Source organism: Mesorhizobium newzealandense, assembly GCF_042682145.1.
Lineage (GTDB): Bacteria > Pseudomonadota > Alphaproteobacteria > Rhizobiales > Rhizobiaceae > Mesorhizobium > Mesorhizobium newzealandense.
In genome coordinates, this window is the sequence record NZ_JBHUGZ010000012.1 from 575,391 (window position 1) to 633,061 (window position 57,671).

Below are 57,671 nucleotides of genomic sequence, written 5' to 3' on the forward strand. Positions count from 1 at the left end.
GAACCTCATGCGATCGCTGAGCTTGTATGGCGCCGCAGAATCTACGGCACGCATCCTTATTCGAGGCCGAGTAAGGGCACCAAGGAAAGCCTCGCCGGTATAACGCCGGCGGATCTAAGCGCCTTCCACACGGCCATGTTCGCCCGTGACGGGCTACACGTTGCGGTCGTCGGCGACATTGATGCCAAGGCCCTGAGTGAAAAGCTCGACCAATTGTTCGCCAATTTGCCTCAGAAGCAGGCGCTCGCCCCGGTCCCCGACATCGCCCCGAAGCTCGGCCAGTGGACGTTGGTCGCATACGACCTGCCGCAGACTTCGCTTCAGCTGGCTTTTCCCGGCATCGGACCCAACGACCCGGAATTCTATGCTGCGCAGCTGATAAACGATATACTCGGAGGCTTGCCATTTACCTCACGTCTGTTCCAGGAGGTGCGCGAAAAGCGCGGCCTTGCCTACGATATCGGGTCCAACCTGGAAGGCTACCAGCATTCCGACGCGCTTGTCGTGACCACGTCGACGCGCGCCGACAGGGCCGCCGAGACGCTAGGCGCAATACGTCAAGTTATCAAGGAGTTGGCGGAAACAGGGCCGACAGAGACCGAGCTCGAGGCGAGCAAGAAATATTCCATCGGCGCCTATGCTATCAATAATCTGGATTCCTCCAGCTCGATTGCAGCCACGCTCATCGGTTTGCAGCTCGACAAGCACGGCATCGACTACATCCAGCGCCGTCCCGCGCTCATCGAGCAAGTGAATCTCGACCAGGTCAAGGCGACGGCGAAGAAGCTGCTTTCGGCCGAGCCCGCCATCATGGGCGTTGGCCCGCGGCTGGACATCAAAGGATAAAGCCTGGATTCCAATTTCGCCGTCCTTCTCCCGCTGAGAGGCTTTCGGCAGAAGCGCAGTCCGGCCCCGTGGCTAATGGGATCTCATAAGATCGGCGAAAGGCAATTTCGCGGACCAAATGAGCCCTTACCAGCCAAGTCGCCAGATTGCGGCAAGCTCCTGCCCATACGAGCCTCTCTTCGCGCGGACTGGCCAATGAAAGTCGGCGCGGGGTCGCCAGCATCCACCGTCTGCCGCTGGCGAAAACATGTCGCATTGCTCAATTTTTTCAGCGACGAAACCCGAGCCGTCGACTAGTACCTCTGCACAGAGGTTATGACGGGTTGAACCGGCTGAAGTTTGGGTAGGATGTCGTGGTCGACGAGCAGTTGGATGCTGCGCGCGACACCTGGTTGCCTGCGGATGAGGCCGGAGCGTTCGAGGGTTAGCACCATCTGGTGGACGGACGGCGGGGTGACGCCGAAATAGCGTTGCATGTCGCGTTCGGCCGGCGGCTGGCGGTTGATCTGCATATAAGCCCAGATGAAGGCGAGGTACTGGCCCTGTTTTTCGGTGAAGCTGGGACCCGCAGGCGTTTGCCCGTCAAGTAATTGATTCAATTTTCGATTCATCCGGAACCCTTGGCAACCGAGGAGGCTTTCTGGATGAATCTACGCTATCGTGTCGATCTCGACCAACCCGAACGCGATGAACTCACAGCGATGCTGGCAGGCGGCAAGCAGCCGGCTCGCAAGCTCAAGCGGGCGCAGATCCTGCTCGCCGTCGACGCGGGCTTGGGTGACGAGGCCATTGCCGCGACGGTGGTGGTCGGCGGCTCCACTGTCTATCGCACCAAGCGCCGCTTCGTGGAGATGGGTCTGGAGGCGGCGCTCAGCGAAGAGCCACGCGCAGGCGCGCAACGCAAGCTGACGGGCAAGGAAGAAGCCCTGCTGGTGGCCACCGCCTGTTCCAGTCCGCCGCCGGGCCGCGCCCGCTGGACCCTGGAACTGCTGGCCGGTGAGTTCGTCAAGCTGACCGATCACCAGGAACTGTCGCGCGAGACGGTGCGCCGACGCTTGGCAGACAACGATCTCAAGCCCTGGCGCAAGGACATGTGGTGCATCCCCAAGGTCGACGCCGAGTATGTCGCGCGCATGGAGGACGTGCTCGACCTCTATGCCGAGGCACCGGACCCGAAGCGACCGGTGGTGTGCTTCGACGAAAGCCCGACCCAACTCATCGGCGAGGTGCGACAGCCGATCCCGGCCGAACCGGGCCGGCTTGAGCGGTATGACTGCGAGTACAAGCGCAACGGCACCGCCAACCTGTTCGTCTTCCTCGACGCACACCGCTCCTGGCGCAAAGTCAAGGTCACCGAGCGGCGCGCCGCGGAAGACTTTGCCCATTGCATGCGCGACCTCGTCGATATCCATTACCCGCAGGCCGAACGCGTCAGGGTGGTGCTCGACAATCTGTCAACCCACTCGGCCGCCGCGCTCTACCAGGCTCTGCCTGCTTCAGAGGCGCGACGCGTCCTTCGACGGCTGGAATTCCACTACACGCCCAAACACGCCAGCTGGCTCAACATGGTCGAGATCGAAATCGGCGTCCTGCGCGGCCAGTGCCTCGATCGTCGCATCAATAGCTATGATCGCCTCGTCGCGGAGACCGCTGCCTGGGAGCACCTGCGAAACACCAGTGGCGCTCGCATCAACTGGATGTTCTCTACCGAAAACGCACGCCTTAAGATGGCCAAAGCCTATCCCAAGCCGACTTCCAAAGAGTCATAACCTCTGTGCAGAGGTACTAGCGACTTCAAACGTACTTCCTTCCCACTCGGGGACGGTAGTCTACCCGCTGTTTCGTCAAGGCCCTATTCGGACCTGGAAGTCGCGGAATACACACTGCCCATAATCGCTGCGTTAGGAAGGTGACCGGTATTGCCCCTGTGCCTGCCATGATCCGCCACCTGAAATCGCCCGACCTGTTTGGCGCGATCGACCGTGTGCCTGCGCTTGGTATCCTCTTCCGACCAACGCTCATGTCGTCTGAGCAGAGCGCTGGGGTGCCCCCTGCGACCCGCCCTTTGGACGAGCAAAGGGACGCAAGATCGCACCCGAGCACGCGAGTAAAAGAAGCGCCCAAGGACCTCTTGGCCGCGGATCTTAATAATGTCGTGGTTCGTGTCTTAGCGGAAACGGCGGATCGCGATCGCAGGAATTGGAGCATGATGCCGCGACGTTCGACAGCGCGAACACATTTGTATCGGCGTAGCAGGCTTCGGCAGTGGTATGCCGACGGGCAATCCTGTGGCTTTCGTGATGGCGTCTTCGCTGGCATTCAAGATCAGCAGCGACGCAAATGTCCTATATTGCGTCTCGGTTCGAATCGCTATGTCCGATTCTCCGGGCTGCCGGGCACACGAACTGCGCCGCTAGCAATCATCGCATCGATGCGGTCTTGATTGATCCCCGTCTCGCGCAGAACCTCCACTGAATGCTCGCCGAGATCGGGGGCAGGACGATTGAAAACGAGTGCAGAGCCTGAAAGCTTCAGCGGCTCCAGCGCGACGCGATAGCGGCCGCCGTAGCTGTGTTCGACGTCGCGGACCAGTTCGCTGGCCACATCAGGATCGGCCAGCGCCTGATCGATACTGCGTACAGGGGCCAGCAGGATACCCGTGGGTGCAAGGCGCGTAAGCGCATCATCGCTGGTCAGCTGACGCAGACGACCTGACAGGATACCGGCGATCTGGTCCCGGTTTGTCCAAGGGCCCTTCCCCGCCAGCAGCGGTATGATCTGCTTGCTGAGGCCCAACGCGGCGGCAAGATCGGGGAGGGATGCGGAGTAAGCCACCAGAGCAATCGCCCCGTCCAAGGTGGAATAGATGCCGTAAGGCGCTGGCTGGTGACTGTGGCTAATGCCATTTCGCCCTCGACTTGCCGGCTCCTGTGCGTTCAGCGCATAGCAAGACTCCGACGCCAGCAAGTGAAGCGCGCACGACATCATATCCACACGCACCCACTGACCAAGCCCTGTCTGATCGCGCTGGCGCAATGCCGCCTGAACGCCGATGACTGCTTGTGATGCTGTGTAGGTATCAACAACGTAGGCACCGGCAGGAACGGGCGGACCATCGGCTGCCCCACCCAGGCTGGCGATGCCCGACAGGGCTTGGATAATCAGATCCAGCGCCGGCTTGTTTCGGCTTGGGCCTGCAGGACCATAAGCAGCTATCGAGCAATAGATTATTCCAGGGTGCTCCGCGAGAACGGCGGAACTGCCTATACCCATCCGCTCCAAGACTCCGGGTCGGAAATTTTCCAGAATGACATCCGCCTGGGAGATCATCTCGCGAATGACCGCTTGTGCCTCAGGCGTTTTCAGATCAATGGACAGTGAACGCTGGTTGCGATTCATGCCCAAGAAATAGGGGCTGGGTGCGTCTGGGTCCGCCGTCGGCTCCTTGATCCATTTACGCTGATAATCGCCGGCCGGCGCCTCGATCTTGACGACTTCCGCCCCAAGCGAACCAAGATACTGCGCTGCGATTGGTCCTGCCGCGTAGTGCGTGAATGCCAAGACGCGAATACCCTTCAGTGGGGGCACGTGATCCTCCTCCTGCGGGCGGGCTTTCGTTCCTATAGAAGTATTTTGCATTTGAGTGCCTCCATTGGTCCCGGTTTCTTTGCCGATTCATAGCTGCGGTTGTTCGTCGAGATGTGCTCCCAGAACCCACCCACTCGCGCTCGTCCCCTGCTCACACGGCAAACGCGGCGCACGCGTCAAGCGCCGGCGCGGCGCCCCCATGATCGCCGCGATATGGACGACCGTGAATCAAATGCCTGTGGCCGAACTATCAGGAATTGCTCAAGTTGCGGGCACTCCCAGGGATAGTGAGAGAAGTGTCCCGCGACTGATCAATTCGGGTGGTCGCGTCCGGTCCTGCTGGATTCGCAGCGGGACAAAATTTCCTGAGTGTGCTCGCCGAGCTTTGGCGCGGGAAGCCGAATTCCGGTTTTGTAGCAGTCGAATTGTAGCGGTTGGTTCAGGTGCCATTCGTCGCCGTCCTCCGAGCTAAGCCGGACAAATAGGTCTCGTGTGCACAATTGCGGATCTCTCGCGACTTCATTCAGGTGAAGCACATCCCCCCAAGGAATCTCGATCGTATTAAAAATATCTGCCCACGCCTTTCGCGTTTCCTTGGCGATCGCGGTAGCAAGTTGAGCGCGATAGTCAGAAGCGTATTGTAGGCGGTCCTGACGGCTTGCCGAGGCCAGTTGCGCCAGACCAGTCGCCCGGCACAAAGCCTGCCAGTAGTGATCTTCATGCACGATGCTGAGCGTAATGAGCTTGTTATCTGCGCAAGCGAACGTCCCATTGGCGGGTTCGTCCGTGTACACCTCTGCCATTGGTCTTCCGTTTAGGCTCGCGTAGAGATACGGCGTCATCCATGACACCAGACTATCGGTCATAGCCAGATCGATGTAGCAGCCGAGTCCGGTTCGCTCCCGCGCCAGTAGAGCCGAAACCACACCCAGTGCTGCCAGGGTGCCCGAGGCGAGATCGGCAAGGGGCAATTGAAACTGTGCTTGCGGGTGACCGGTTCGACCCTGCTGAATTAGAACCCCGGCCAACCCTTGGCAGGTGAGGTCGTGGGCTGGGCGCCTGCGGTAAGGGCCATTCTGACCGAAGCCAGTCAATGAGAGATATATCAAACGGCGATTTACAGAACTGAGTTCCTCGTAACTCAATCCGAGTTTTTTCATTACGTCCGGCCTATAGCCTTCGATAATAACGTCTGCAGTTTTACTCAACTCGAGTAAGGATTCCTGACCGGCTGCTGACTTAAGATCAAGGACGACACTTCGCTTGTTGCGGCTCAACGAGGAAAAAAGGCTTTTGTGCTTTCGGGCCGGATCACCTCCGTCGGGCCTTTCGATCAGAATGACATCTGCGCCTAGATCTGCAAGCAGCAAGGTAGCATACGGACCAGGATACTGTTCCGCCAGGCTGAGTATTTTCACTCCTTCGAGTGGTGATTCGGTCACGAGAACCTCCACACAATCTTTTCCAAGTGTTGAGCGCGGCGCTTGTGGCGCCCCGTAAATTATGATGAGGGGAGCTTACCCAATTCAATGTTGCAACAGTGATAAGAGTTCGCGAAACATCGTAACTCACGGCCATTCCCGTATCGACGGTTGATGGGGCTTAATCGACCGCGGCCGCCGCGTTGGACGAAAAGCCGGCCGCTTCTTGCTCTTGGGATCGGCATGGATCGATCTCCTGAAGCAGTCGGGCGAAAGCCTCGCCGGCCGCATCGCCTATCTCGAGATGCGCCCGATCGACGGTCTGGAAGTCGGCGCCGCCGCTCTTGGGCCGCTATGGGTGCGCGGCGGCTTTCCAGACAGCTTTCTGGCCACTAACGACCGCACCAGTCAACGATGGCGGCAGGATTTCCTCCGCACCTATCTGGAGCGCGACATCCCCCTCCTCGGTCCGCGCATTCCGGCCGAGACGCTGCGCGGCTTCTGGACAATGCTGGCCACCACCAGGCCGGCCTACTCCACGCAGCCGAGTTCGCCCGCGCGCTCGGCGTCGACGGTAAGACCGTCGCGTCCTATCTTGATCTGCTCGTCGATCTCCTGCTGGTGCGCCGGTTGGAGCCGTGGCACGCCAATGTCGGCAAGCGTCTGGTCAAATCCCCCCGCGTTTATGTCCGCGACAGCGGCATCACCCATACGCTGCTCGGTCTCGCAACTCAGGAAGACGTGCGCGGACATCCAGTGGCCGGCGCCTCCTGGGAAGAGTTTGTAATCGAAGGCCTCACTGCCGCCGGCACCCTAAGCAACTTCTACCGAACAGTTGCGGGTGCGGAGATTGACTTGCTACTAACGCCGCCGGTCCAGCGCCTCTGGGGCATCGAAATCAAGGCGCAGCCTGACGCCAAGGGTGGAAAAAGGGCCTGCGAGGACCTTATTCCGGAGTAGCGCTTCGTTGTCTTTCCGGGATCGGAGCATTTTCCGCTCCAGCATGGCGTCGAAGCAGTGCCCTTGCAGGATCTGGGCCGGGCCGTACTTGACTAAGCATGATGCAGAAAAGTTCTGGCATTTCGGTCAGGGCGAAGCTCAAGCTCCCTCCACCCCACGATTGCGGCGGCTAGCCTTATTTGTGATCGGCCTCATCGGCCTTACGTTCGGCTTCACCAGCCTAATGGGGGATCCTCGCCTCAAGGCGGTCCATCGATGACACGAAAGAGAGGTGGATCGCACTTAATAACGTTTGAGGAGAGTGATTTCCAAAGCACGGTCCCAGGCCTTCGGGAATAATCAAACTTTTTTGTGGGGACGGGCGTATGCTTTCGATCGGTATAATATTTCTTTGGGCAGTTTTGAGTGTCTGTCACTTAGTGATTTACATTATTTCGGAATTAGGTAGCAAGTGCCACCAACCATCACCTCAACATTACTGGGTTCGTCTTCCAATCCGTGATGCTCAGGACGGGATCAACATGGCTTACAAGCCGCGTTGATGAATGCATGAGGCTGCGTCAGAATCTTTTCACATTCGTGGAGGTAGGTAGCCAACCCTTGAATTCGGCTTTGAAAAGAACATATATGTTCTTATACGACGGAGTATGAGGAACCTTACGTTTATGTCAAAGAGCTCCACATCGCTTGAAATCCTCACCGATGCAACGGTGGTTGCGCTGGAAACACTTGGCTCTCATCTGCGCATCGCCCGCGAGCGTAGAGGAGACAGCCTGAAGACCATGGCCGCGAGGATGGGGACTTCGATCCCTACGCTGCGCAGGATGGAGGCGGGCGATGCAAAGGTGTCGATAGGTGTTTATGCCGCGGCGCTTTGGATTTTTGGGAAGTCCGAAAAGCTTGCTGAGGTTCTCAAGCCCAGCGAGGACGAGTACGCTACGATGCTCGATGTGAACCGGGCGAGCCGAAAGAGAGTATAGTATGAACGACTTCCGGGAAAACTTTCTTGCGGTCTGGTATCTCGAAAATCCGATCGGGCCGCGCCTCGTCGGCCGGGTGAAGCTCGAGGCGGGCAATCGGAGATGCCTTCTTGAACTGGATGAGGAGTGGAGGCGTTCGGGATTCCCTCTCTCTCCGGATCTCACCCATGACAAGAAGGTGCATGCTCCCTTGAGGGACATGGTGACTCCTGGCGCAATCGAAGACGCTATGCCGGATCGCTGGGGGGAGCGTATGATCAGGGTCGTCTCTCGCCCCTCGCGCATGAGCCCACTCGACAAGCTCTGGTATGCGGGCGACCGCCGTTTCGGTGCGCTTGGGATGTCTTCCAGCTTCGATGAATATCGTCCCGTCGACGAACAGCCGCTCATGAGTGTGGATTCCCTTCAGGAAGCGGAGGCGCTGATTGCACGCGTCCTCGAGCGTGAACCTCTCAGCGAGCGAGAAAGACAGCTCATCGCCAGCGCCGGCAGCATGGGCGGCGCCCACCCCAAGATGCTGATCGAAGCTGATGGAGAAGAGTGGATCGCCAAGTTTCCTCGCGGCAGCAACGTGGATCAACTCCTTGTCGAGCATGCCTGCATGGAACTGGCGCGCAGAGCCGGATTACACGTCGCATCGTCACAGGTCATCCCCGGCGGTATCGATCATATTCTGACGGTCCGTCGTTTTGACCGTGTTGGAGGTCTGCGCGTCCACGCTGTTTCAGCACGCACGATGCTGGCCTCGGAGGCCGACGACAGCTATGCCACCATCGCGGCGATCATCCGGCGCCATGGAGTCGCCGACTGCATCCAATCGATGCAACGAGAACTATTCCGCAGAATGGCGTTCAACATCATGATAGACAACACTGACGATCACACGAAGAACCACGCCTTTCTCCATACCGAGGACGGATGGCTGCTGTCGCCGGCTTTCGACATTCCGACGCAAATGAACGGTCTCGGACAACAGGCGATCCAGATCTCTCCGAACCCCAGGTTTCTGAACGACTTCAGTATCACACACGCCATGGCGGCGGCGCCTCACTTCGGCATGTCAAAAGAGGATGCTCAGCACGAATGGAACCAAGTGGCCGGATGGATCGGAAGATGGCAGGACATTTTTTCAGAATTCGGCGTCGCCGGGGTCGACATCGACTACCTTGGAGACATCTTGGATTCGCCAGCGATGCTCGAGCATCGTCGAGAGGCCATAGAACCGTCTAATATCGGTTCACCTGATACGCCGAACGACAGATGTCGCCCCTAGACTGGCACGTTTCGTGGGGGCTGAACTTGGTGGCAGTTGCTACCTAATTCTGCATTATTTCGTAATAATTTCTGGTATTATCCAGATTGTGTTTCTGACCAGATCACGTTTTTCATCAAAACCAGAAGAGTAGGCGCTCCCAAAATGGCGGCGTGACCCTCGCCTGGGTCTCTTCTTGATAAGGAATGAGCCGCTGATAGGCGCGCAAGGCCTTGCTCTTCCACTCCGCCGTCTTGTCCTCGCCGGCATCGAGGTCACCCGCGGGACGTGATCTCGGTGGTGCGTGGTCTCCTTTCCGGCGCTCTAACGCCGGATGATCCAGGTTTGACATCCCCGGAGACTACGCCGACTCCCAATTCCAACCACTTCCCAGACAGCACCATCGGATGCCCGGCAGGAGACTGAGCTCACTGCCGGGCCGGGTACGCCTTGGGAGGTGGCGTAAGTCAGCGGTTTTCGTGGCCGTGGGACGACTTCCTCAGCCCGAACGCGGTTTGCCTGTAGCCTTGCATGTACTGTGCCAAAGCAAAAAGGCGTTCAAATACATCCGATAGATCAGAGTCTGCTGCGTTGCGTATCCGACATTGTCAGGTATCGGACGACACTGAACGGGTCTGAACGTTTGAATGGCGGATGAACCAGCTTCTCCGGGGAAATCTGTGTCCATAATTCCGGAGACGGCGCTGAGCAAGCGGTACCTGCTGCAGGCCCGGCACGCCATTATCGATCGATTGCGACGGCTCTCTCCTGCCCATTGACCCACAGGAAGGCGGCCATCCGCCGCGATCGCGGCCACGACCACCGATGGCTTCCTGCCTGCCGGCGGTGTTGAGGCGATGATTGCGACCGCAGAGCTCCTAGAGCACGTCCTGTTTAATCTTGGTCATATCCGGCGGCCTGGAAGTAGTTGGCGTGAACTGATCAAGGAGCGAGCCGACCGCGTCCCACAGAGCCGTGATGGTTCTCTCGGCCTTGGCGCGCAGGAGTGCCTTGAGTTTTGAGAAGGCCATCTCGATCGTGTTGTCATGATGACTCTCCAGTCCGGATTCCTGTTGAGGCGTGAGACAGGCTGACGAGCCAGATACGTTGTGTCCCCACTTTGGCGATACGCCCCTTGAGCTTTCCGCGCCGGAGCCAGCCGTAGGCGGTCTGGCGATGGACGCCGAGCTGTTCGGAGAGTTCCTGCAGGGTCACCTCGTCGGCATTGCGACGGGGAACATTGCCGGACCAGATGGGTCGCTTCTTTCCAAGTCCCTTTCGTACCAGAAGCTTCTGGACGATCAACGCGTCGAACGTTGGCTTCTTCGCAGGCGTCCAGCCTTTCGCATTGAGATCGTCGGCGATCTGTCGAGCGGTCGCCCCCTCGGCACGCAACGCCGCGATCCGATCCAGTATTTCGTCGTGATGCTCCAGTTGTTCAAAGCGTCTTACGGTTCGGACAATCGGATGCGTCGTCACGATCTCTCCGGCCCAGTGGCATTTTACCTCGGCACGCTCGGTTTCTCCAAACACCCGGATGACGACGCGATCGAGCATCATACGGGCGATGGTTTGCCGGTCGCGTGATGTAGTGGACTGCGCCCTCCACAGGGCAGGCACATCTTCTGCCAGCCGGCGGACCGTGTCCTTTTCCTCCGCCGTTAGCCGCTCAGGTTGGCGCGCAAGGGCCCGCTGGTGATCATCCGCGAGCGCCTGTTTCGTCGCCATTGCTGCTTCCCAATCCCGTTCAAGCGTCCGCGCGACCAGACGGTTGTCAGGATCGACAGCTTCGTAGCGCCGACGTGCGAGTGATGTTTCATAATCTGCGCGTTCCAGTCGCTGCTTCCAGCCGTCATGGAGCTGCTGTCGTTCGAGTTCGATATCCTCGGCAACTTGAAGGCTGACGTCGATTGCTGCCGGCGAAAGGGCTTCAAGAATCAACGCGGCCAGACATGTGTCCACCGGACGGGCGCTGATCGACTGGCACCGTGGACCGCCATAGGTGGTGGCCTCATAGCTGCAGCTATAGCGCGCTTCCCGTCCGTCATCATTGTAGCCGGTCACCATTTTGCGGCCACACACGCCGCAGATCATCAAGCCGCCAAGCAGTGCTGCGCCACCACGCGGGACGCCGGTATATCGAGAACGGTTTGCCGCCATCAGTTCCTGATTCCGCTCATAGGATTGCCAGTCAATGTACGCTGGATGTGCGTTTTGGTGCAGCACCATCCATTTTTGTGGATCGCGAACGAAGCGTCGGCCGCTATGCGGCTTTCCGGGAAGCCGGAGGCGTCCGTCATGGTGACGGCGCCCGAAGACATAGGCACCGGCATAACCAGGATGACGAAGCATGTCGCTGAGAGTGGCCGTATTAGGTCGGTTCCAGCACACGTCGCCCTTTTCAGGGCCGCTCCGTATACGATCGGGAAGTGCGATGTCATGGTCCACGAGGTATCGCAGGACGCCACTGATCGAGCGACACCTTTCAAACAAAGCGAAGACCAGGCGTATGACCCTTTGAACCTCCTCGTCCGGGTCCAGTGCCACTTCGCCTGAGGGCTTCAGCACATAACCGCGCGGCAGACCAAGGATGAGTTCGCCACGACACGCCTTGGCCTTGCGCCCTTCGTACATCCGAGCTTTCAGAATATGGAGCTCAGCTTCACTCATCGTGCCCTTCAGGCCGAGCAACAGCCGGTCATTGTAGGTGCTCGGATCGTAGATGCCGTCGGCATCGCCAATCAGCGTATCAAACAACGCGCACATTTCCAGAAGTTGATGCCAGTCACGGCATGATCGTGCGAGGCGGGAGACTTCGATGCCAATGACCATTCCGACATGACCGAGCCCAACCTCCGCGACGAGACGCTGGAAGCCGGGCCGATCAAGCGCCGACGCGCCCGAGCGGCCCAGATCGTCATCGATCACCGTTATCTGGTCACGACGCCACCCCAGCCGGAATGCCCGGTCCGCCAAGGCGTATTGAAGCCGCGTTGACTCGCGGTTGTGTTCGACCTGTCGAACCGTCGACTGCCGAACGTACACGATGGCCTGGCGATCATTGTGACGGCTGTGGATCTTTTCCGGCAACGTGAAGGTGAGCAGGCTCGGTTCTGCATTCATGACCGATCTCCCGATCCGTCGACACATTCCGTTGTATCAGGCTGCTGATCAGCGCTACGAGGCGACGACGGCGATCTGCCGGCAAATCCGTCCAGCGGATGTATATTCGCTTCTGGCTCATCACGATTCGCCATCCATTGGGTCAACAGAATCAGCGCTTTGTGGCCAATGCGTGGTATCAGCGGAACCTCACCTCCAGAGGTTTCCTTACTATGCGCTTTCGACGGGATTGAAGTCGGGGCTGTAGGGCGGCAGGAACATGAGCCTTGCGCCGGCGGTCTCGATCGCGTCCCGACCGCCGGCCGCCTTGAGGGCCGGCAGGTTGTCCATCACGACGATGTCGCCCTCCGACAGGTCGGGACCAGCACCTGCTCGATATAGGCCAGGAATACGTTGCCGTTCATGGCGACGTCATAGACGAACGGGGCAGTCATGCCCGTCAGCCGCAGCGCTCCGGTGAAGGTCGTGGTCTTCCAGTGGCCAGCCCCAGCCGCGTCCAAGGGTTCTGTAAACAGGGCCGGATCAATCGCCTTATCTGGTCCGGAAGCGACACTCATCGCCAAAGGGCGGTACCATCCTTTGATGTCCGACCCAGCTTGGCCGCCAACGCCACTGTGATCTTTCGAGTGTGGAGCGATGCGACAGAATTCCGCTTCGGCAAGGAGCCTACCGCATTGGCGGCGTAAATCGCGACGAATAACGAAGGAGCAAGAAACCAAGCTTTCGTCCGAAAGGACGTGATCCGGATCGTTCCCGTGGGGACGACGGGCAAGGCGATCTCGTTAGCAGGCACGATCCTGGGCGAACTCTCCCAAGGTCGTTCAACAGATTGAGACGCCTCGCTCTACTGACCCCATCATGCGGCGGCCTTACGTCGACCGCGAAGAGAAGCGAGTGACCCGCGGGGCGACACGATCAAAAAAAGACGCAGGAGCAACTTGACCTCAACGACCCCAATCAGAGAAGCCTGCTAGTCCTGTTTGCTCGTCGTGTATCTGACACGAAAGACTCAAATTCAACGGCCCAGCTCCGACCCCAATGCAAGAGAGCTCCACTTGCCTTGCTCCTACAGGTGTTTCCCGGCCAGGCGGCATGTTCGCGGCAAATATCGGCTTGCGCCCCTCGCGGGCGTTATCGAGCTCCGGTCCTGACCGGATTTGCGACAATTGTCCTGCGCGTTCGGGCTATCGAACATAGACGCCGAGCATTCCAACCGGTGGCAATCGACGGGTCATGGTGGCGACATGGGTTGGGGGGCTCAACGCATGTCCTTTCCGCCGGCCTCCACGACCACGTCGCCATCACTCGACACGGTTGCCAGGCCCATCACGTATTTGAAGCCGGCGCATGATGCGCCGGCCTTTCGGCGGCTTGGTGGCAGGCAAGGGCGCGGTTTTCACCGCGGCGTCGGGCATTTTCGGTGCGCATGAAATCATGGACGACGTTTCTCGCTGATACGTTCGCAGAATCCCGCGCATAGGCCGTGCCAAAGAAGGAAATCAGATCAAAGCAATTGGTTGGCGGATTTTCAAACCTGTCGGAAATCCGACATTGAGGGGTGCGCCTCACGGCGGCGCCCGATTCGCACGTCGATGTCGCCCTTTTTCGAAGAGCCAATCCGTCACCTTTTGAACCAGAAGATTCGGAACAAGGACGGTGTCTTTATCATCGGACGGTGCAGGCCCTTGTATCTCCAGCTGGACAGACCGCGACATGCCTTGTCATCAAAGTCGGCAGTCGCAAGAGCAGCCAGATTCTTCACCAATCATGCCGTTGCACTGGGTCGATCACGACATCCTCGAAGGCAGCGATGATGGCGGGTGACGCCATCTCATTCCCGCCGCGAGGCCTCTCTCATGGGAAAGCAATTCGCTCGGACGATGCTCTTGATCAGATGGTTGCGGATGGGCGCATGCCCAGACCTAAGCGCATCAACTATCGCACTAGCTGGGAACCTCACCAACTGCATTGTCGACCGTATAGAGATAGCCGGAAGAGCTTTGCGCTATAATCACATTGCCAACCACGCATCCAAGAGAACAAGCGCCATTTGGTCCCTGCGACCCAATCTAGGCGCGGAGGGATGAGGCCGCCAAGCAACCTTTTGCGCGCCCACAGGTAGGCCAGGATCACGGGCGCCGCGATGCGCTCGGCATTATCGAAGTGAATTGCGTTCTCCGTCGCCGCGAAATGAGAAAATTGCAGCAATGCCCTTGATGTCGCCGCGAACGATCCGGTGCCCTCAAATCCGACAACGCTGCTCGCCAAGAGCTCCATGTTGCCACGGTCGGCGCCATCAATGCGAAAACACCCCTGAAAAAGCTCGACCTACGGTTTGGCGATCTGCCTCAGAAGCAACCGATTGCCCCGTGGCCGAAGTCGATCCGAAGCTCGGTCAGTTCGCGTAGAGCTTCACTGCTCGAGTTTTCCGCGGTGCCCACGGAACCCGCACAGGAGACCGATCATGCGTCTACGGCTGCACGCGTTGTCGGGTCTTCGACAAAGTCGGACATGAGACACAGCGCCATCAGAGCCATCTCATTGTTGTGAAACGATTTTCTCATTTGGCACGACACGTGCTGCACTATCCACATACGCACTTCGGCGCGGATAGAGGAGAAATCATTCCATGATCACGCTGGCCGAACATGTGGTCGCCCCCGCGAAAGCCGAGCTTTCCCGAGCCGACGGAGAATCTTGCGCTTGTTTTCCAGTCCACATCATTCTTCAGGTTATCCGGACATGACGGCATTCGATTTGCGCCCAACGCTGAATGCTCCCGACGATGATCCCTATCTTTGGCTTGAAGATGTAGAAGGCGAACGGGCACTTGACTGGGCGGCCAGCCAGTCGGCCAGGACCTTGGAGCACTTCGATGGAACACAGTTCGAGCGCGATCACGATGCCCTGACAGCGATTTTCGACCGTCTCGACAACATTCCCCTTATCACTCGCCGCGGACAGCACCTCTACAATCTCTGGCGAGATGCCCGAAACCCGCGCGGACTGTGGCGGCGAACCACCCTTGCCGCCTATATGACGGCCGATCCCCAGTGGGAGCCCCTGCTCGATCTCGACGCGCTCGCCGCCCGCGACAGCGAGGACTGGATCTGGGGCGGCGCGTCGGTCGAGCCTGACAAACGGGAACGAGCCGTTCTGCGCCTGTCGCGTGGCGGCAGCGCCGCGGTCGCGCATCGCGAATTCGATCTGGGCACTCTGAGCTTAGTCGCCGACGGTTTCAATCTCCCGGAGGCGAAGGGCGGCATCAATTGGCTCGACCCCGACACGCTTCTGCTGTCCAGTGCCTTTGGTGATGGCATGGCCACCCGCTGCGGCTACGCGCGCACCGTGCGGCTGTGGAAGCGTGGCGCGGATCCGCTCACCGCGCCGGTAATCTTCGAAACCGGTTCCGAATCCCTCGGCGTGTCTGGCCATCTGGATCGCACCGCCGAGAGCGAGCGCCTTTGGTTCATCGAGAGGCCGGCCTTCTTCGAGAAGATAATCCGAATCGGCGACAGAAGCGGGCCGAAGATGCAGATCGACCTTCCTCGGGACGCCTGGTGGAATGGCTTCGGCGACTGGCTGGCGGTAAAGCCGCGCAAGCCCTGGACCGTGGGAGGGACGACCCATGCCGCCGACACGCTGATAGGCATCTCGCTCTCTTCCTTCATCGCCGGAAAGCGTGATTTTAGCACCCTCTTTGAACCAGGCGACAGGCGCTCCCTGCAGTCCTTCTTCTGGAATGACTGCAAGCTCATCATCTCCTATCTCGTCAATCTCGTTCCGCGTTTCGAGATGTTCACCCCCGGCCGTCAGGAATGGACACGCCTAGCGCTGGAGACAGTGCCTACCGAAGGAACTGTTTCTCTCTGGCCGCTCGATGCGGAACGGCACGTTTCCAATGGAGAAGTCCTCGTTTCGGCTCAGGACCCGATCACGCCGCCGCAGCTTTTCCTCTTCGACCTCAATGCCACGCCTCTCGGCGCTCCAGTGATCCTGAAGCGCCACCCGGAGAATTTCGACGCATCCGGTCTAGTGGTCACGCGACACGAGGCAGTCGCGACCGATGGTGAAATGATCCCCTATACGCAGGTCGGCCCGGCGTACAGCGACGGGGATGCTCCGCTTCACCTCACCGCCTATGGCGGGTTCGGCATATCGTGCCTACCCTCCTACAACTCCCCGCTCGGCAAGCTATGGCTCGAACGCGGCGGCACTTGTGTGGTGGCGAATATCCGAGGGGGCGGCGAGTTCGGCACCCGTTGGCACGAGGCGGGTCGTAGGGAGGGCAAGCGTCTTGCGCATGACGATTTCGCCGCCGTTGCCACCGATCTCGTGCGAAGGGGCATCACGCGGTCGAGGCGGATTGCCGCCGAGGGCTGCTCAAATGGCGGTCTGCTGATTGCCAATATGCTGACCCGCTATCCCGAGCTTTTCGGTGCGCTGTTCTGCGCAGTTCCGCTTATCGACATGCGCCGCTACACCAAGCTTTTTGGCGCAGGCGGGATTGGCGAATATGGCGATCCCGACAAGCCGGAGGATTGGACTTTCCTCCGGGAAATCTCCGCCTATCACGCCGCAACGCCGGGACAGCCCTATCCGCCGATCCTGCTTGCCACCACGAAGCGGGACGACCGCGTCCACCCGGGCCACGCGCGCAAGACGGCCGCAAAGTTGCAGGCTCTTGGCTATCCGGCTTACTTCTACGAGGCCAGCGCGGGCGGGCACGGCTACGGCAAGAACAATCGGGAGCGGGCCGCATTCGTCGCCCTGGGCCACAATTTCCTTCGCAGTGCGATCGGCTGGCGCGCCGATAGCGGTCGATAGGTGGCCGGGATCAACAAGAGCAACATTTCAACAAGTAGCACAGGTCGATTTTTGTGAGCACACGCAGAACGGGTGCTCGGTCTCACCAACATGAGCAGGAGGCTCATCCGGTCTCAGCAAGTTCGAGCAGGATCTTTCATAGTGCAGTGCGTCATCTCTGAAGAGCAAGGAAAGAACATCATGGCGAAAAAGCGAATGGGCGTGGCGCGGGAGGTAGCAGCGGCCCTCGTCCTCATTGTGGTGGGACAGCAGGCCGTCGCGGCGGACCTGGTGCAAGCCGCGAGCGTCCCGCAGGCAGGAGCCTCGGTCACGGAATGGCCAAGCCCTTGGCAGGTCCGCCTGCGCGCGTTGGGGGTCATCACTGAGGATTCAGGCCACGTCAACGCGGTGCCCGGCTCCGGTCTTTCCTATTCGGACTCCCTGACACCGGAACTCGATATCTCCTATTTCTTCACCGACAACATCGCCGCCGAACTCATACTCGGCACGACCTACGCCAACATCGACGGCCAAGGAACGATCGGTGGGCTGGGCAAGGTCGGCAAGGTTTGGCTGCTGCCGCCAACGCTCACACTGCAGTACCATTTTACCGATTTCGGCGCCTTCAAGCCCTATGTCGGTGCCGGCGTGAACTACACGATCTTCTATAACCAGGATGCCGGCAGCGCCGATGCTCTCAAGGTTAAGAACACGTTCGGCACCGCGCTACAGGTCGGATTCGACTACATGGTGGATCAGCACTGGGGTGTCAACTTCGACGTGAAGAAGCTTTTCCTGAAGCCAGACTTCGACGTCACGGTAGGCGGCGCGAAGCTGACAGGCAAGGCCGCGCTCGATCCCTGGTTGATAGGCGCAGGTGTCACCTACCGTTTCTGATACCCGCAGCGAAGGTCGGTTGCGACAGCCGATCTGAAAGGAGGGGCGCCTCGTGCGCCCTTTTGCCGTCCGCCCTGCATCTCGACGGGCAGCAGCCAATTGCGAGACTACACTTGAAGAAGCCGTTGTCGAAAGGGGGCCTCCCCGCTCCCACAGAACAAAGAAGGGTACGCTTGGTCAACGCGACCTGGACTAACGCCTGAAATGGAAGTGTTTAGACGCACCAGGGAGCAGGATGGCTTTGCCGTGTTGATGCGATGCTGCGGCCACACTCCTCGCCGACATAGTCTCCCGGAAGCATGTCTGAGCTCTATGCAGCACGATCGGCTATCCGAAGATCATCCGGTTGGATCAGGGAGCGAGTTCGCCTTTCACGACTTCGACTATGCCTGCACCAAGGCGTCATCCTATGCCCGCCGGATCATCGGCTGGCGGGTGAAAAGAGCCCCCGGCTTGTGGTGGTGAAGGGCGTGCCCCTGAGCGCCCGTTCAGGCGGAGCCTGGTCGGGATTGCACAGCCGGAACGGGCGCGGCAGGTTGGCTTTTCGGCTTTAGTCTAGCTTTGAAAGCGGCTCTGAAGCACCAGGATTCGTTTCCACTTTCGACGATCTCGCAACGATGCGTAAGGCGTTCGAGCTGCGCGGTCATTTTTGGAAATTTGTCCCCGCCCGAGACGCGCTTGGTAGGCAAAACGCGGGTTTTGCAGCCTTTCGCTCTACAACTTGTGATTGCGAATAGGCGACGCGTCGGCCCCCAATCGAGGCCGACGCAGCTTTTACTTTCATCCTGTTTGTCGTGCGGCAATCGCTTGTTCAGTTTCGGCGGTAGAACACAATGATGTCGTTTTGCCTGCCTGATGGCCCCAACGCCGCTGTGTAAGGCACGCCACCGATGGTGAAATTTGTCTGCGGCTGCGACGGGCTCGGCAGCACGCCCATGTAGTGCATTCCGCGCATGAGGTCCTCAGGCGCGCGCTGATCGCCGTGTTGCCAGCCGGGGACGTAGATTGCTAGATCCGGCGCCGGAAGCGCGTTGGGCACGTGTGCTGCCCCAAAAATCCATGCCCCGGCGCCTTGATCCGATGGGCCTGGCTGGTTAACGGTGGGCGCTGGCGAAGGCGCATTCATTCCCTGCCAAATGGGCGGCGGAGAAGCGCCGCCCGGCGCCGCCTGGGCCGCATCATAATCGCCCCAAAGCTGGTCTTGATTGTAACTTGACACTCGCGACGGGGATGACTGCGGAGAAGCGCCACCCGGCGCCGCCTGGACCGCATCATAATCGCCCCAAAGCTGGTCTTGATTGTAACTTGACACTCGCGACGGGGATGACTCATGCTCTGGTGATGGCTGTTGCACTGGCTGGCGAGAGCTGCCCTCCGCAGCATGCGAGGTGCCCTCTCCAAGGGTTTCCCGATACTTCCTCAGCATGGCCACCCCACTCTGGACCCTGGGGTCGTCCGCACACAGCTCCCTAGCATAAGCCTTCAGCGATTCGTCACTAAGTCCATTAAGAGACAAATTGTAATGCTGCTGGAGCCTTCCAGACAATCTGCGGAGACTCGTGCTACTGTTAGTTATAGACCGCGCCTCAAGCCTCCCGCGAGCCGCACTACCCGCATTATGGATTAACGCCGCATCTTCAGGAACGACAGTATACCGCCTTCCCTGTCCCTGACGCGAGGTACCCGCTCCAGAGGTACCCGCCCCAGAGGTACCCTCTCCATAGGTACCCTCGCGGTACGCCCTAAGCATGCCCAACCCCGTAATGACCCGGGCTTCACCCGGAAACAGTTGCTTAGCATAATCCTTCAGCGACTCGTCACTAAGTCCATTGAGAGACAAATTGTAACGCTGCTGTAGTGCTTCAGATAACTTGCGGAGACCCGAACTGTTCACGACTGCGGAGCGATGCGCAATCTTCTGGCAAGCCGCATTACTCGCATTCCGGATGAGGGCCGCGTCATCAGGGGCGATGCCGTACCGCCTCCCATGATCGGGAGCGTCCTGCTGGCCCGCCTCTTCCAGGTGCTCCTCAAAGTCGCGCTGCGCGGCCTCCTCCGGCTGACCCCCCTGTCCTGCCTGCTGCTGGGCCAGCATCGCGTAGTACGAGTTTTGCCAATCTGGTGAGAAGGGATTGAAGTTCTTCGGATCCATAATTCACCTCCGTGGTTTGAGAGATCCATCTAGCGAGGAACGATCCTACCCGCATCCGCTGACGAGAAGCTGACGAGGCCCGCAGTTCAAAGACTGACAGCGCAGGCCTGCCGTTAGAAGCAGCGCTGAAAGGAAAAAGGGGCAGGCGGTTTCAGGTGCATGGGAAGGATTATTCACAAGATGTGCGAACGGCCATTGCGTCCGCACTCGAAGGCGTCAGCGGAGCGTCAGCTAACGTGACATCCTCTCGGCTCTTACCGGTGCAAGAACAATGCAGGATCGATTTTTTTGTATTTACTGACGCTGGCGCCGAACAGCTCAATGCACGAGTATGTGATGGCGTGCAAAATTTTGCTCCGATTTTTATCTGTTGCCACCGTCGGCACTGCTGCTTGTGCATTGGCTCGGCCTTCCAGCTCCCACATCAGCCATCAATTCGAATTGAACGGTCGTCAGGTCTTCTGCTGCGCCACAATCGCACACGTTCGAATGTCGGACCGACGACCAAGTTTCCGATCTTGATCGGCTCTGGGCCTCCTTCACGCTATGTGTCGTGCAGGTCTACAATACTGTTCAAAAGCTGGCGGCAGGGCACATAACCGCGCGGGACACAAAAGTTCGACAACCCGAAGGCGCTGGTCGAACATCACGGTGCGGCGACACGGGAGGTGCGGTTCAACGTGTGGCTGCCCGCCGTTGCCCGCTACTGGGAATTTACGCCACGGGCTTCGGCTACGTCAAGCGCTGCTATTGCCGGCGGCGGCTCGTGACCGGGGCGGCGGATTCTCTTCGAGGGCGTGGATGTAAGTCAGAACTTGCGGACTGTGGCACTTGTGCTTGCCCCCCGGCGCCAAGGTATTGATGGCGGCGAACTTCACTTGCAGCCAGGTCGTCTCGTCGTGATCGACCGTAATGCGATGACGTCCCGACCAAGGCGCCGCCGCAAGTTGGGCAGAGACGCGATGAGCTGGATCGTGTGGGGCAGAACCGGCAGGCCGCTCGGCCAGCCTGTTCGTCCGCACCCGCACGAGGAAGCTGGTATCAAGGGCCTGCGCGGTGCAATAGAGCTCGTAGAGGTCGCTCTCCTGGTCAGCCACATGCACGCAGCGCTCGGGCGTGCCAACGAGCGCGATGGACTGGCGCAGGTTCTCCAGCCATACGGGGCAATCGGCCCGCCGATGTGGGTCGTTTAAATCGCAGCTCCGTCAAGGCTAAATTCGATCTTTCTCCGACCTACGGTTGTTTGGTTGTTCCGTCGTAAGCTTGGCTGGTTTTAAAGCGCCTTCAACTTCTGCGGTGCGGGTGATGCCGTTTGCCGGGTACAGGGTCGTTTACGCGGTCGAGACAGCCCGCCGCAGGATAGGTCTTCGTGGGACGGATCCTCCAATGTAATTGACGCACTTTGCTACCAGAATAGTGGCAAGTGCAGCCCACATCGCGGAATGATCCTGTCCGCGTCCCGACAGGGACGGATCGGCGCGTCCACAGCGTAGGCGCAAACGATAGAAAAGTCAGTTCAGAAGAGCGCTGCCTCTGGCGTCTTGTTGCGCATGTCAGGCTTCAGCAGCGATGCAGCGCTCGAAGAGTTCGCCCGTTCGGAGCATGGCATGCATGATCACGGCAAGCTTGCGCGCGACCGCGACGGCGGCTCGCTTGAACCCGATTTTCTCCTTGAAGCCCATATACGCAGCGCGCTATCGGCCTTGGTGCGCGTGAGGATCACGGTCGCCGCTTCATACTGTCGAAGACGGTCGAAACCCGCTGATAAACGACGACAAGATCTGAAGCGCTGGAAGAGCAAAGGCGGCCGCCCGCGCGCTCTTCAACTAGCGCTGTAGCGGGCGGCCGCCTTTGCGGCGCGGTGCTGATCATGGGAGGTTGAAGGGATAGACGCGGGGCACGTCTCCAGCCGCCCTGAGGCGGCTTTCGACGTACCCCGCCATGCGCGTGCCTTGTGGTAGATCTGCGGGTAATCAGCGCCGCAGAAACAATCCGGCGTAACACCGATCTCAACTGGCAAGTCCGGGCTCGGTGTCACGCTCCACTGACGGTGCGCGACTGCATTATCGCATTGTCAGCGCATTCCGTCGACCTTTTCCCCGAACTCCCCGCGGCGCTCCGAAAGGATCGTCGCGGATGCTCATGGGCCGCTTCTTTCTGTGCGGCCGCTGCCGTTCGCAGGTAACGATCTGCCGCAGCTGCGACCGGGGACAGCGCTACTGCGGCCAGGACTGCGCCCGTGCTGCCCGCCGCGAGAGTGTGCGCGAGGCGGGGCGACGTTATCAGCGCAGCCGCCGGGGACGCCTGGCTCATGCGGTCCGGGCCCGACGATATCGGGCTCGGCACAATAAAGTGACGCATCATTCTCCACCTGCATCTCCTGCCGGTTCACTACTGGTCAGTCCCTCGAACGATGTCGTCGCTGCTTTTGCTGACGTCGCCGGGCGGGCGACGACATCGGTCATGCCCACGCCGTGCTGTCGGCGCTGCGACTGTCGACTGTCGCCGTTCGTTCGCACCGGCTTCGTGCGTCGCCGGGGGCCTCGTTATGCCCGTGAAGCTGACTACGCAGACGGAGAGCCCGTATCATGACCATCAGCCCCGAACTGGAAGCGCAGATCCTGCGCCTGTATCACGCCGAGAAGTGGCGCTGCGGCACCATCGCCAGGCAATTGCATGTCCATCACACGACGGTGCATCGCGTTCTGGCCCAGGCGGGATTGCCCCGGCACAAGCCGCTGCAGAGAGCCTCAATCATTGACCCGTATCTTCCATTCATTGAGCAGACGCTGGAAAAGTTCCCCTCGCTGACCGCCAGCCGCCTTTATGCGATGGTGCGCGAGCGCGGCTACCGGGGCTTGCCGACGCACTTTCGGCACCTGGTCGCCCTGCACCGTCCCCGCAAGCCGGCCGAGGCGTTCCTGCGGCTGCGCACATTGCCGGGCGAGCAGGGACAGGTCGACTGGGCCCACTTCGGTCACATCGAGATCGGCAACGCCCGCCGGCCGCTCATGGCGTTCGTGATGGTGCTTTCTTACTCACGCGACATCTACCTGCGCTTCTTCCTCGACGCGCGCATGGAAAACTTCCTGCGCGGTCACGTCGGCGCGTTCAACACATGGTGCGGGCTGCCCAGGGTCCTGCTCTACGACAATCTCAAGAGTGCGGTGCTCGAGCGCCAGGGCGATGCGATCCGCTTCCATCCGACGCTGCTTGCCTTCGCCGGCTTCTATCGGTTCGAGCCACGTCCTGTCGCGGTTGCCCGGGGCAACGAAAAAGGCCGCGTCGAGCGCGCCATACGGCATATAAGGGAAGCATTCTTCATCGCCCGCAAGTTCACCGATCTCGACGATCTGAACGCCCAGGCCGAACAGTGGTGCCGCAACCAGGCAGCCGACCGGCCATGCCCCGAGGACCGGACGATGACGGTCCGCCAGGCGTTTGCGCAAGAGCAGCCACTGCTTCTGCCGCTGCCCGCCAACCCATACCCCGTCGAGGAGCAGGTCGCCGCCAAGGTTGGCAAAACGCCCTATGTGCGCTTCGACCTCAACGATTACTCGGTACCGCATGCTCATGTCCGGCGCACGCTCAGCGTGCGCGCCGATCTCGGCCTGGTCCGCGTCTTCGACGGCGCAAAGATGATCGCCAGTCACCGTCGCAGCTATGATCGCGACCAGCAGATCGAGGACCCTCAGCACCTCAAGGCACTCGTCGCAATCAAGCGCGAGGCGCGCCAGCATCGCGGCCTCAACAGCCTGACCCGCGCCGTGCCGGCCTGCCAGACCCTGATGATCCGGGCCGCCGAGCGTGGCTCCAATATCGGTGCGATCACAAACGCGTTGCTGAAACTGCTTGACCTGTACGGCGCGCAGGAACTGCAGGCCGCCGTCGAGGAAGCTTTGCATGCCGGCGCCTCCCATTCGAGGTCGGTTCGCGACGTACTGGAACGCCGCCGGGTCGCCCGCGGTGCTCCGCCGCCGGTCGAAACGAGCCTGCCCGAACACGTGCGGCGCAAGGATACGACGGTACGGCCGCATCGCCTCGACAGCTACGACCAACTGACCCTTGGAGGCAAAGATGATGAATAATCCCGACATCCTGCTCAACCGGGCCAAGGCGTTGCGCCTCAATGGCCTGATCACCCATTGGGACGAAATCGCTGACGCGGACTGGCTGGCCGCCGTCCTTCAATGGGAAGAAGAGGAGCGCTCCGACCGTTCGATGCGGCGACGCACGCGTGCCGCCAGGCTCGGCCACTTCAAGCAACTGTCCGATTATGACTGGCACTGGCCTCGCCGCATCGACCGCGCCGCCGTCGAGGATCTGATGACCCTGTCCTTCATGAACGATGCCGCCAACATCGTCTTTATCGGCCCCAACGGCGTCGGGAAATCGACACTTGCTCGCAATGTCGCTCACCAGGCGCTCATCTGCGGTCACACCGTCGTCTTCCGAACCGCCAGCGAGATGCTCGGCGAACTCGCCGCCCTCGACAGCGACGCAGCCTTGCGCCGACGCCTTCACCACTACGCCGCCGCCGACGTTCTTGCGATCGACGAGGTCGGGTATCTGTCCTACTCGAACCGTCATGCGGACCTGCTGTTCGAACTCATCAGCCGGCGCTACGAAAAACGCTCAACCATCATCACCACCAACAGACCCTTCGCTGATTGGTCGGAGGTCTTTCCCAATGCCGCCTGCGTCGTCAGCCTCGTCGACCGCCTCATGCACCGATCCGAGGTGATCTCCATCGAAGGCGATTCCTACCGCTTCAAGGAAGCGGCCGAGCGATCAAAGGCACAGCGCGAAAAACGCACCAGCCGCTCCTCCGGCGAAAAGGTGCCCGCAGCATGAAACCAGATCCTCAACCGTCCGGCCTCAGTCGTGGTATCCACTTCCTCATCAATCCCGAATGGACACCCGAACAGGCGCTCGCTGTCTTCGAGCTCCTCAACGATCTCGCCGATAGCATCTGGTCTCACTACGGCGTCCAACTCCAGGAACTTATCCAGGAGCAGCAACGAACACCGACCGATCACAGCGATATCGAAAAAACCCCGTCCTCGCTCTAAAGCACACATCCTCCACACTCGGCGGCCTGCAAAGGCCGCCTTTTTGTTCCGTCCACAAGCACCAAACGCTTGTCGTCGTTTAGACGCGCTTTTGAAAAGCCATCAACACATACAACAGTCCGCGTAGATGGTTGTCGCCCCGCCGGGATATATGACCGTCGTAATCGACTTCGCCCGATTGGTAACGTCTGGTGGTTAGGCCGATCCAGGCGCCGACCGAGCGCGACTTTCTGAAGTTTTCCGGATCCTCGATGGCCGCAACGAAGGAGGAAGCCGTCACCGCGCCGACGCCCGGGATCGACGCAAGCAGCTGGCATTGCTCACTCGAGCTGGCCGAAGCGACAAGCTGCTTGCTCAATTCGGCAGCGCGGGCGCGCACTCCAGGCATCGAGCAACGGCATGATAATCTGCTTGTAGCCCAGCATTGTTCGCTAGCAGGCTGCGCACATGGTCCTCGAACACGCGTCCCGCACCCTTGGGACGACCAGGCCGAACGTCTTCATCAGACCGCGGATCTGGTTGGACAGCTGGGTTGTCATCTTGAGCAGCTGATTGCGCGCTGCGACGAGCGTGCGAACCAGCATGCTGTCAAAGCTCTTCACTCGCACCTCGCGGTAAAAGCCGACCTCGGCAAGATGCGCGAGCCCGTCCGCGTCATTTGCATCGGTCTTGTTCGGCGCCATATCCAGCGCCGCCTTGGCATGGCGGGCATCAATGCAGATCGCCGGCAAGCCTTCCAGCGTCAGCGCATGATAGAACCAAACCGCCAGGGGTCCCGATTCGAACACGACACGTTCGGCGTTCGGAGCACGCTTGCGGATGACCTGTGCTATCAGTTTCGGATCGGACGGGCATTTTCCGCGCCAGATCCGCTTGCCTCCTTCGCGCACGAGACGAATGTATCTTTCAATGACACGTCGAGGCCGATAAACTGCTTCATGGTTGTCTCCCGTTTGATGCTGGGCTCGGCTATGTGGTCGTGAGCCCGTATTTCATCCTATAGGGGGCAACCATCCTTCCAACGCATCGCAACCGCGCCAGTGTTCCCAACCCCGCGATTACCCTATGTAATCGGAAGCCGGCGTGGGCCGCGGCAGACGTCGTTTTCAGCTGCTGGACTGCTTGCATGGCGATATATGCGCCTAGACAGAGGGTCGCCGATCGGGCTGTTGGGGTAGCCGGTGATGATCCTGGCGAACACGTCGGCCAGGTAGCCGAGCGGCTCGACGTCGTTTCAGCTTGGCGCGTTTCGATTGACTCGATCTGGGACTATGGCGTCGGAGAAGACGGCGCCAAGTCGTTCGCTGATGCCGTCATCACAAACCGTTCGGATCTACGAAGTTCATAAAGAAAACCTGTGGTGCGCAGGCGGTAATGGCTCCGCTAGCGAACCCACGCCAAATGGATACCGCTCGCTGCGCGCACTGCCATTGCCGACGAGCGGCTTCGCTTATGCGCATGACATGGGACAGCATATATAGTCAGATGCGGCGCCCGCCATCGCGACTAAATCCAACAAGAGTCCGGTCACATAAAGTCATCCTCGTACGAGCATCTGGGTGAACCTGATGCGCTCTCGGTATCACTGCTTTCGCTGTCCTCAGTTTTGCAGAGATAGAGCGGCGGTTTGTCTGCACGCTGCCATTCACCGGCACTGTTCATCGTCCACTTTTCGGGATGCTGGGTAGGGTCAAGGACCATATCGCAATCATCTACTTCAACAAACCCCATCGTCGCTGCGCGGGCTTGTGCTTCTGGATTAGCCGCACGCCAATTCAGCAACGGTCGTTCGCCGTCCATCCGAAGTTGATGCTCCAGCAGAATATCGCCTGCATTCTCGGCCAGCGGATGAGCGACCTGTAGATCCACTATGGAGGTGACCTCGGTTCGGCCAGGAAATTGTTGCCGCCAACTGTCGGATTCGAAATCAGTCATTCTGAATCCGCCTTCCGTTCTCAGCAGTCCGGCACTCTGGTTTCCCAATTGGTAGCTGAAATATCGCGCGTGCTCCGTGTCTCGGCGAATGCCGTATTGCCTAGCAACGTCCGCAGCGCGTCTGGCTCGGGAGGATACGAATTCCGAATACTCTTGTGGATTGTCGGCGATGTGCATGATCTCATCGCCATGAAATTGCCTCACCTCCCTCGTGAAAGAAGACCTGTCGATCTCCACCACCGGAGGTCTGGGATGGAGGGAGTACGGTTGCGTAGCCGCCGACGATGAGTCGCCGCTGGAATCGGATCCGGCTAAGTGCATCCGGGCAAACATGTCCCCGAGCTCTTGATTTTCTGCATCTGCTTGCCCGCTGGCATTACGCGTGTAGCGGACGTCGGACGAGCCACCAATTCGACCATACATGACGATTCGCACTCCTATCCTTCGAAATTGAGTTCAGGCCGGTTAACCGCGCAGGTCTAGATAGACCGTTTAGTTGACGACTAGCTGACGAATGAGTTCTCCCGGATGCAGAAACGAAACTCCGAACTGTTTTAATTGTTAGCGATACTGAAAAGGCTGCGGCCTACCGCAGGTCAGGCCATCCGCACTTTCGGATCTTGCTTGCTGTTAATCCAAAGGGGAGCAGTCCAGCCTCGTCGTCGGCATGAGAGAGAGAGAGAGAGAGAGAGAACGTGGGCAAACCACGTTGCGGTCGAGCCGTTGAAGCTGGGAGTTCGTCCTTGCCTGCTCGATGACGCCCCGCGCAACACCTTCTGGCAGGTGTTGCCGGCGAAAAGAAACAGAGCGCCGTCGCCTTGCTCTTGCTTGAGGCGGCTATCGCCTGCTCGGCAGCTTAGGTTACAAGTCGAAAGACCCAGCAAGGTAGGCCGCAACCTTGGTTAAAGCCATCCGCGCCAAACCGCCAAGACCAACGTAAGTGGGCAGCTGAGGCCGTTCAGCGCTGGGTATGCGGGGGGCAGGATCGAAAGGCTTGGAGCTCAGGCAGGATTCCTTGGTGAGGAATAGACTTCCATCTCGTTTGTAACCGGTATGAGATTCTTGGTGCCGATGTCCGGCTACGCTTTTCTGATGCGCGGCGTATGGTGCGACCATCCGGGACGGAGGCACCGGGAGCACGAAGGTGGGGGCAGGCCGATGCACACGATGAGCTGCGAGCTCGGTTAGTAGCTGGCCGCCTCCGCGACTCGCCCGGTTGAGCCGTGAGCGCGAATCCGGGCCAAGCGTGGCCCTCAGATTGCTGCCGTCGACGTGGCACGAAAATTGGCGGTTCTTTGCCGGCATATGCTGACGCAGCAAGAGGACTACCTCTGGGCGCGATCCAGTCTGGTCGCCCACAAGATGCGCAACATGGAGCTGCAGGCCGTCAAGCCGCATAAGAAAGGCAACCGCCGCGGTCCGACCTATGCTTACAATGTCAAGGAACTTTGGAATCAAGAGATGCGTGTCGCCGAGCGGGCCCAGGAGGGTTACGAACACTTCGTCGAGGCTTGGCGCCCGCGCCCGCCAAAGGAAAGGGCGCGGGCGCCTCAGTCCGGCAAGGCTCGAATAAGGCGGCCCGGCGGCGCTTTCAGCCGGTGCACCACGCTTCGCCACGAGGTCGCCCGCGCTGGACGACAATAGCTGACTGCGGCGGGTATTTCCAGTTGCGCCAGCCCTCGGGGCTTTGCACCCCCGATCCGATCGAGCATGCCGCCGTGCTCGGGCCGATCAAGGCCAAGCCTTGCGGTGGCCGCGTAAAACGCGGCCACCCTCGACTGCTCCTGCGCCCGGCGGCTGTGAAATGGGGCGATCGGGACGGAAGAACACCAGCGACGCGGTCGAACCAAAGAACATACTCGGGGAGGTTCCAGGGCTCGTCACAAAATAACGCTTGTCGATCTCATCCGTCGTGGGCAATCACTTGTTCAGTTTCGGTAGACCAGAATGATGTCGTTTTGCCTGCCTGATGGCCCCAACGCCGCTGTGTAGGGCATGGGACGGAGCCGATCCGCCCGGCGTCGCCTATGTCTACGCGCCCGACCGCAAGGCGGAGCGGCCGATCGCCCATCTCGCAGGCTTCACCGGCATCCTGCAGGTTGATGGCTATGGCGGCTATCGCGTGCTCGCCGACAAGAGCGGGGTAACGCTCGCATTCTGCTGGGCACATCTATGGACGCCCCCGACTTTGCAAGGACTTTATGCGCGGCTTCGGCAATGCCTGCGGCTGCAGTCATCTATTCGGCCTCTACGATGTGGAGCACCCTGCGCCACGGGCCTTGATGGAATATCCGCGAACCGGCCCCCAATCACGTTGCGCGAGCTCGAGGCTCGATGCGCCCAACGGGTTCACCCGGTCCCGGTACGCCCGGTCTTGCCATCACCTGCTTACTTACCCTCGCAACCGCATCAGCCCGAAGCCGGGCCGATTAGAATGGCGGCGAAGATCATGCCGCTTCACGCGCCAGTGCGCCGTAGGTTCCACCGTATCGCAGCAATGCCCACACAACTCGTGCCGTCTTGTTTGCGATCGCCACGACCGCAACATTGGCAGGCCGCCGGTCCCTCAATTTAGCGAGCCAAATCCAGGTGCGTCCTCGCCAGCGCATGATCGAACGGCTACCGTGAATCAGCAGCTTGCGCAGATAGCCGTTCCCTCGTTTGCTGATCGAGCCGAGATGCTCCTTGCCGCCCGTGGAATGGCTGCTTGGGCACCAGCCCGAGCCACGCGGAAAAATGACGGCCGGATTTGAAGTCGGCCGGATCCCGCATCGACGAGACCAGGGCACTCGCGGTGACAACGCCGACCCCGGGTATCGTCATCAATCGTCGGCAGGCGCTGGAACCTCTCGCGACGGCAACCAGGTCGCTGTCGATCCGGGCGAGTTTGGTCTTCACCTCTCTTAGCTGTTCGACGAGATAACGTAGCGCATGCCGCGCCACAGGCGGAATACGCGCTTCCGATTCATCTTCGATCAGAACGGTCAGAAGGCCGATGTTGTGTGCCCGGTTCGGACCGATCACGCCGAATTCCGCCAGCTGACCGCGGATCGCGTTGATCAACTGGGTCCGCTGACGAACCAACATCTCTCGAACTCGGTGGATGACCAGGATCTCCTGCTGCATCTCTTCCTTGATGGGAACGAAACGCATCGTCGGTCGCGTGACTGCTTCGCAGATCGCCTCCGCATCGGCGGCATCATTCTTATTGGTCTTTACGTAGGGCCGAACGTATTGCGCCGGGATCAAGCGGACCTCGTGCCCCATACTGCGCAGCAGCCGACCCCAGAAATGTGCACCCGGGCAAGCTTCCAGCCCAACCAAGCAGCTCGGAAGGACGCGAAAGAACTGCTCCACGTCATCGCGCCTGAGCTTCCGTCGGACAATTGCTCTCCCATGCTCGTCAGCCCCGTGAACCTGAAAGACTGATTTGGCTATGTCGAGACCGACCACGTGAACTTCATCTGGCATGGCAATATCCTTTGTTTGACCACGCCCTATACTCCTCGCCACAGGGCGGAAGCGGAAGGGGGCGTCCATGCCATCACGTGCGCCGCCGCTTCTATGAACTGGCCGCTGCCGGCCCCGCGCCGATCGCCAGCGAGGCGCTCAAACGGATCGCCGAACTCTACAAGATCGAGGACGGCATCCGCGGCCGACCAGCCGATGAACGTCGTGTCGTGCGCCAGGAAAAGACCGTTGCGATCATCGCCGATCTTGAACCTTGGCTGCGCGAGAAGCTCGGCCTGATCAGCCAGAAGACCAAGCTCGCCGAGGCAATCCGCTACGCGCTCTCACGCTGGGAAGGCCTCGCGCGCTTCCTGAATGACGGCCGCATCGAGATAGACAGCAACACGGTCGAGCGTTCCATCCGTCCGATCGCGCTCAATCGCAAGAATGCCCTCTTCGCCGGCTCCGATGGCGGCGCCGAGCACTGGGCTGTCGTCGCCTCACTGATCGAAACCTGCAAGCTCAACGGCGTCGAGCCGCTCGGCTATCTCGCCGACGTCCTCACCAGGATCGTCAACGGACACCCCAACGGCCAAATCGACGAGTTGCTGCCCTGGGCCTACATCACCGCGCACGAACTCAAGGCCGTGGCCTGAGAACAGCGCTCTGATGTCCGCTGTCAAGGTTTGGAACACAGGGGATCGCCCGATCCAAGGGAACGGCTGGTCATGCTGATGATCGCACATGGGTGGAGGCGGAACTGAAGGACGTCGGTGATCAAGCTCTGATGCGCGGGTTGGCTACCGCATTCCCGATTGTGCGTCCGGGGCTGTTCCTATCTTACTGCGGGCGTCGGCTATGTTGCCGGCCACAAAGCGTCTGACGGGCATTCCCCTGCCGTGGTCCCGCCTCCGCCCATGCGCGAAGAATGTAAGTCGCCGCAACGACCAGATCAGGTTATGTGCGCCTCCCTGGCAACGGCCCACATGAAGCCGACCAGTTCGCGGGCGATCGCAGTGCAGACCACCGTCGTTCTTTTGCCTCGTGCGCTCAACTTTCGATAGCGAGTGGTCAGCCGGGTTTGGGCCTTCCATGCGATCTCGCGCACCTTCGGTGGGGCTTGCTCCAGCCGGTACAGCTTCGCCTTGCCAACCTTGGGCGGATGCCGGTAGGTCCAGGCGCTCTCAACCAGCATATGGCGAACGCGGCCGTTCCCAGCCTTGGTGATGCCGCCCCGTCTGACTGTCTCACCGGTCGATCGTTCGCCGGGAACGAGGCCAAGATAACCCATGAGCTGGCGCGGGCTCTCGAACCGCTGTACGTCGCCAACCTCGGTGGCGAATGTCACGGCAACGATCAGGTCGACGCCCCTCAGGGTCTGCAGCGCCCGCACGATCGGCGCCAGGGACCAGGTCGGAATAAACTCCTCGATCACACCCTCAAGTCGCTCGACCCGCTCTTTCGACACGCGCACTGCTTCGACCATTTCCTGGAGTGCAATCTGATGCGCGGGATGATCGAACTGTTGCTCCTGCAGCCAGCGCAGATAGCGCATCGCCCAGCCCTTCTTGCGCGGATAGATACGGCCGTGCTTGAGCATGAAGGCGCTTACATGCTGCCGGTGGACCCGAAGCGTCTCGACCGCTGCCGCCCGGGCGCGGACGAGATCCCGCATGGCTTCGTGACCTTCATCAGGAACCCAGACCGCAGTCAGTTCGCCGGCGCGCAGCAGTCGGGCCAGAGAAAGAGCATCCCGGCGGTTTGTCTTCACCCGGTCGCCGGGCTTTCGTGGGATTAGCGACGGCGCGATCACCATGCATTCATGGCCGAGCGATCGGATCAGCCGATAGAGACCATAGCCGGTCGGGCCGGCCTCGTAGCAGAAATACACCCGATCAAACTTGGCGGCGATCCGCTGAATAACTCGACGCATGCTCGCATCCGATGCATCAACCTCGCCGAAGAAGCGAACCTCTCCCTCCCGGCCGGCGTCCGCAACGGCGATGGCATTCCTCAACTTCGCGACATCAATTCCGACAAATGCTTCCCTATAGTCTGCCACGGCTCGTCCTCCTGTGGTGAGGATCGGCTCGGCTCGTCCGAGCAACCCTCGGACGCGCAGTGTAGGGCGAGCCACCTCATCGGCAGAAGCGGACATACGGTCTTACCGAAGATCCCAGATTGTGGCGTTGCAGACATAGAAGGTTGGCACGCGCATTGCAGGACAGTCATGAAGGGCTAGTGATGGTGACAAGCATTGAAACCTTTGAGGTGCTTCGAAGAGATCCGTTTTCGAAAGGTGCCGGCCGATGCGTCCTTTTGAGCAGCGCAAGCTATCGGCGGAGCACTCCATAAGCGCATCACCGTTCCGCAATGTCCTAACTAGATCTTCTGCTAACTTGTTTGATTTTGACCAATTAATAATCTTCCTGGATTCTCATCACACGGCCATACATGCCATCTACATCAGCTACAATTCATGTTTATAGTTATGTATATCGGCTATAGTTTTGTTCATATTAATATCTGAACAAACTTTCCGATAAACCAGTCACTTAATAGAAACCTCTAGGAATTTATCTGCTCTGTACGCATGTAAATAGCGAGTGTCATGGATCTCATATGGGAAAAAAATCGATATATGTCCTAGTGGCGGTCGCGGCTATAATTTTATGTGCAGCGTATCTGTCTTTTTTTTCGATGAACTCCGCGGAAAGCTCGCGAGGCGACGAAATGACGGGGATTGTTACGCGAGGTTCAGTTGAAGAAGTCGTATTAGCCCTGGGCACTCTCGAGCCGACTTCGATGGTCCGGGTTGGCACCCAGGTAACGGGCCAGATTAAGGCAATCCATGTTCGCGTCGGCCAGACCGTCATGCCTGGAGACCTTCTGGCGGAGATCGACGCCGTGACAGAGCAAAACACCCTTAGAACTGCGAGGGCCAAGGTAGAGGACATGAAGGCCCAGAGGGACTTGAAGCAAATAGAAATACGGTTCGCGGAATTCGACTACCGCAGACAGCGTAGCCTCAGCAAGCATAATGCAGTCACTACCAAGGAGTTGGAAGAGGCTGAAAAAACATACCAGACGCTATTGGCCGATCTGGTCTCGCAGGAAGCCAAGATTCGGCAAAGCGAGGTCGAGGTTGAGTCCGCGCAAGCCGCTCTTGCACATACGCGGATCACAGCGCCCATGAACGGCAAGATCTTGGCGATCCCGATCGAGCCGGGACAGACGCTCAATTCTGCGCAGACTTCGCCAACGGTCGCCGTGCTCGCGAACCTTGACGAGATGACGGTAAAGATCCGGATTTCCGAGGTCGACGTCTGGCGTACAAGGCCTGGTCAAAACGCGTGGTTCACGATCATCGGAGATCCACAGACTCGCTACCAGGCCACGCTTGAGGCGGTTGAATATGCACCGCCGTCCATCGCCGACGAGCCGGCGAACGATCGCTCCGCGGAGAAAGCGGAAGACAGCGCAATCTATTACCACGGCGTGCTTAGGGTGAAGAATCCAGAAGAAAAGCTGCGACCCAAGATGACCGCTCAAGTGCACATTTCTATGGGACGTGCGGATGATGTCTTACTTGTGCCGTGGGCCGCTCTTTCGCTGCGACAGGCGGACGGATCATACCTAGTCAAGGTGAAGGACACAGGCGGCAAGGTAGCAGAGCGACCTGTTCGGATTGGCTATACGGACAGGATCCACGCTCAGGTGCTTGAAGGCCTTCGTCAAGGAGAGACCGTATTGCTCGGCGTATCCGAGCCAAACACAACGAGCTGAATGATGAACCATCTGATAGAGCTCCGCGATCTTGGCCGGTCGTTCAGCCTGGGCAGAGAAACCGTCGAGGCACTCGAAAGAATCAATCTCAATGTACAGCGCGGCGAATTCGTGGCGCTTGTGGGCGCGAGCGGGTCCGGCAAATCGACGCTCATGAATATCCTGGGGTGCTTGGATGCCCCGACAGCCGGCACTTACCGTTTGGCCGGGCAGGATGTCTCGGCCCTTGGTCAGGACGGGCTCGCAGAACTCAGGCGCAGGCATTTCGGCTTTGTGTTTCAGCGGTATCACCTCCTGAACTCGCTGAGCGCAATATCGAACGTCGAGGTGCCGGCTATCTATAGCGGCGTGTCGAAGTCGACGCGGCAAGCCCGAGCCAGGCGATTGCTGACCCAACTCGGCCTGGGAGATCGGCTCCATCATCGCCCAATGGAAATGTCGGGGGGGCAGCAGCAGCGCGTATCGATCGCCCGAGCATTGATGAACGGTGGAGAAATCATTCTTGCAGATGAGCCGACAGGGGCGCTCGATTCAAAGAACGGGGAGCTTGTTCTGGACCTCCTGAAGACCCTTCATGCGGAGGGACACACCATCATCATAGTTACACACGACATGTGCGTCGCTCGACACGCCGATCGGATCGTCGAGATCAATGACGGACAGATCGTCTCTGATCGACGCAGCGCGGCGAGTGGAGCGCCTCCCTTGCGCGACCTGGTTGATGTTGCGGAAAATGTCGGTTTCCTGACGAGCTTCCTCAGAAGAACGTCCGAGGCTGCCAGTATCGCATTGCGATCAGTTGCCGCACATCGGCTGCGTAGCGCTCTTACACTGCTCGGAATCGTCGCCGGCATCATGTCGGTGATTGCCGTCGTTGGTCTCGGTGAGGGTGGCCAGACGATCGTTCTCGACCAGATCAACAGCCTTGGCGCAAACTCGATCCGCATCTTCCCTGGCACCGGCTGGGATGACCGAAACCGCCGACATGCCGACAGCCTCACTCGCGACGACGCGGCCGCCCTGACAGAGCAATCCTACGTAAATAGTGTCAGTCCGGTGACCATGGATTCAGGGCAGCTCATGTTCGAGAGCAGGACCGCTGACGGAGAAATCATGGGCGTGAGCAACGCCTATTTCGACGTCGCGCACCGTCCCATAACGCAAGGCAACCGATTCACCGACGGTGGGAATGCCACTCTGCCGGAGGCGATCATCGATAGCAACACCCGACGAACGTTCTTCGGCAATTCAAGGACCCCGATTGGTGAGATCCTGGTCATCAAGGGTGTGCCCTTCGTGATTGTCGGTGCCGTTGGAGAGCAGGATGGGCAGCCGCAAGTGTTCATTCCACACCTCAGCGTGTTTTCCCGCATTTCGGGCTCGCAACGGCTGCGCGAGATAGACGTCCGAATCAATGGGAGCGTTGATACAAACGTTGCCGAGAAAGCCATGATAGCGTTCTTGGAGAAGCGTCACGGAACGCGGGATTTCTTCACATACAATAGCGATCAGCTACGGCGGTTGCTCCAGAAGACGACGCGAACTTTCTCGATGCTCTTGGTTTCCATCGGAGCTGTCGCTCTGTTGGTCGGAGGTATCGGCGTGATGAATATTATGCTGGTTTCGATCACCGAACGCACCAACGAAATCGGCTTGCGGATGGCTGTAGGAGCCCGGGCGAGCGATATTATGTTGCAGTTTCTGATCGAGTCCCTTGCCATCACTATCATGGGGAGTTGCGCGGGCGTCGCCCTCGCCTTCGGCCTTGGCGCGCTCGCCGGCTCCATCGAAACAACCATTCCGATGGTGATCTCATTGCACGCAGTCAGCGTCGCTTGCGTCATGGCTGTTATGATCGGTGCGATCTTTGGCTTTTTCCCTGCGAAAAAGGCGGCGCATTTGAAGCCCGTCGAGGCGTTATCTCGCGATTGATTGATGCTGACCACACAGGGACGTTGCGAACAGAGCAACGGTGCTAACATTTATCGTCATGGGCTGATAGCGCTCATCCGAGGCCGTCGAGTTCGCGGCGTTGGAATGGTGGACTGGTTCAACAATCGCCAGTTGCTGGAGCCCATCGGCAACATCCCGCCGGCCGAAGCCGAGGAGCGCTACCATGCCATGCTGGAAGAACCAGCCATGGCCGCGTGACTCAAACGAAACGGCCTCCGGCAAACCCGGGGCGGCTCATAGGGTCTAGTCAGTTCGGCATCGGTGAACCGATTCGGGAAGAGCCTCTCGCGATAGTCCAGTGGGAAGGCTATACGGACAGTGGCTTTTTGGGCGTTTGGGACTTTAGGAGCCCTTGTCTAACCAGGGCGGACATCGTGTTCCGTGCCGTTCTTTCCGATTTCTTGAGCACAAGGGAACATCACCGCGCTCGAGTGATTCGTGCTTGAGGACCGCCGCTAAGAGAGCGGGCGCGCGTTTGTCGTCGCTGATGTCCTTGACCAGGAAGCGGTACCGATCCTCCAAGCGATCAAGGTCGAAAATCGCTGTGGAGAAGCGTATTTGATCGAGTGCCCCGGTAAGGAACCACTCGCAGAACTCCTTGAGGGCTGCTTCCGAGAGATCGCCTCGGCCATTGAGGTCCCCGCGACGAGGGCTGTCTGCATGGTCCATCATCCGTTTGTATTCGCCTCGATCCTCAAGGCTGCGGGCAAGGCCTCTGGAGATCGACCATAAGCCAAGTCCCCGATGCCTGCTTTCAGCGCCATCGCATGCGACAGTGGTGACACACGGCCATTGCCGTCCGGGAATGGGTGGATGTGTGGGCGGAAGCGATGGCAATGATACGAGTGGTCTTGACTGAACGTGAGAACAAAGCAAAAACATTCAAAGTGGATTTGGGGAGGCAGCGATTGCCTGTGCACATTGCAAATGACCCGGCGGACCTATTTCGTCACGTTAGCGCCGAGAAGGCCGCATTCTACCGCTGCATCATGGACGTCTTCGCAGCGGCGAAGCGGCAATATCGTTTGCAGTTACGGCCCGACGAAGTGCTTGCCGAAGCCCGATGGCCGGACGGGCCGCCGCGCATTGAGGACGTGAATACGGCGCTCACTCAGCTTACGGAATGGGGCAATCTTGAATCGCATCCCGACACCGCGCGGGTTGCCAGCCTTAGCGACTTCTACCGTGCACGCTTTCTCTATCGCCTTTCGCAGGGCGGCGAGGCCGTGGAATCCGCCTTGGCAGTGTTCGTACAGACCTTGCAGCGCCGCGCTGAGCTGCAAACGGTGGCGCTCGAGGACATAGCGAGCCGACTGCAGGCACTTCAGGCGCTGGCCGAAGCAACCGAACCTGACGCGGCCAAGATCCACGAAACGCTACGGGATCTCGTGCGTGTCTTCGAAAGTCTGGCCGAGAACGCCCAGGCGTTCATGGCCGGCGTCGCGCGCAGCATCGAGCTGCAGCAAGCCGAAGCAGGGGTGGTCGCAAACTACAAGAAGCGGCTGATCGACTATCTGGAGCGCTTCATGGGTGATCTGGTGCGCCGTTCCGACACCATCGCACGCCTCATCCTGGCTTTGGAGCCGGGCATCGATGCCCTGCTTGGACAGGTGGCCGAGCGCGAATCGCGTGACGCGGCTCCCGGCGGCGCACGGGATCAGGTCGAGGCGCGGAAAGATTACCTGCAAGCCTGGCGAGAACGCTGGAAGGGTCTGCGCGGTTGGTTTCTCAGCACCGGCCACGAGCCCCCGCAAGCCGAGCTGTTGCGGGCGCGGGCACGATCGGCCATCCCCCAGCTTCTGGCTGCTATCGCCGCGCTGAATGAGCGGCGCAGCGGCCGCAGCGATCGCTCTGCCGACTTCCGCATGCTCGCCGGCTGGTTTGCCGCCTGCGCAGACAACGGCGAGGCGCACCGCCTTGCGCGGGCCGCCTTCGCCCTCAATCCGGCGCGGCATTTCTCGCTCAACGCCAACGCGGACGCCGAGCTGCCGGCCAGCACCTCCTGGGCCGACGCCGCGCCGCTCAAGATTCACCCGCGTTTGCGCGAATACGGCGAAGCGGCCCCGCGCGGACCGCTGCCGCGCGTGCGAGACCGCGCCGAAGAGCGAGCGTTCCTGGCACTTCAGCTCGCGGAGGAATCGCTGCAGGTCGAAGCGGCGCGCAAGCGCCTCGCCACCAGCCGCCCGGCGCGGCTTTCGGATCTGGGGGAACTCGACATACATGCCTTTGGTCTGTTTCTGGGCCTGCTCGGGGAGGCGCTAAGCGAACAAGCCGGACCGGACACGCCGGTGGAACGCCAGACGGGCGATGGCTTACTGCACATCCACTTGAAGCCGCTTGCCCCCGACAGCCGCGCCACGATAAACACGCCGCATGGCGTCTTTGCAGGGCGCGACCATCTGATCACCATCACGCCCTTGCAGGACGGTCGATGACAGCGACGAACGGCTCCAACGACAGTCGCGGAATTGGCCTGCTGCAGCAGCGCTTCCGGCGCGAGGAGTTCCGCGCCTGCGTGCGCGCCCTGCTGATGACGCCGTTGATAGGCCCGGCACATGAGGATTTCGCCGTCATACGCCGCCAGGCCGAATCATTGCGCGAATGGTTTTCTCGCGAGACGGGCTGGATATTACAAGTCGAGCGCGAGGGCGCGCGCCTCTACAAGCGGCCAGGAGACGTGACCGACGCCATGCGCGGCCTCCCCGGCTACGATCGCCGGCGCTACGTGCTGCTTAGCCTCGCCTGCGCGGTGCTCGAACGTGCCGACCCGCAGATCACTTTGCGCCTGCTAGGAGAGAGGCTGCTGGAGCTCGCCGCCGAGCCGATGCTCGACTTCACCTTCGTTCTCGAGGCGCAACACGAGCGGCGCGAACTGGTTTCGGTGTGCCGCACCTTGCTGAGCCTCGGGGTGTTGCACCGCGTGGCCGGCGACGAAGAAACGTTCGTGCAGGCCGGAGGCGATCAGGCGGATGCGCTCTACGACGTGCAACGCCGCATGCTCGCCGGCATGCTGGCGGCTGTGCGTGGCCCGTCCACTTGGTCACCGGAAGAAGCGCCCAAAACGCTCGAAGAGCGGCTACGCGCCCTTGTCGGCGAACATGTAGCGGACAGCGAGGAAGGTCGGCGCACGGCGCTGCGCCACCAACTCGCGCGCCGGCTTCTCGATGATCCGGTGGTCTATGTCGAGACGCTGGACACGGAAGCCCGAGCCTACTTCTTCAATCAGCGCGGCGCAATGGCGGCTCGCCTGTGCGAGGCCGCCGGCCTGGTGGCCGAGCAGCGCGCCGAAGGGCTGGCGCTGGTCGATGAAGCCGGTGTGCTGACCGACGTCGCCATGCCGGCCGAGGGCACCGACGCCCACGTAACGCTGCTGGTTGCCGAACACCTAGCCACCGGCCAAAGGCAGCGCCGGACGGATGGGGCCGGCACGGCACCGGCCACCGGCATGCGGGAGCACGACATTGCCGACTTCCTGCATGAGGCCAAGGGCCGGTATGGCCGCTACTGGCGCAAATCGGCGCGCGAGCCCGGCGCCGAGCGCGAGCTCGCCACCATTGCGATCGATCGATTGGAAAAGCTGCGACTTGCCGTGCGGATGGCGGGCTTCATACAGCCCCTGCCGGCGCTCGCGCGCTTCGCGCTGGGCGAGGCTGAGATTCGCGAAAGCCGCGGCGCCTCGACCAGGGCAGCCGGCCTTCGATTGGAATCGACATGAACCTGTTCGCCTTGCCTCCGGAAAAACCCGCCTTGCCGATGCCGACGCGGCAGCGCTGGCAGCCTCTGCGCCTGGGTCTGGTGGAGCTCTTCCACTACGACAGCGAGGAATTCTGGTTCCGCGACGGCCACCTGCTGCTGCGGGGCAACAACGGCACCGGCAAGTCCAAGGTGCTGTCGCTGACGCTGCCACTGCTGCTCGACGCGCAGCTCAAGTCTTCGCGCATCGAGCCCGACGGGGACGGCAGCAAGAAGATGGCCTGGAACCTGCTGATGAACAGCTATGACCGGCGCATCGGCTATACGTGGATCGAGTTTGGCCGCGTCGCGGAAGACGGCACGCCACGTTTTCTCTCGCTCGGCGCCGGCCTTTCGGCAACGGCGGCCCGTCCGCAGGTCGATAGCTGGTTCTTCCTGTTGGAAGACACCGACGGCGCGCCGCGCATCAACCAGGATCTGTGGTTGACGAGCGCGCAGCGTGTCGTACTGACCAAAGAGCGCCTGCGCGACGCGCTCGATGGTCGTGGCCAGGTGTTCGACACTGCAGCCGGCTACCGCCGCGCCGTCGACGAGCGCCTGTTCCATTTGGGCGCCAAGCGCTACGACGCGTTGATGGACACGCTGATCCAGCTTCGCCAGCCGCAGCTTTCCAGAAAGCCGGACGAGACCGCGCTTTCGAATGCCCTGACCGAGGCCCTGCCGCCGCTGGCGCCCGAATTACTCGGCGACGTTGCCGAAGCGCTTGGACAGTTGGAGGAAGACCGTCGTCAGCTCGACGAGTATCAGGCCCTGGTCAAGGCCGTCGGCCGTTTCGAAGAGCGTTATCGCATCTACGCCGGCACACAGACCCGCCGGCAGGCACGCTTGTTGCGCCAGGCCCAGACCGAGTTTGACAACGCCAGCCGGACACGAGGCGAAGCCCAGGTCCGGTTTGACGAAGCCCAAGCGCAAGAAACGCTGGCACGAACGACCCACGATGATGCGGAGATCGTGCTGACGCGAGGGCGCGCGCGTCTCGACACTTTGCGTTCCGACCCGACGATGCAGGACGCCAACCGCCTCGAAACCGCCGAAAGAGACAGGGCTGCACGACTGCAGGCGATGCAGAAGGCCACGGCGGCCGTCGAAGAGGCGGGCCGACGGCTGGGACTCAGCACGCAAGAAGCCGGACGCGCAATCCAGCGCGCGGACCAGGCCGAACGCGCATTGGCCCATCTGCGCCTGGAAAGTGCGACGCACGCCGATGCGGCGGGCATCGCTGGCCAGCATGCTGGAAATCCCCTCGCCACATCGCAAGCTTCCGCGCTGATCGAGCTGACGCAGCATGCTTTCGACGGGGCCTGCGGCGAGCTCCGCAACCTCGTTGTCGGCCGGCGTGAGCAGATTGCCCAGTTGCGTCGCCGCCACGACGAAGTCGCGCGGGCCGAGGCCGCCTATGCGCGGCGCTGCGAAGTCCAAGATGAAAGGCGCATCGCAGCTGAAGAGGCTGCCGAAAGTCGGACCCAAGCCGACACTGAGTTCGAACAGCAAGGCCGTGCTCTGGTGGAGAGCTGGGACCGCTATTTTATCGGCCTAAAACAATTGCTGGTCGATCCCGACGGCAGATCCGCGGCATTGACGGCCCTGGCGGAATGGACAATAACGCTCCAAGGTGACAACCCCACCCTCCGGCTTCTGCAAGCGGCATATCAAGGGGCCAGCCTTTCGCTCACTCAGCGTCGCGTAGCGCTCGACGGCCAAAGGCAGGCGCTGGAGATGGAATACGACACCCTGAAAGACGAACGCGGACGCCTGGAAGCCGGCGACGAAATGGCGCCGCCCCTGCCCTATACGCGCGATGCCTCTGTCCGCGATGCACGTCAGGGCGCGCCGCTCTGGCAAGTGGTCGATTTTCGCGGCACGGTGGCTGCCCCGCAACGCGGCGGCCTTGAAGCCGCGCTCGAAGCCGCCGGGTTGCTGGACGCCTGGATAGCGCCTGACGGACGCCTCCAAGCCGGCGATGGCGGCACCCTACCTTACGATACGCAGGCTGTGGAACGACAAAAGCACTCTCCATCGCTCGTTGACTGGCTGGAAGCCACCGTCTCGGCCGGCTGCGTCGTGCCAGCCAACATCATCGAGCGCGTGCTGTCGGGCATCGCCTGCGCGGACGACGATCCGATCGACAGCGAGGCCTGGATCGCCCCCGACGGCCGCTTCCGCCTCGGCGCATTGTCCGGTGCGTGGGGCAAGCCAGAGGCAGTCTACATCGGCCACGCGGCCCGCGCCGCAGCCCGCGGGCGGCGGTTGGCCGAGATTGCTGGCCGCCTCGCCCAACTCTCCGTTGAGTTGACGGATGTGCAAGCCAAGGTGGAGCAGCTCGCGCTGTATCGGGAACAGGCCGACGAAGAGTGGCGGCTTGCGCCCGCCGACGAGGCGTTGCGGGTCGCTCATTTGACCGCCACCGCTAGCGCCCAAGCCGCGCGTCTCGCCAGCGAAAAGCTGGCCGAAGCAGACACACGGTGTCGCGAGGCCGAACAGGCGCTCACGGCAGTGCGCGAGCAGCTTGCCGCGGATGCCGTTGACCAGCGCCTGCCCGAAATACCCGAAGCGCTGCCTGCCATCCAAGCAGCGCTCGATCATTATCGCGATGCGCACGTCCGGCTCGAACAAGTGGCCCATGAGGTCCGTCTGGCACTGCCGGAGCGGCAACGTCAGCGTGCCCGCGAGAGTGAGGCACGCCACGATGTGCGGCAGCGCGAAGAGGAACTCGCGACAGCCCGTGTTGAAGCGGAAGACGCCTCTGCTCGGCTCGACGTGCTGCGCGAAACGGTCGGCGCCAAGGTCGAGGAATTGCAGCGGCAACTGACCGATGCGCGCCGTGTGGTCGAAGCCGGTGAAGCCGCCCTGAAGCTCGCCGGCGAAGCCTGGCGCAAGGCAAGTGAGGCGCGTGCGGTTGCCGGCCAGCAGGCTGAGACGGCGAACCTCGTTCTTCAGCAGCGCGGCGAGGCCCGCGCCAAGGCGATCTCCACATTGCAGCAATTCTCGGGCACGGGCCTGCTGTCGGCCGCCCTGCCGCATGTTGAAATGCCCGACATGAGCGTTCAGTGGACGATCGACCCGGCGTTGACGCTGGCCCGCCGCGCCGAACAGGATCTGTCGAACCTCAAGGACGACGACGAGGCGTGGGCGCGCGTCCAGCGGCAGACAGCTGAAGAACTGACCGAGCTGCAGCGCGCGCTTGGCGCGCTCGGCCACCAGGCCCAGGCCGACCCCAGCGATTGGGGTTTCAGGGTGGATATCGTCTATCAGAACCGGCGCGAACGGCCCGACCGCCTTGCCACGCGCCTCGCCGAAGAGATCGCCCAGCGCAGCGAACTGCTCACCGCCAACGAACGGGCTGTTCTGGAGAACCATCTGCAGGCTGAAATCGCCGCGGAAATCCAGCGCCTGTTGCAGGGCGCCGAACGTCAAGTCGACGCCATCAACGGCGAGTTGCACAAACGCCCTACCTCCACCGGCGTACGCTATCGCCTGTTGTGGCAGCCACTGCTAGAAGAGGAAGGAGCGCCGGTGGGCCTCGACGTGGCGCGCAAGCGCCTGCTCAACACCAGCGCGGACCTTTGGTCGTCAGGCGACCGGAGCGTCGTCGGTGCGATGCTGCAACAGCGCATCTCCGCCGAGCGGGAGCGCGCTGATTCCAGCGGTGGAAAAGACAGCGGCGGGACCTTGCTCGACCAGCTGGCCCGCGCCCTGGATTATCGCCACTGGCACCGCTTCCGCGTCGAACGCTGGCAGGAGGGACATTGGCGCAAGCTTTCCGGACCCGCCTCGAGCGGCGAGCGGGCGCTCGGTCTGACGGTGCCGCTGTTTGCTGCGGTCGCCAGCTTCTACAGCCAGGGCAGCCACGTCCTAGCCCCGCGGTTGATGCTGCTCGACGAAGCCTTCGCCGGCATCGATGACACAGCACGCGCGCATTGCATGGGTCTGATCCGCGAGTTCGATCTGGACTTCGTCATCACCAGCGAGCGCGAGTGGGCGTGTTATGCTGAACTGCCGGGCGTCGCCATCTGCCAGTTGCAGCGGCGCGAAGGTATCGACGCCGTGTTCGTGTCGCGATGGAGCTGGGACGGCCGGGAAAAGACGTCCGAGGCCGATCCCGATCGCCGATTTGCGCCAGCATGAACGACCAGGCCGACCCGCGACTTCAACGCCTGCTCGGCGGTGAGCACCTCGCCTTGCTGCGCAAGCGGCTGCGCCAACGCTTCGAGCGCGCTCCGCTCGGCGGCACTGTCGATCCTATTCGCGTCGCCGGGCTTAGCGCGGAAGAACACGCAACACTGGCCTCGCTGCTCGGTCGCCCGCAGCGCCGCTCCAAGTCCCTACAAATCAACGTCCGCCAGGTCGATGCCGACCTGCTGCACTCCGGCATCGCCACGTCCCTGCGCGATGCGTTGGAAAAGCTCGACGGCCCCATCGTTCATCTCGCCGGGATGCGCCTCCATCTGCAAACAGTGTGGTCCGGTGTAATCGAGGGTTGCAGGCATTCCGGCTTGGCCAGCTTGCTGCTGACACCGGAGGGCATCGGCCTGCTCAAGCGGATCGCTCGGCGGGATGCGATCGCTGCAGCGGAGCTTTGCCGACGCGCCGAAGAGGTGCTGCGGTATCTGCCGGCGAAAGGCATCACGCGTTCGCAATTGGCTGCGGACGTTCTGGGCGATGCCCATGCGCTTGACAACGGCCGCGGGGTCGCGACACTCGTGTTGGCAGTCTGGCGCCAGACCGCCACGCCCGCTGATGACCCGGCCGCACCCGTTGCCAATGAAGATGGCAAGACGATACGGAAATCGAGCGAGGACATCGATCTGATCCCGGCCGGCGGTGCGGAGCGAGTCCGCGAGACGTGGGCCAGAGCAGGGGTTCTGGTCAATGAGCTGGCACGCCCTGCCCTGTCCCTGAACCTGCCGACAAGCGGGACAGAAAGCGATCGTTGGCGCTTGGGAGAGCCAGCCTATGCATCGCTGCGATCGCTGCTGCGCTCGCCGCCCCGATGGGATGCAACGGGCCGTAACGTCTACGTGTGCGAAAATCCCAACCTGCTCGCCATCGCCGCTGACCGATGGGGAGCTGGCTGCGCCCCGCTGGTCTGCACCGATGGTATGCCAGCGGCTGCCCAACGATGCCTTCTGGCCCAACTCGCGCAGGCGGGCGCGCGCCTCTACTATCACGGCGATTTTGACTGGCCCGGATTGCGCATCGGCAACCACATCATGCGCGAACATGGTGCCGAGCCATGGCGCTTTGGCGCCGTCGACTATATAGCCGCCGTGCGAACAGCTCCGAGCCTGGCCCACCCGCTTGGAGGAAAGGCGGTCGAAGCAGCATGGGACGGAGCGCTGACGCTGGCCATGCTTCAGCATCGCGTGGCCATCGCCGAGGAGGCCCTGGCTGCCTCGTTATTGCAGGATCTTGATGATCGATAAACCTGATTTCTATATCCTCATAGCCCATCGCAAAGGGCAAAAGTTTAGACTTAATCTGACAGACGGTGTCATAAAGCTGAACCGAGAGCCGAGGCCGGGCGCGGAGTGGTCAGGGTTCGCAGCGCCCGGCCTCGGCGTGAAAGATTCCGAAATGACCAAGAACCAAAAGATCATCCGCGCCAAGGTGGGGCTGTTGTAGCTCGCCAAACAGCCCGGCAATGTCAGCCAAACCTGCAAGATGATGGGTTATTCGTACGACAGCGTAGGAGACGGGCGGGAGCTGACTCTGCAGGAGATGACGCGCAAGAAAGCCGCTGCTGCCCACCGACGCTCCGGAGGTGGAGACGATCATTCTCGAATTGTCGCTGGAGCTGCTGGCCTTAGGTCAGATCCGCATGCCATAAGGCTGGCGAGGAAACGCGGCCACTCGGTCTCGCCTCCGGGGTGCGCGGGGTGTGGCAGCGGCACAATCTCGAGACGATGAAGAAGCGGCAGAAGGCGCTGGAGGCCAAGGTTGCCTGGGATCTCGACCCGCAGAGCTTCTCCAATTGACCCTATACCCTGAAAGCGGTCAGATAGATTTGAGGAGTTTGGTGTCTACGGGCAGCGTGCGGATGCGCTTGCCCGTCGCCGCGAAGATCGCATTCGTTAGGGCTGGAAATACCGCCGCGGTTCCAGCCTCGCCCATCCCCCCAGGCGCTTCGGCACTGTTGACGAAGTGTGTCTCCACTACGGGCACTTCATCCATTCGCATCGGAAGATAAGTGTCGAAATTGCCCTGCTCCACCCGCCCGTCCTTCAGCGTGATGGCGCCGTGCGAGGCAGCCGTCAGGCCGAAGATGCAACCGCCTTCCATTTGAGCCGCAATCGTGTCGGGATTGACCTGCAGCCCGCAATCGACCGCACAGACGAGCCGATGAACCTTGACCGTGCCGTCGGTGCCCACCTCGACCTCCGCCACGGTCGCCATGTATGTGCCGAAGGCGAATTGCACCGAAACGCCCCGACCCTGCCTCTGGGGCATCGGTGCTCCCCAACCCGCCTTCTGCGTGGCCAGCGTCAGCACGCCAAGCGCACGCGGATTGTGGCTGAGCAAGGCCTTGCGAAACTCGACAGGATCAGCCTTCGCCGCCGCTGCCAGCTCATCGATGAAGCTTTCGACCACGAAGATATTATGGGTCGCACCAACGCCACGCCACCAGGCGGTGGGAACGGCCGGCGGCTCGACCCTCTTGAATTCAACATGAATGGCAGGAAATGCATAAGGCGGTTGATCCGCTCCCTCGACGCCGTCCGGATCGACACCATTCTGCATGCCAGCAGGAAAATAACGCGCCGTCACCGACGATCCGGAAACGCGGTGAGTCCAGGCAACCAGCTTGCCAGATGCGTCAAGCCCGGCCGACAGCCGGTCATAATAGTAAGGCCGATACATGTCGTGCTGGATGTCTTCCTCGCGGCTCCAGATAACTTTGACTGGCCCGTCCACCTGCTGCGCCACCTTAACGGCATGCTCAATGCCGTCCACCTCCAACCGACGGCCGAAGCCGCCGCCGATCAGATGATTGTGGATGGTGACGGCTTCGACAGGCAAGCCGGTGAGCTGCGCTGCGGTCGTCTGCGCCATGGTGGGCACTTGCGTACCGACCCAGACGTCGCAAGCATCCTTCTTCACATGCACGGTGCAATTCATCGGCTCCATGGTCGCGTGCGCGAGGAACGGCAACTGATAGACAGCTTCCAAGCGCCGGGTCGCACCAGCCAGCGCTTTCTCGACGTCACCTTCACTGCGCGCTACAGCTCCGGGTGTCTTCGAAGCCTCCTTGAGCTGGCGGATGATGTCGGCACTGTTGACAGTGGCGTTCGGCCCCTCGTCCCACTGGATCGCAGCCGCATCGAGGCCTTTCTTGGCAGCGCCCATATGGTCGGCGACAACCGCCACAGCCTGATCGGTCAGGACGACCTGATGGACACCTCTGACAGCCAGAGCCGCTTTTTCGTCGACCGATTTCGGTTTGCCGCCAAATACCGGCGAGATGGCGATTGCGGCGATCTTCATCCCGGGAATTTTAGTGTCGATCCCGAAGACAGTTGTTCCATTGACCTTCCCGGGTGTGTCGAGCCGCCTGTGAGGCTTGCCGATGATTTTGAAGTCCTTCCGATCCTTGAGGGCTACGCTTTCGGGTGCGGGTGCCGGCAGGGTGCCTGCGGCATCGACAAGCTGGCCATAGGCGAGATGGCGGGATCCAGATGTTTCGAAAACCGAGCCGCTCTCGGCGCGACAGGTCTTGGGATCGACGCCCCATTTTTGGGCCGCGGCTTCTAGCAAGAGAGTGCGGGCAACCGCGCCTGCCTGGCGCAGCGGCATCCAGAAAGCGCGGATCGAAGTCGACCCGCCGGTGCTCTGAGGCCCAAACAGAGGATTGCCGTATAGCGCGTCGCTCGCGGGCGACAGTTCGAGGCGAACCTGATCAAGGCCGACGTCAAGCTCCTCTGCGAGCAGCATGGCGTGCGCGGTGTGGATCCCCTGCCCCATCTCGGCCATGGGCATCACCATCGTGACGATGCCCTGGCGATCGATACGAATGAAGGCATTCGGCGCGAAGCCTGGTGATGCTTGAGCCGCAGCCCTTCGAGGCGACGACGGCAGAGAAAGCGCGACTACGAGACCTCCCCCGGCAGCGAGAAAGTTGCGGCGGTTTAGACGGAGCGACCTGTCGAACATTAGCCTCTATCCTCAAGCGGTCGCACGATGGATGGCAGCACGAATGCGCTGATAGGTGCCGCAGCGGCAGACATTGCCGGACATCGCAGCGTCGATATCAGCGTCGGTGGGCTTCGGTGTGGCTGCAAGGAGAGCGGCAGCCGACATGATCTGGCCGGACTGGCAATAGCCGCATTGCGGCACGTCGAGATCGATCCAGGACTGCTGGAGCGCTTTACCCTGCGGCGTCTCGCCTATGGCCTCGATTGTTGTGATGGAACTCTCCCCGACGCTGTCGATCGGGGTCTGACAGGCGCGCACAGCCTGTCCGTCGAGATGCACCGTGCAAGCACCGCATAAACCGGCACCGCATCCGAACTTGGTACCGGTCATGCCGAGGACATCGCGCAAGACCCACAGCAATGGGGTATCACCATCGGCATCGACCGTGTGAACAGTACCGTTGATCTTGATGTTGGTCGTCATACGGGCCTCGTGTGGAGAGTAGGGTTTGAATTTTCAGTAAGCTGACGGGACAGCGGTGACCGCTCGATCGTGGTTGTCTTCTAATTGGTTTTGGAGCCTTGCAGCACGCTCTCGCTGCTGAATCGCACATGCGGATGGGTGTCCGCCAATTTGGGTTGTGGTGCATGATGGCTGTGAGGCGTTCCGATGGACCTTCGACGGTGCTGAAGATGCTCGTAATGTGCAAATGCATGGCGGCCAGCGGTGTCCGCCGTTGGGCAGTGCTGCCCGATGCCGGCCAGGGCAAGCCAATGGCAGCAATTCAATTCAAGTCGTTGCGAACTTGCAAGCTGCCAGCCTCCGAGGGGCCGAGCGACTTGTTGACCGCCGGGATGATCTTGTCTCCCCAGAGCTCGATCTGGCGTAGCATCGTCTTTTGATCGAAATCCCCCAACTGAGTCTGAATTGCGATCTGGTCCGGTTTCAAGACCCCCATCTCCTCCAACAGCCGATCAATCACGCGATTGACGCTGCCGATCGGCAGGTTCTCGCGCATGGTCTTGAACGACAGATCCTGCTGCGTCGGCGTTTCCTCCAGCAGATAGCCGTCCTGGCTCTGCTGGCGGCGCTGATGCAGTGCTTCAGACAACCGGCGCTGGAAGCGGGCATTGTCGAGGTAACAGTCGATCTCCGCTTCGTCGTCGCTGGCGTAGCAGCAGCGCAGCAACGATATCTTGGCGTCCGTGACATTCTTGCCCTCGGAAGCCGCCGCCTTCTCGATCGAATCGCGCAGAGTGCTCAAAGTCTCCAAGCCGTTGTGGAATGCTGTGACAAAAAAATTATGTCCCTCACGATAGGCCCGGGCCATCCTCTCGGACCCGCCAGCGATCCAGATCGGCGGAGTCGGCTTCTGGACGGTGCGCACCGAAATCGCCGTCGGCGGTATCTTCTCATACCGGCCGTCGTGCTCGAAGATTTTTTGGTTGAGGCCCTTCAGAAGGATGTCCAGATATTCCGAAAAGACCGCCGGCGCCTCATCGATATTCACGCCGAAACGCTCGAACTCGAACTGCTGGTATCCCAGGCCGACGCCGAGTTCGAGACGACCGCTCGCAACGATATCGGCGAAGCCGATCTCGGAAAGCAGGCGCTGGGGTTGATAGAGGGGGAGCACGCAGACGGCGGTGCCGAGGCGAATGGTGTCCGTCAAGCCGGCGCAGTGCGCCACCATCATCAAGGGCGAGGGGATCAGGCTGTAATTGTTGAAGTGGTGTTCGGCGAACCAGGTGGTGTCGAAGCCAGCCTGTTCCGAAAGGACGACCTGTTCGATTGAGTTGCGGATGACGCTGTCGGATGATTGATGATAGCCGCGCTGGGCGGCCAGGATGAAGGTCGCGAATTCCATGGTGTTTCCTTTGTCTGCAGAGGGGGGGTTTGGCCGATAACGGTCGCTCGAAATGTGCAAACAAGGCGTTGGCCGCGGTTGATCCAAGCCCTTGTCGGCGGCGTAGTCTTGCGCCAACCCGCTTGCCAGTGGGCGGCGGCAGGCGCGCCTGGAGCGGTTGGGACTGCATCGACCGGTTCGGCGGCGATGACATCTTCGATCGCAGACAGCGTCGCGGGCGCGACGCGCTGAATGGGCGTGAAGGCTTGGACGCCCTCGGCTTCGATGAGCCGCAGCGCGTTGCCTGGCGAATGATCGACAATCAATGCCCGACCTCCGCAAAACATTCGTCATAGAGTTCGCTGGCGTTTCCCGCATCACCGAACGAGGTCCAGCCGCCGTCCACATAGAGGACCGAGCCGTTGATGTATGAGGCGTCGGACGAAGCAAGGAAAAACGCCGCGTGTGCGATGTCTTCCGGCCGCCCCATCCTGCCCATCGGTATGCGTCGTCCGATCGCTTTGGAGTCGATGCGGCCAGCCTTGGCCAACTGGGCAACGCCAGGCGTGCGGATGTAGCCAGGAGCGACGGTTACTGTCCGAATGCCGACCGGCCCGAGTTCGGCCGCCATGCATCGGGTCAGCATGTCCATCCCGGCCTTCGAGGCGCCGTAAGCATGGCGCGGCGCGACAGGGAGAAAGCTGTTGATCGATCCGAGGTTGAGGATCACGCCGCCAGCGCCCATCGCCTTGATCGCCTCGCGCGCGCAGGTGAAGGCGCCGGTAAGGTTTACACCAAGGACGTGTTCAATATCTGCCGGGATTTGTTCGATACCCGCCGCAAAAGTGTCGGCGACGGCAGCACCGTTTACAAGGACATCGACGCGCCCGAAGCGTGCCCGCAGTTCCTCGAACAGCGCCACCACTTCGCTTTCGACGGCCACATCCACGGATTTCGCCAGGTTCTTGCTGTCGAGCGATGCAGCGAGCACCGTCGCCGCATCGCGATCTCTATCGGCAATCACGACGGTGTCACCGTTCGAGGCAAAGCGGCGAACGACGGCCGCGCCTATGCCATTGGCGCCCCCGGTGACGAGCACGATTCGCGCGTCGGTGCGTTCGGCCGGACAGGAGAGTTCGGCTGGAGGCGTCCCATCCACCGGTGCATGCGCATCCCCTGGCTGGTTGAATGACATCCAACCGCCGTCGACCGCCAGCACCGATCCCGTGATGTAGCGCGCCTCCCTGCTGATCAGAAAACGCACGGCGAGGGCGATCTCGACCGGGCGCGCCAAGCGTCCCATAGGCACGCGGCGACGCACCGCCGCAAGGTCGATCTTGCCTGCGCGTTCCAGTTCCGCGACCATCGGCGTGCGCACGTAGCCCGGCGCGACAGCCGTCACGCGGATGCCGCGAGGAGCCCATTCGCATGCAAGCGACTTCGTCAACGAGATCAAGCCCGCTTTCGAGGCTGCGTAGGCGTTGCGCTTGGGGTTGCCGACCACGCCCGCCATGGAAGCTAAGTTGACGATGACACCGCCCGGCCTCATGCGCCTTGCCGCTTCGCGAGCCATGACGAACGGCCCTATCAAGTTTACTGCCAGGTCGCGCCGGAAGGCATCGACACCGGTGTCGACAGTCGCAGCCATGGCGGGTCCAACCGCGGCGTTATTGATGAGAACGCCGATCTGCCCGAACTGTGCTTCGATCCGGCCATAAAGGGCGAGGACATCCCCCTCTCGCGAGACATCGCATTCGAGGCCGAGATGCGGGCAGCCGAGGCTACGGGCAAGTTCAACCACGCCGCTGCCCGGAAGGTCCACCGCAACAACAGTCTCTCCCTCGCGCGCAAGAAGATCGACCAAGGCACGACCGATGCCGCCGGCGGCGCCTGTAATGATGACGATGCGTCCTGCCTGCTTCATGCGCACTTCTCCGCGACAGCCCTCAGTGATCTCAGCCCATCAACGTTGGGTGGTACAACCGGCCGGGTCACGTCCCGATGACGGCCAGCTGCGGCCCAGATAGACGTCGTGCTTTCCGGCAGCGGTATTTTCACGGGGCGGGCTTTCGCCGGGATGGCTATGGCATTGCAAGGTTGTCCCCACTGCTGATGCGGATCTCCGGTTCGAAATCTCAGACGGCAACATGGACGCCACGCTTTCCGAGCGCATAGACCGGATCGTGCGGATACGGTGCTCCAATCGGCCGCCGCGGGCCGAACCGTTCTGCCTCGGCAACCGCTGGTGGGGTCTGCTCCTCGCACCAATCGTAGACGACCGTCCGTTCCGCAATCCGCCACTGACCTTCCCTCTTCTGAAACAGATCGCAGTAACGGCCGCACAGCAGCGTCTGGCGTATTTCTCCGTCGTTGTCCGGTCCCCGTTGCAGGGCAGTAAAATAGCTCTCGACCGTGGCCTCTGCCCGACTAGTGAATTCGATCAGGATGTTCGCGATCTGATGGATGTTGCACGGTCCGGTCTCGAACACCGCGAGCGCAAACCGAATGAAGCCGTCGGCCGAGCCGCAATAGGCCCCGTGATTGTCTTGCGCATCGGGCCAGTACGAACTGCGCAGCGCCGCCTCATCGGCGCGGTCTATCCCGCGGCAGTACCGGTAGAGGCAGTCGCGGATTGCCTCACGGTCGGTGAGTTCGATTATTTTTTCCTGGTCCATCGGCTCTGTTGCGAATCCTGAGATTGGAAGAGGCGTTTCGCCACCCTGCTGGCGTTTGGGCAGTGGAGCACCTCGATGTCGCAGATATGCCCGCGGTTGCACGCGGACAGCGGTGGGACAGGCCGCGCCAGCCTTTTCCGTTGTGCGGTCCCATCGCTCCGCGCATCTAAACTTGCCGGGCTGTCGGTTGGACGGCGTCCAGTTCGACCTGCGCAGCCGGAGCGTGGTCGACTTCCAGCGCACGTTCTGGGCAGGACCTCGCGGCTCGGAAAGCAAGCAGTTGCTCCGCCTCCGCAACCTCGATGTCACCGGGCAGGATGGAGCCTTCATCGTCAAGCTTAAAGATGCCGGGCGCTTGCGCCCAGCAGCGCGCGTGACCCTGGCATTTGGCAGTATGGACGATAATGCGCATGGTGCTGTCTCCATTGTCTGCGCCGCGTCTCGGGGCGGCTTTGCTCAGGACCAGTCCAGGATCAGATTTTCGATTCCGAACAAATGGCCGCCATGGGCGATGGGCGCCGTACTTTCCTTGATCCGAAAGGCCGGGATGCGCGACAGCCACTCCTCCAGACCAATGACAATCTCCCGCCGGGCAAGGTGTGAGCCGAGGCAGCGGTGGGGACCGTAGCCGAACGCGGCGTGACGATTTTCCTGTCTCGCCAGATCGATCGTGTTGGGGCGTTCGAATTCCGTCGGGTCACGATTGGCGATCATCGTGGCACAGGAAACATAATCCCCCTTGCGGATGGGCGCGCCCTCGAAGTCAATATCTTTCTTCGCCACGCGGATGATCTGCACCGTTGGATAGGCGCGCAGCAATTCTTCGGCCGCGGGCGCGATCCGGTCCGGTTCGGTGCGCAGCCATTCCTGCTCTTTGAGGTTGCGCGCCAGATAGGCGAGGTCAAAGCCTAAGGCTGCTGCAACTGTGTCAGCCCCCGCGACGAACAGAAGCACGCCCACGCCACGGACTTGCTCATGGGTCAGCGGTCGGCCCTCGACCTTGGCCTGAACGACAAAGGTCATGAAATCGTCGGCCGGTTCCTTACGGCGAACGGCTGCAAGTTCGTCGATGAACGCCACAATTGTGCGGGCTGCCACCTGTCTTTTCTCATCGTCGCCGTGCAGCAGATCTTTGCCCCAGGCCACGAATGTATCGAGTCGGTGATCGGGTAGCCCAAGAAAGCTAAGAAAGATGCTGACCGTGAAAGGAACGGCAAAATCCTTCATGACGTCGCAGCTTGTGCCGGATGCGACGATCCTCTGGATCAGCGCGATCGCTCGTTCGCGAACAGCCGGTTCCAGCACCAGCACCCGCTTGGGCGAAAGCAGCGGACTAAGTAGTGAGCGGAACACGCCATGGGCCGGCGGATCGAGTTCAAGTGGGATCATCGGCCAGTTTTCGCCCAGCGCGGAGGCGAAGATGCTGCGATGGCTGGAAAAGGTTTCGGCATCCTGCAGCACCCGGCGCTGATCTTTGGCGCGAGTGATGACCCAGGTGCCCTGGCCATCGCGCGTATTGTAGGGAGAATAAAAGATCGGCGGTCCTTCGTGAACGCAAGCGACCGCTGCGTGCGGATCCCCATTGGGCGTCGGCAGCATGCCAGGCGACGTGAACAGACTGAAGTCCCTCACCATTTCGGGCGGGACATGATCTGGAACTGGGTTGGGGGCCATTTTGACTTCTCCTGAAACGTCAGGCGTTCTTCCGCTCGGTCGAGATCGCACGGCTGGTCATAAGGTCGATCAGCAGCATGTTGCACGTCCCGGCTCAGTGCCTCGAGATTTCCGTTTCGCGATGCAGCGCCTGCGCGCAAGCGCGGATGAGATTGGTTGCGAACTCATGCAGGCAGGGTGTCCACGTCGTCCTTGGTCCATAAAGCACCTCAGCCGCCTACTCGCGTTTAGCTGACAGACTGGTCAAACCCCGCTGAGCTGCGAAGCCCTGCTGATGACCACTCTGACAAGATCATCGGAGCAAGTTGCGTGCCGATTAGCGTACCGTTTGCGTTGCACCGCTTGCACCGCGTTGCGGGCTTGGCGACCCTTGGTCGCCTTGCTACATTCTTGTCCGACTTCGGACACAAGAACATGTGCGGTCAGACACGCACGGCAGCGCAAATGAAGATATCTCGATCACCGCGACGCGAGCCCGCGCGTCCCGGCCCTTGGGCACTAGCTAGAGCTGGAGGGCGGCAAAGACCTCTTCGATGCGGGTAGGGAATAGCAACAGCGCGCGATCTTAGATGCTGACAGGTGTCTTCGCAGAACGCCGCGCATGCAGGAACACAATAGAGAAATAGACTCGCGCGGTCGCTGCAGTCCCCGCCGGTGTACGGTAAGGCATCGGTCCGGCTGTCCGGAAACGGTTGGTCTTTCCCGAACCGGCGCAGAACTGCCGATTATCCAACGATACTGCAGTCTTGCCCGATCCGGGTGACCAGTCGATTATTCCGCGCCTGTCGGCTACGCACGGCGCTCCCGCACAAGCCCAAAAAGGTCTTCGCAAAACTCGTCAGATTCACTGCCTTCGAGGGGTTGGCATGGCGCTTGCTCTTCGTCGTTAGAGCCCATCAAGGCACCAAGAAGGCAACAACGAACCATGGCTGAGACGCGAAGCTCCATACAAGCGCCCCAGGAGATCGTACCGATTCCGGGCCCACATCGGGACGCCGTCCCCTCCAGACATCGATGGTCGGTGGCTACTTTGCACATGAGTGCTTCGAGGCCGACAGGCCAAGGCATGGCGCTCGCCCAATCGCGGTTTGCCAGCCCTGCTCGGCGTGTGAGCGCCGGCGAGACGAATAGCCAACACGCAACCGATAGACCGAATGATCGGCGAGCCAGCCCCAGCCCGGTGTCGCGTCAGCCAACCGAGAAACAATGCGCCACCCTTCAATTAGAGGAGAAACATAGATGACCGTTAAAAAGAAGGTTCCCTTCGTCACCTTTCGCACGCGTGTTCGCGACAAGTCGATCGAGGGGCCAAATCCATACCGCTGGGAAGACAAGACATCCGACGACTATTTCAGCGGCAAGCGCGTCATCCTGTTCTCGCTTCCTGGTGCCTTCACCCCGACCTGCTCGACCTACCAACTGCCCAATTTCGAAGAGCTCTATGACGAGTTTCAGAAGGAGGGGATTAACGCCGTCTACTGCGTCTCCGTCAACGACGCCTTCGTCATGAATGCGTGGGCGAAGTCCTTGGGACTGGAGAAGGTCGAGCTTATCCCGGACGGCAAAGGCGAGTTCACGCGCAAGATGGGTATGCTGGTCGCCAAGGACAATCTGGGCTTCGGCATGCGCTCCTGGCGCTACGCGGCCCTGATCGAGAATGGCGTGGTGGAGAAGTGGTTCGAGGAGGAAGGCTTCTCGGACAACTGCGAGACCGACCCCTATGGCGTCTCGTCCCCGCAGAACGTTCTTGAAACGCTGAAGGCCGCCGCATGAACCTTGTGCATGTCGCCCAAAGTGCGCAGCGGGGACATGCAAAGACACAAGACTCTAAAGCGCCTCGCCTGAGGCCCTCCAGCCGCGATGCGCTTTAGAGGGGTCGACGTTTCAATGCCCAAGGGTTCCCTCGAGAGGATTGGCGCTAACCATGCAACCCACAGCAAGCCTGCTTCAGCGCCAGCAGCAATCCATGGTGGCATCGCCTCAACTCATTGAGTCGATACGCTTGCTGCAACTGGCGCATGCCGAACTGCATCAGTACGTGGAGCGGGAACTCGAGAAGAACCCGCTGTTGGAAACAGCGTCGGACGACGAGGGGCCTGTCGGCGACGCTTCCTCGAATTCGGAGAGGGATCCGCAGGTCGGCGCAGGCGGCAACAACGTCGACGGTCCGATCAGGGCCGGTTCCCCGGATCGGGTCGGGCAACGGAAATCACAGCGCAACACGACGAACGATGCGACGGGAAGTCGCCCTGCCCCCGAGGAATTTGTCGCCCTCACCGAAACCTTGCATGACCATGTCGCTCGTCAGATCGCCCTCACCGCATTTACACCGCAGGAGCGGCTGATTGCTGGCCTGCTTGCAGCTGATCTGGAAGACACTGGCTACCTCCGGGTAGACCTCTCGGATCTGGCCGGCAGCCTAAACATCCGGGAGGCTGATGTGGAACGGGTTCTCGGAACCTTGCAACAGTTTGATCCACCCGGGATTTTTGCGAGAACTCTCAGCGAATGCCTGGAAATACAGTTGCGCCAGCGAGACCGGTTCGACCCCGCGATGGCAGCTTTGGTTGCCAATCTTGACAAGCTTGCGCGACGTGATTTTCAGACCTTGAAGCAGCGTTGCGGCGTTGATGAGGACGACCTGCTCGAGATGTTGCATGAAATCCGTGCGCTCGACCCCAAGCCTGGAAACCGATTCCAATCCGGAGAGCCCCAATCCATCATACCCGACGTCTGGGTCATGCCCTCGCCCGGAGGTGGATGGCATATAGAACTTGATCCAGAGACGCTGCCCAAAGTGTTGATTAATCAGACCTATTTCGCCGAAGTCTCACGCCTGACCGCCAAAGGTTCGAAAGATCAAGCATTTCTCAACGAGTGCCTCGAAAGCGCGAACTGGCTAATCAGAAGCCTCGATCAGCGCGCCAAGACGATCCTGAAGGTTGCGGCTGAAATCGTCCGCCAGCAGGATGGCTTCTTGGAACATGGCGTCGATCACCTGCGGCCTCTCACTCTGAAGACTGTCGCTGACGCGATCAAACTGCATGAGTCGACGGTAAGTCGAGTGACGTCGAACAAATACATGCTTACGCCGCGCGGCGTGTTCGAACTGAAGTATTTTTTTACTGTCCCGATCGCCTCCTCGCAAGGCGGCGACGCGCACTCCGCCGAGGCGGTTCGTCACCGGATCAAGGCGATCATCGCGCTGGAATCGCCCAAAGACGTACTTTCTGACGAGGACATCGTTCTCCGGCTCAAGGAAACCGGTGTCGACGTCGCGCGACGCACAGTCACAAAATATCGCGAAGCGATGAACATCCCCTCCTCCGTGCAGCGGCGGCGGGAAAAGCGCTTATCGCTTAATGGCGATAA

At 60.7% G+C, this 57,671-nt stretch carries 37 protein-coding genes and 9 pseudogenes (2 of these 46 cut by a window edge); 26 read left to right on the forward strand and 20 right to left on the reverse strand.

What is annotated here, in order from left to right:
• Positions 1 to 846 carry the 3' portion of a M16 family metallopeptidase gene (locus ACFSOZ_RS19275; protein WP_095085311.1) on the forward strand. 555 nt of this gene lie to the left of the window's left edge, so the window shows 846 of its 1,401 coding nt (coding positions 556–1,401); its start codon lies off the left edge, out of view; it ends in the stop codon at positions 844 to 846.
• 293 nt (positions 847 to 1,139) lie between these two features.
• Here the strand turns inward: ACFSOZ_RS19275 and ACFSOZ_RS19280 are convergent, their stop codons facing one another.
• A complete protein-coding gene (locus ACFSOZ_RS19280) occupies positions 1,140 to 1,445 on the reverse strand; it encodes a LexA family protein (RefSeq protein ID WP_245330990.1) in 306 nt (101 codons plus the stop codon).
• A gap of 45 nt (positions 1,446 to 1,490) precedes the next feature.
• On the opposite strand from ACFSOZ_RS19280, the gene ACFSOZ_RS19285 reads away from it, so the two are divergent.
• Positions 1,491 to 2,615: an IS630 family transposase gene (locus ACFSOZ_RS19285; protein ID WP_095081716.1), complete on the forward strand. Its 1,125-nt coding sequence runs from the start codon at positions 1,491 to 1,493 to the stop codon at positions 2,613 to 2,615.
• A gap of 601 nt (positions 2,616 to 3,216) precedes the next feature.
• Here the strand turns inward: ACFSOZ_RS19285 and ACFSOZ_RS19290 are convergent.
• Both ACFSOZ_RS19290 and ACFSOZ_RS19295 read right to left on the reverse strand, forming a co-directional pair.
• Positions 3,217 to 4,485, reverse strand: coding sequence for a CaiB/BaiF CoA transferase family protein (locus ACFSOZ_RS19290; protein WP_095085164.1), 1,269 nt, complete (start codon positions 4,483 to 4,485; stop codon positions 3,217 to 3,219).
• Positions 4,486 to 4,745: 260 nt separating this feature from the next.
• The gene (locus ACFSOZ_RS19295) at positions 4,746 to 5,876 is read right to left on the reverse strand and encodes a CaiB/BaiF CoA transferase family protein (RefSeq protein ID WP_167392130.1); all 1,131 of its coding nucleotides are present in this window, start codon (positions 5,874 to 5,876) and stop codon (positions 4,746 to 4,748) included.
• Between the two features lie 393 nt (positions 5,877 to 6,269).
• Between ACFSOZ_RS19295 and ACFSOZ_RS19300 the strand changes: the two genes are divergently transcribed.
• The 3 genes from ACFSOZ_RS19300 (at position 6,270) to ACFSOZ_RS19310 (ending at position 9,068) form a co-directional block, all read left to right on the forward strand.
• A complete protein-coding gene (locus ACFSOZ_RS19300; protein ID WP_379100447.1) occupies positions 6,270 to 6,815 on the forward strand; it encodes a DUF4143 domain-containing protein in 546 nt (181 codons plus the stop codon).
• 665 nt (positions 6,816 to 7,480) lie between these two features.
• Complete coding sequence (locus ACFSOZ_RS19305; protein ID WP_095085309.1) at positions 7,481 to 7,795, forward strand: helix-turn-helix domain-containing protein; 315 nt, start codon at positions 7,481 to 7,483, stop codon at positions 7,793 to 7,795.
• A 1-nt stretch (position 7,796) separates the two neighbouring features.
• Entirely contained in the window at positions 7,797 to 9,068 is a 1,272-nt protein-coding gene (locus ACFSOZ_RS19310) for a type II toxin-antitoxin system HipA family toxin (RefSeq protein ID WP_379017098.1), read from the forward strand.
• 873 nt (positions 9,069 to 9,941) lie between these two features.
• On the opposite strand, the pseudogene ACFSOZ_RS19315 reads toward ACFSOZ_RS19310, so the two are convergent.
• The 3 genes and pseudogenes from ACFSOZ_RS19315 to ACFSOZ_RS19325 form a co-directional block, all read right to left on the reverse strand.
• Positions 9,942 to 10,090 (reverse strand): annotated as a pseudogene (locus ACFSOZ_RS19315) (IS630 family transposase); the annotation flags it as partial.
• 1 nt (position 10,091) lies between these two features.
• On the reverse strand, positions 10,092 to 12,170 hold the full coding sequence (locus ACFSOZ_RS19320) for a recombinase family protein (protein ID WP_379100449.1): 2,079 nt from the start codon (positions 12,168 to 12,170) through the stop codon (positions 10,092 to 10,094).
• A gap of 213 nt (positions 12,171 to 12,383) precedes the next feature.
• Positions 12,384 to 12,652: pseudogene (locus ACFSOZ_RS19325) on the reverse strand (transposase); the annotation flags it as partial.
• A 2,260-nt stretch (positions 12,653 to 14,912) separates the two neighbouring features.
• Here ACFSOZ_RS19325 and ACFSOZ_RS19330 point away from each other — a divergent pair.
• Both ACFSOZ_RS19330 and ACFSOZ_RS19335 read left to right on the forward strand, forming a co-directional pair.
• Entirely contained in the window at positions 14,913 to 16,997 is a 2,085-nt protein-coding gene (locus ACFSOZ_RS19330) for a prolyl oligopeptidase family serine peptidase (RefSeq protein WP_379100451.1), read from the forward strand.
• Between the two features lie 180 nt (positions 16,998 to 17,177).
• A complete protein-coding gene (locus ACFSOZ_RS19335) occupies positions 17,178 to 17,873 on the forward strand; it encodes an OmpW/AlkL family protein (RefSeq protein ID WP_095085157.1) in 696 nt (231 codons plus the stop codon).
• Positions 17,874 to 18,684: 811 nt separating this feature from the next.
• Here the strand turns inward: ACFSOZ_RS19335 and ACFSOZ_RS19340 are convergent.
• Positions 18,685 to 18,828 (reverse strand): hypothetical protein, encoded by a 144-nt coding sequence (locus tag ACFSOZ_RS19340; RefSeq protein WP_167481036.1) that lies wholly within the window; start codon positions 18,826 to 18,828, stop codon positions 18,685 to 18,687.
• A 951-nt stretch (positions 18,829 to 19,779) separates the two neighbouring features.
• Here ACFSOZ_RS19340 and ACFSOZ_RS19345 point away from each other — a divergent pair.
• Complete coding sequence (locus ACFSOZ_RS19345) at positions 19,780 to 19,998, forward strand: hypothetical protein (protein WP_378976383.1); 219 nt, start codon at positions 19,780 to 19,782, stop codon at positions 19,996 to 19,998.
• 281 nt (positions 19,999 to 20,279) lie between these two features.
• Here ACFSOZ_RS19345 and ACFSOZ_RS19350 read toward each other — a convergent pair whose 3' ends face one another.
• Entirely contained in the window at positions 20,280 to 20,450 is a 171-nt protein-coding gene (locus ACFSOZ_RS19350) for a hypothetical protein (RefSeq protein ID WP_378976381.1), read from the reverse strand.
• Positions 20,451 to 20,645: 195 nt separating this feature from the next.
• On the opposite strand from ACFSOZ_RS19350, the pseudogene ACFSOZ_RS19355 reads away from it, so the two are divergent.
• Positions 20,646 to 20,783, forward strand: a pseudogene (locus tag ACFSOZ_RS19355) (IS21 family transposase); the annotation flags it as partial.
• 204 nt (positions 20,784 to 20,987) lie between these two features.
• Positions 20,988 to 21,218, forward strand: a complete 231-nt coding sequence (locus ACFSOZ_RS19360) for a hypothetical protein (RefSeq protein WP_378976379.1) — start codon at positions 20,988 to 20,990, stop codon at positions 21,216 to 21,218.
• Between the two features lie 360 nt (positions 21,219 to 21,578).
• Here ACFSOZ_RS19360 and ACFSOZ_RS19365 read toward each other — a convergent pair.
• Positions 21,579 to 21,763, reverse strand: a pseudogene (locus ACFSOZ_RS19365) (IS110 family transposase); the annotation flags it as partial.
• Positions 21,764 to 22,613: 850 nt separating this feature from the next.
• Here ACFSOZ_RS19365 and istA point away from each other — a divergent pair.
• Genes istA through ACFSOZ_RS19380 form a run of 3 tightly spaced genes read left to right on the forward strand, consistent with a single transcriptional unit; the run spans position 22,614 to position 25,097 of the window.
• A complete protein-coding gene (gene istA, locus ACFSOZ_RS19370) occupies positions 22,614 to 24,113 on the forward strand; it encodes an IS21 family transposase (protein ID WP_095085188.1) in 1,500 nt (499 codons plus the stop codon).
• Positions 24,103 to 24,879: an IS21-like element helper ATPase IstB gene (gene istB, locus ACFSOZ_RS19375; RefSeq protein WP_206073656.1), complete on the forward strand. Its 777-nt coding sequence runs from the start codon at positions 24,103 to 24,105 to the stop codon at positions 24,877 to 24,879. Before istA ends, istB begins: the two co-directional genes overlap by 11 nt.
• Positions 24,876 to 25,097 carry a hypothetical protein gene (locus tag ACFSOZ_RS19380; RefSeq protein ID WP_379016657.1) on the forward strand — a complete coding sequence of 74 codons (222 nt, stop codon included), beginning with the start codon at positions 24,876 to 24,878 and terminating at the stop codon, positions 25,095 to 25,097. The genes istB and ACFSOZ_RS19380 overlap by 4 nt, the downstream gene beginning before the upstream one ends.
• A gap of 109 nt (positions 25,098 to 25,206) precedes the next feature.
• Here ACFSOZ_RS19380 and ACFSOZ_RS19385 read toward each other — a convergent pair.
• Positions 25,207 to 26,037: pseudogene (locus ACFSOZ_RS19385) on the reverse strand (IS110 family RNA-guided transposase); the annotation flags it as partial.
• A gap of 587 nt (positions 26,038 to 26,624) precedes the next feature.
• Positions 26,625 to 27,455 carry an Effector protein NopP gene (locus tag ACFSOZ_RS19390; protein WP_095082018.1) on the reverse strand — a complete coding sequence of 277 codons (831 nt, stop codon included), beginning with the start codon at positions 27,453 to 27,455 and terminating at the stop codon, positions 26,625 to 26,627.
• An 882-nt stretch (positions 27,456 to 28,337) separates the two neighbouring features.
• Here ACFSOZ_RS19390 and ACFSOZ_RS19395 point away from each other — a divergent pair.
• Together ACFSOZ_RS19395 and ACFSOZ_RS19400 are read left to right on the forward strand one after the other, a co-directional pair.
• Positions 28,338 to 28,676 (forward strand): hypothetical protein, encoded by a 339-nt coding sequence (locus tag ACFSOZ_RS19395; RefSeq protein ID WP_378976377.1) that lies wholly within the window; start codon positions 28,338 to 28,340, stop codon positions 28,674 to 28,676.
• 346 nt (positions 28,677 to 29,022) lie between these two features.
• A pseudogene (locus ACFSOZ_RS19400) lies at positions 29,023 to 29,205 on the forward strand (IS66 family transposase); the annotation flags it as partial.
• A gap of 274 nt (positions 29,206 to 29,479) precedes the next feature.
• On the opposite strand, the pseudogene ACFSOZ_RS19405 reads toward ACFSOZ_RS19400, so the two are convergent.
• Positions 29,480 to 30,503 (reverse strand): annotated as a pseudogene (locus ACFSOZ_RS19405) (IS110 family RNA-guided transposase).
• A 74-nt stretch (positions 30,504 to 30,577) separates the two neighbouring features.
• Here ACFSOZ_RS19405 and tnpC point away from each other — a divergent pair.
• Positions 30,578 to 31,138: pseudogene (gene tnpC, locus ACFSOZ_RS19410) on the forward strand (IS66 family transposase); the annotation flags it as partial.
• A gap of 296 nt (positions 31,139 to 31,434) precedes the next feature.
• On the opposite strand, the gene ACFSOZ_RS19415 reads toward tnpC, so the two are convergent.
• Positions 31,435 to 32,544: an IS110 family RNA-guided transposase gene (locus ACFSOZ_RS19415; protein WP_465264467.1), complete on the reverse strand. Its 1,110-nt coding sequence runs from the start codon at positions 32,542 to 32,544 to the stop codon at positions 31,435 to 31,437.
• A 671-nt stretch (positions 32,545 to 33,215) separates the two neighbouring features.
• Between ACFSOZ_RS19415 and ACFSOZ_RS19420 the strand changes: the two genes are divergently transcribed.
• The 8 genes and pseudogenes from ACFSOZ_RS19420 to ACFSOZ_RS19455 all read left to right on the forward strand — a co-directional run bounded on the left by ACFSOZ_RS19420 (position 33,216) and on the right by ACFSOZ_RS19455 (position 45,596).
• Positions 33,216 to 34,268, forward strand: coding sequence for an efflux RND transporter periplasmic adaptor subunit (locus ACFSOZ_RS19420; protein WP_167391999.1), 1,053 nt, complete (start codon positions 33,216 to 33,218; stop codon positions 34,266 to 34,268).
• 3 nt (positions 34,269 to 34,271) lie between these two features.
• Entirely contained in the window at positions 34,272 to 36,200 is a 1,929-nt protein-coding gene (locus ACFSOZ_RS19425) for an ATP-binding cassette domain-containing protein (protein ID WP_095084244.1), read from the forward strand.
• A gap of 70 nt (positions 36,201 to 36,270) precedes the next feature.
• A pseudogene (locus ACFSOZ_RS19430) lies at positions 36,271 to 36,419 on the forward strand (IS3 family transposase); the annotation flags it as partial.
• Between the two features lie 653 nt (positions 36,420 to 37,072).
• On the forward strand, positions 37,073 to 38,656 hold the full coding sequence (locus ACFSOZ_RS19435; RefSeq protein WP_379100455.1) for a TIGR02677 family protein: 1,584 nt from the start codon (positions 37,073 to 37,075) through the stop codon (positions 38,654 to 38,656).
• On the forward strand, positions 38,653 to 39,936 hold the full coding sequence (locus ACFSOZ_RS19440; protein ID WP_378921955.1) for a TIGR02678 family protein: 1,284 nt from the start codon (positions 38,653 to 38,655) through the stop codon (positions 39,934 to 39,936). Before ACFSOZ_RS19435 ends, ACFSOZ_RS19440 begins: the two co-directional genes overlap by 4 nt.
• A complete protein-coding gene (locus ACFSOZ_RS19445) occupies positions 39,933 to 44,099 on the forward strand; it encodes a TIGR02680 family protein (protein ID WP_379100457.1) in 4,167 nt (1,388 codons plus the stop codon). The genes ACFSOZ_RS19440 and ACFSOZ_RS19445 overlap by 4 nt, the downstream gene beginning before the upstream one ends.
• Positions 44,096 to 45,397 (forward strand): TIGR02679 family protein, encoded by a 1,302-nt coding sequence (locus ACFSOZ_RS19450; protein ID WP_379100459.1) that lies wholly within the window; start codon positions 44,096 to 44,098, stop codon positions 45,395 to 45,397. Before ACFSOZ_RS19445 ends, ACFSOZ_RS19450 begins: the two co-directional genes overlap by 4 nt.
• Complete coding sequence (locus ACFSOZ_RS19455) at positions 45,387 to 45,596, forward strand: hypothetical protein (protein ID WP_379100461.1); 210 nt, start codon at positions 45,387 to 45,389, stop codon at positions 45,594 to 45,596. Before ACFSOZ_RS19450 ends, ACFSOZ_RS19455 begins: the two co-directional genes overlap by 11 nt.
• Before the next feature lie 372 nt (positions 45,597 to 45,968).
• Here the strand turns inward: ACFSOZ_RS19455 and ACFSOZ_RS19460 are convergent, their stop codons facing one another.
• The 7 genes from ACFSOZ_RS19460 to ACFSOZ_RS19490 all read right to left on the reverse strand — a co-directional run bounded on the left by ACFSOZ_RS19460 (position 45,969) and on the right by ACFSOZ_RS19490 (position 54,299).
• The gene (locus ACFSOZ_RS19460) at positions 45,969 to 48,122 is read right to left on the reverse strand and encodes a xanthine dehydrogenase family protein molybdopterin-binding subunit (RefSeq protein ID WP_378921961.1); all 2,154 of its coding nucleotides are present in this window, start codon (positions 48,120 to 48,122) and stop codon (positions 45,969 to 45,971) included.
• A gap of 12 nt (positions 48,123 to 48,134) precedes the next feature.
• The gene (locus ACFSOZ_RS19465; protein WP_095082034.1) at positions 48,135 to 48,587 is read right to left on the reverse strand and encodes a (2Fe-2S)-binding protein; all 453 of its coding nucleotides are present in this window, start codon (positions 48,585 to 48,587) and stop codon (positions 48,135 to 48,137) included.
• Positions 48,588 to 48,888: 301 nt separating this feature from the next.
• Positions 48,889 to 49,971: an LLM class flavin-dependent oxidoreductase gene (locus ACFSOZ_RS19470; protein ID WP_379100505.1), complete on the reverse strand. Its 1,083-nt coding sequence runs from the start codon at positions 49,969 to 49,971 to the stop codon at positions 48,889 to 48,891.
• Positions 49,972 to 50,272: 301 nt separating this feature from the next.
• Positions 50,273 to 51,874, reverse strand: a complete 1,602-nt coding sequence (locus ACFSOZ_RS19475) for an SDR family oxidoreductase (protein WP_095082040.1) — start codon at positions 51,872 to 51,874, stop codon at positions 50,273 to 50,275.
• A 211-nt stretch (positions 51,875 to 52,085) separates the two neighbouring features.
• On the reverse strand, positions 52,086 to 52,625 hold the full coding sequence (locus ACFSOZ_RS19480) for a nuclear transport factor 2 family protein (RefSeq protein WP_379100463.1): 540 nt from the start codon (positions 52,623 to 52,625) through the stop codon (positions 52,086 to 52,088).
• Between the two features lie 166 nt (positions 52,626 to 52,791).
• A complete protein-coding gene (locus tag ACFSOZ_RS19485; RefSeq protein WP_095082044.1) occupies positions 52,792 to 53,037 on the reverse strand; it encodes a ferredoxin in 246 nt (81 codons plus the stop codon).
• A 44-nt stretch (positions 53,038 to 53,081) separates the two neighbouring features.
• Positions 53,082 to 54,299 carry a cytochrome P450 gene (locus ACFSOZ_RS19490; RefSeq protein ID WP_095082046.1) on the reverse strand — a complete coding sequence of 406 codons (1,218 nt, stop codon included), beginning with the start codon at positions 54,297 to 54,299 and terminating at the stop codon, positions 53,082 to 53,084.
• 1,239 nt (positions 54,300 to 55,538) lie between these two features.
• Between ACFSOZ_RS19490 and ACFSOZ_RS19495 the strand changes: the two genes are divergently transcribed.
• Positions 55,539 to 56,072 (forward strand): peroxiredoxin, encoded by a 534-nt coding sequence (locus tag ACFSOZ_RS19495; RefSeq protein ID WP_095082048.1) that lies wholly within the window; start codon positions 55,539 to 55,541, stop codon positions 56,070 to 56,072.
• A gap of 151 nt (positions 56,073 to 56,223) precedes the next feature.
• Positions 56,224 to 57,671, forward strand: partial view of an RNA polymerase factor sigma-54 gene (gene rpoN, locus ACFSOZ_RS19500; RefSeq protein WP_095082050.1) — the 5' portion only. 40 nt of this gene lie beyond the right edge of the window; only the first 1,448 of its 1,488 coding nucleotides appear in the window; its start codon is at positions 56,224 to 56,226; its stop codon lies beyond the right edge, outside the window.

Bases quoted from the DNA above. Each gene is read 5' to 3' on its own strand.
- istA (WP_095085188.1), top strand. From the start codon at position 22,614: ATGACCATCAGCCCCGAACTGGAAGCGCAGATCCTGCGCCTGTATCAC.
- ACFSOZ_RS19445 (WP_379100457.1), top strand. From the start codon at position 39,933: ATGAACCTGTTCGCCTTGCCTCCGGAAAAACCCGCCTTGCCGATGCCG.
- ACFSOZ_RS19310 (WP_379017098.1), top strand. From the start codon at position 7,797: ATGAACGACTTCCGGGAAAACTTTCTTGCGGTCTGGTATCTCGAAAAT.
- ACFSOZ_RS19470 (WP_379100505.1), bottom strand. From the start codon at position 49,971: ATGGAATTCGCGACCTTCATCCTGGCCGCCCAGCGCGGCTATCATCAA.
- ACFSOZ_RS19340 (WP_167481036.1), bottom strand. From the start codon at position 18,828: ATGCGCGGAATGCACTACATGGGCGTGCTGCCGAGCCCGTCGCAGCCG.
- ACFSOZ_RS19485 (WP_095082044.1), bottom strand. From the start codon at position 53,037: ATGCGCATTATCGTCCATACTGCCAAATGCCAGGGTCACGCGCGCTGC.
- ACFSOZ_RS19460 (WP_378921961.1), bottom strand. From the start codon at position 48,122: ATGTTCGACAGGTCGCTCCGTCTAAACCGCCGCAACTTTCTCGCTGCC.
- ACFSOZ_RS19455 (WP_379100461.1), top strand. From the start codon at position 45,387: ATGATCGATAAACCTGATTTCTATATCCTCATAGCCCATCGCAAAGGG.
- ACFSOZ_RS19335 (WP_095085157.1), top strand. From the start codon at position 17,178: ATGGCGAAAAAGCGAATGGGCGTGGCGCGGGAGGTAGCAGCGGCCCTC.
- ACFSOZ_RS19380 (WP_379016657.1), top strand. From the start codon at position 24,876: ATGAAACCAGATCCTCAACCGTCCGGCCTCAGTCGTGGTATCCACTTC.
- ACFSOZ_RS19465 (WP_095082034.1), bottom strand. From the start codon at position 48,587: ATGACGACCAACATCAAGATCAACGGTACTGTTCACACGGTCGATGCC.
- ACFSOZ_RS19320 (WP_379100449.1), bottom strand. From the start codon at position 12,170: ATGAATGCAGAACCGAGCCTGCTCACCTTCACGTTGCCGGAAAAGATC.
- ACFSOZ_RS19395 (WP_378976377.1), top strand. From the start codon at position 28,338: ATGCTGACGCAGCAAGAGGACTACCTCTGGGCGCGATCCAGTCTGGTC.
- ACFSOZ_RS19345 (WP_378976383.1), top strand. From the start codon at position 19,780: ATGCGCAATCTTCTGGCAAGCCGCATTACTCGCATTCCGGATGAGGGC.
- ACFSOZ_RS19425 (WP_095084244.1), top strand. From the start codon at position 34,272: ATGAACCATCTGATAGAGCTCCGCGATCTTGGCCGGTCGTTCAGCCTG.
- ACFSOZ_RS19360 (WP_378976379.1), top strand. From the start codon at position 20,988: ATGAGCTGGATCGTGTGGGGCAGAACCGGCAGGCCGCTCGGCCAGCCT.
- ACFSOZ_RS19305 (WP_095085309.1), top strand. From the start codon at position 7,481: ATGTCAAAGAGCTCCACATCGCTTGAAATCCTCACCGATGCAACGGTG.
- ACFSOZ_RS19350 (WP_378976381.1), bottom strand. From the start codon at position 20,450: ATGTGGGAGCTGGAAGGCCGAGCCAATGCACAAGCAGCAGTGCCGACG.
- ACFSOZ_RS19440 (WP_378921955.1), top strand. From the start codon at position 38,653: ATGACAGCGACGAACGGCTCCAACGACAGTCGCGGAATTGGCCTGCTG.
- ACFSOZ_RS19285 (WP_095081716.1), top strand. From the start codon at position 1,491: ATGAATCTACGCTATCGTGTCGATCTCGACCAACCCGAACGCGATGAA.
- ACFSOZ_RS19330 (WP_379100451.1), top strand. From the start codon at position 14,913: ATGACGGCATTCGATTTGCGCCCAACGCTGAATGCTCCCGACGATGAT.
- ACFSOZ_RS19300 (WP_379100447.1), top strand. From the start codon at position 6,270: ATGGCGGCAGGATTTCCTCCGCACCTATCTGGAGCGCGACATCCCCCT.
- ACFSOZ_RS19290 (WP_095085164.1), bottom strand. From the start codon at position 4,485: ATGCAAAATACTTCTATAGGAACGAAAGCCCGCCCGCAGGAGGAGGAT.
- ACFSOZ_RS19420 (WP_167391999.1), top strand. From the start codon at position 33,216: ATGACGGGGATTGTTACGCGAGGTTCAGTTGAAGAAGTCGTATTAGCC.
- ACFSOZ_RS19495 (WP_095082048.1), top strand. From the start codon at position 55,539: ATGACCGTTAAAAAGAAGGTTCCCTTCGTCACCTTTCGCACGCGTGTT.
- ACFSOZ_RS19475 (WP_095082040.1), bottom strand. From the start codon at position 51,874: ATGAAGCAGGCAGGACGCATCGTCATCATTACAGGCGCCGCCGGCGGC.
- istB (WP_206073656.1), top strand. From the start codon at position 24,103: ATGATGAATAATCCCGACATCCTGCTCAACCGGGCCAAGGCGTTGCGC.
- ACFSOZ_RS19450 (WP_379100459.1), top strand. From the start codon at position 44,096: ATGAACGACCAGGCCGACCCGCGACTTCAACGCCTGCTCGGCGGTGAG.
- ACFSOZ_RS19390 (WP_095082018.1), bottom strand. From the start codon at position 27,455: ATGTATGGTCGAATTGGTGGCTCGTCCGACGTCCGCTACACGCGTAAT.
- ACFSOZ_RS19480 (WP_379100463.1), bottom strand. From the start codon at position 52,625: ATGGACCAGGAAAAAATAATCGAACTCACCGACCGTGAGGCAATCCGC.
- ACFSOZ_RS19490 (WP_095082046.1), bottom strand. From the start codon at position 54,299: ATGGCCCCCAACCCAGTTCCAGATCATGTCCCGCCCGAAATGGTGAGG.